50 protein-coding genes and 1 riboswitch (1 of these 51 running past the window's edge) are annotated in these 56,567 nt (G+C 58.1%); of the genes, 25 read left to right on the top strand and 25 right to left on the bottom strand.

All coding sequences use genetic code 11. The annotated features are described in order from the left end of the window. The 4 genes from DWB63_RS13625 to DWB63_RS13610 all read right to left on the bottom strand — a co-directional run. Positions 1 to 1,281, bottom strand: partial view of a malic enzyme-like NAD(P)-binding protein gene (locus DWB63_RS13625; RefSeq protein WP_128329399.1) — the 5' portion only. It extends 39 nt beyond the left edge of the window; only the first 1,281 of its 1,320 coding nucleotides appear in the window; the start codon lies at positions 1,279 to 1,281; its stop codon lies off the left edge, out of view. 359 nt (positions 1,282 to 1,640) lie between these two features. Beyond that, a complete protein-coding gene (locus DWB63_RS13620) occupies positions 1,641 to 2,666 on the bottom strand; it encodes a TAXI family TRAP transporter solute-binding subunit (RefSeq protein WP_241648851.1) in 1,026 nt (341 codons plus the stop codon). 180 nt (positions 2,667 to 2,846) lie between these two features. After that, the gene (locus tag DWB63_RS13615) at positions 2,847 to 4,775 is read right to left on the bottom strand and encodes a TRAP transporter fused permease subunit (protein WP_128329398.1); all 1,929 of its coding nucleotides are present in this window, start codon (positions 4,773 to 4,775) and stop codon (positions 2,847 to 2,849) included. Positions 4,776 to 5,008: 233 nt separating this feature from the next. Beyond that, complete coding sequence (locus tag DWB63_RS13610; RefSeq protein WP_128329397.1) at positions 5,009 to 5,977, bottom strand: TAXI family TRAP transporter solute-binding subunit; 969 nt, start codon at positions 5,975 to 5,977, stop codon at positions 5,009 to 5,011. Positions 5,978 to 6,288: 311 nt separating this feature from the next. Between DWB63_RS13610 and DWB63_RS13605 the strand changes: the two genes are divergently transcribed. Next, positions 6,289 to 7,032 (top strand): RNA methyltransferase, encoded by a 744-nt coding sequence (locus DWB63_RS13605; protein ID WP_128329416.1) that lies wholly within the window; start codon positions 6,289 to 6,291, stop codon positions 7,030 to 7,032. A gap of 440 nt (positions 7,033 to 7,472) precedes the next feature. Here DWB63_RS13605 and DWB63_RS13600 read toward each other — a convergent pair whose 3' ends face one another. The 3 genes from DWB63_RS13600 to DWB63_RS13590 all read right to left on the bottom strand — a co-directional run bounded on the left by DWB63_RS13600 (position 7,473) and on the right by DWB63_RS13590 (position 11,389). Continuing rightward, the gene (locus DWB63_RS13600) at positions 7,473 to 9,974 is read right to left on the bottom strand and encodes an EAL domain-containing protein (RefSeq protein ID WP_128329396.1); all 2,502 of its coding nucleotides are present in this window, start codon (positions 9,972 to 9,974) and stop codon (positions 7,473 to 7,475) included. 146 nt (positions 9,975 to 10,120) lie between these two features. After that, positions 10,121 to 10,906 carry a GGDEF domain-containing protein gene (locus tag DWB63_RS13595; RefSeq protein WP_128329395.1) on the bottom strand — a complete coding sequence of 262 codons (786 nt, stop codon included), beginning with the start codon at positions 10,904 to 10,906 and terminating at the stop codon, positions 10,121 to 10,123. A 24-nt stretch (positions 10,907 to 10,930) separates the two neighbouring features. Continuing rightward, complete coding sequence (locus tag DWB63_RS13590; RefSeq protein WP_128329394.1) at positions 10,931 to 11,389, bottom strand: hypothetical protein; 459 nt, start codon at positions 11,387 to 11,389, stop codon at positions 10,931 to 10,933. Between the two features lie 177 nt (positions 11,390 to 11,566). Here DWB63_RS13590 and DWB63_RS13585 point away from each other — a divergent pair, with 177 nt between their 5' ends. The 4 genes from DWB63_RS13585 (at position 11,567) to DWB63_RS13570 (ending at position 14,225) form a co-directional block, all read left to right on the top strand. Beyond that, positions 11,567 to 11,986 carry a hypothetical protein gene (locus tag DWB63_RS13585; protein ID WP_128329393.1) on the top strand — a complete coding sequence of 140 codons (420 nt, stop codon included), beginning with the start codon at positions 11,567 to 11,569 and terminating at the stop codon, positions 11,984 to 11,986. Between the two features lie 13 nt (positions 11,987 to 11,999). Further along, positions 12,000 to 12,557 (top strand): hypothetical protein, encoded by a 558-nt coding sequence (locus DWB63_RS13580; protein ID WP_128329392.1) that lies wholly within the window; start codon positions 12,000 to 12,002, stop codon positions 12,555 to 12,557. A 64-nt stretch (positions 12,558 to 12,621) separates the two neighbouring features. Beyond that, positions 12,622 to 13,428 (top strand): nitroreductase family protein, encoded by an 807-nt coding sequence (locus tag DWB63_RS13575; protein ID WP_128329391.1) that lies wholly within the window; start codon positions 12,622 to 12,624, stop codon positions 13,426 to 13,428. A 344-nt stretch (positions 13,429 to 13,772) separates the two neighbouring features. Further along, positions 13,773 to 14,225, top strand: a complete 453-nt coding sequence (locus DWB63_RS13570) for a glycine zipper domain-containing protein (RefSeq protein ID WP_128329390.1) — start codon at positions 13,773 to 13,775, stop codon at positions 14,223 to 14,225. Positions 14,226 to 14,273: 48 nt separating this feature from the next. On the opposite strand, the gene DWB63_RS13565 is transcribed toward DWB63_RS13570, so the two are convergent. Then, complete coding sequence (locus DWB63_RS13565; protein ID WP_128329389.1) at positions 14,274 to 14,750, bottom strand: MauE/DoxX family redox-associated membrane protein; 477 nt, start codon at positions 14,748 to 14,750, stop codon at positions 14,274 to 14,276. Between the two features lie 300 nt (positions 14,751 to 15,050). On the opposite strand from DWB63_RS13565, the gene DWB63_RS13560 reads away from it, so the two are divergent. The 4 genes from DWB63_RS13560 (at position 15,051) to DWB63_RS13545 (ending at position 20,048) form a co-directional block, all read left to right on the top strand. Next, positions 15,051 to 15,662: a MerR family transcriptional regulator gene (locus tag DWB63_RS13560; RefSeq protein WP_128329388.1), complete on the top strand. Its 612-nt coding sequence runs from the start codon at positions 15,051 to 15,053 to the stop codon at positions 15,660 to 15,662. A 116-nt stretch (positions 15,663 to 15,778) separates the two neighbouring features. After that, positions 15,779 to 17,668, top strand: a complete 1,890-nt coding sequence (htpG, locus tag DWB63_RS13555) for a molecular chaperone HtpG (RefSeq protein WP_128329387.1) — start codon at positions 15,779 to 15,781, stop codon at positions 17,666 to 17,668. A 186-nt stretch (positions 17,669 to 17,854) separates the two neighbouring features. Beyond that, positions 17,855 to 19,504, top strand: coding sequence for a methyl-accepting chemotaxis protein (locus tag DWB63_RS13550; RefSeq protein ID WP_241648850.1), 1,650 nt, complete (start codon positions 17,855 to 17,857; stop codon positions 19,502 to 19,504). 181 nt (positions 19,505 to 19,685) lie between these two features. Further along, positions 19,686 to 20,048 carry a hypothetical protein gene (locus DWB63_RS13545; RefSeq protein ID WP_128329386.1) on the top strand — a complete coding sequence of 121 codons (363 nt, stop codon included), beginning with the start codon at positions 19,686 to 19,688 and terminating at the stop codon, positions 20,046 to 20,048. 163 nt (positions 20,049 to 20,211) lie between these two features. On the opposite strand, the gene DWB63_RS13540 is transcribed toward DWB63_RS13545, so the two are convergent. Further along, the gene (locus DWB63_RS13540; RefSeq protein ID WP_128329385.1) at positions 20,212 to 20,439 is read right to left on the bottom strand and encodes a flagellar biosynthesis anti-sigma factor FlgM; all 228 of its coding nucleotides are present in this window, start codon (positions 20,437 to 20,439) and stop codon (positions 20,212 to 20,214) included. Between the two features lie 339 nt (positions 20,440 to 20,778). On the opposite strand from DWB63_RS13540, the gene DWB63_RS13535 reads away from it, so the two are divergent. Then, positions 20,779 to 22,485 (top strand): glycosyltransferase, encoded by a 1,707-nt coding sequence (locus tag DWB63_RS13535; RefSeq protein ID WP_128329384.1) that lies wholly within the window; start codon positions 20,779 to 20,781, stop codon positions 22,483 to 22,485. On the opposite strand, the gene DWB63_RS13530 is transcribed toward DWB63_RS13535, so the two are convergent. Next, positions 22,469 to 22,888, bottom strand: a complete 420-nt coding sequence (locus DWB63_RS13530) for a tautomerase family protein (protein ID WP_206613172.1) — start codon at positions 22,886 to 22,888, stop codon at positions 22,469 to 22,471. The two genes, DWB63_RS13535 and DWB63_RS13530, sit on opposite strands and share 17 nt — an antisense overlap. A gap of 248 nt (positions 22,889 to 23,136) precedes the next feature. On the opposite strand from DWB63_RS13530, the gene DWB63_RS13525 reads away from it, so the two are divergent. Both DWB63_RS13525 and DWB63_RS13520 read left to right on the top strand, forming a co-directional pair. Further along, a complete protein-coding gene (locus tag DWB63_RS13525; protein WP_128329382.1) occupies positions 23,137 to 24,327 on the top strand; it encodes a PhoH family protein in 1,191 nt (396 codons plus the stop codon). 54 nt (positions 24,328 to 24,381) lie between these two features. Continuing rightward, a complete protein-coding gene (locus DWB63_RS13520; protein WP_128329381.1) occupies positions 24,382 to 25,506 on the top strand; it encodes a lytic transglycosylase domain-containing protein in 1,125 nt (374 codons plus the stop codon). Between the two features lie 139 nt (positions 25,507 to 25,645). Here DWB63_RS13520 and uvrA read toward each other — a convergent pair whose 3' ends face one another. Both uvrA and DWB63_RS13510 read right to left on the bottom strand, forming a co-directional pair. Beyond that, entirely contained in the window at positions 25,646 to 28,414 is a 2,769-nt protein-coding gene (gene uvrA, locus DWB63_RS13515) for an excinuclease ABC subunit UvrA (RefSeq protein ID WP_128329380.1), read from the bottom strand. 73 nt (positions 28,415 to 28,487) lie between these two features. Further along, complete coding sequence (locus tag DWB63_RS13510) at positions 28,488 to 28,859, bottom strand: hypothetical protein (protein ID WP_128329379.1); 372 nt, start codon at positions 28,857 to 28,859, stop codon at positions 28,488 to 28,490. Between the two features lie 173 nt (positions 28,860 to 29,032). Further along, a riboswitch (cyclic di-GMP riboswitch) is annotated at positions 29,033 to 29,107 on the top strand. A gap of 66 nt (positions 29,108 to 29,173) precedes the next feature. Between DWB63_RS13510 and DWB63_RS13505 the strand changes: the two genes are divergently transcribed. Next, positions 29,174 to 30,181 carry an HD domain-containing phosphohydrolase gene (locus DWB63_RS13505; protein WP_128329378.1) on the top strand — a complete coding sequence of 336 codons (1,008 nt, stop codon included), beginning with the start codon at positions 29,174 to 29,176 and terminating at the stop codon, positions 30,179 to 30,181. 337 nt (positions 30,182 to 30,518) lie between these two features. On the opposite strand, the gene DWB63_RS13500 is transcribed toward DWB63_RS13505, so the two are convergent. Together DWB63_RS13500 and DWB63_RS13495 are read right to left on the bottom strand one after the other, a co-directional pair. Next, positions 30,519 to 30,848 carry a carboxymuconolactone decarboxylase family protein gene (locus DWB63_RS13500; RefSeq protein ID WP_128329377.1) on the bottom strand — a complete coding sequence of 110 codons (330 nt, stop codon included), beginning with the start codon at positions 30,846 to 30,848 and terminating at the stop codon, positions 30,519 to 30,521. Positions 30,849 to 31,088: 240 nt separating this feature from the next. Continuing rightward, a complete protein-coding gene (locus DWB63_RS13495; RefSeq protein ID WP_241648849.1) occupies positions 31,089 to 33,650 on the bottom strand; it encodes an ABC transporter ATP-binding protein in 2,562 nt (853 codons plus the stop codon). A 132-nt stretch (positions 33,651 to 33,782) separates the two neighbouring features. On the opposite strand from DWB63_RS13495, the gene DWB63_RS13490 reads away from it, so the two are divergent. After that, positions 33,783 to 36,371, top strand: coding sequence for a SpoIIE family protein phosphatase (locus tag DWB63_RS13490; protein ID WP_128329375.1), 2,589 nt, complete (start codon positions 33,783 to 33,785; stop codon positions 36,369 to 36,371). A gap of 18 nt (positions 36,372 to 36,389) precedes the next feature. Continuing rightward, complete coding sequence (locus DWB63_RS13485) at positions 36,390 to 36,722, top strand: STAS domain-containing protein (RefSeq protein WP_128329374.1); 333 nt, start codon at positions 36,390 to 36,392, stop codon at positions 36,720 to 36,722. A gap of 163 nt (positions 36,723 to 36,885) precedes the next feature. Here DWB63_RS13485 and DWB63_RS13480 read toward each other — a convergent pair whose 3' ends face one another. The 7 genes from DWB63_RS13480 to radA form a co-directional block, all read right to left on the bottom strand. Next, a complete protein-coding gene (locus DWB63_RS13480; RefSeq protein ID WP_128329373.1) occupies positions 36,886 to 37,800 on the bottom strand; it encodes a DMT family transporter in 915 nt (304 codons plus the stop codon). A gap of 176 nt (positions 37,801 to 37,976) precedes the next feature. Beyond that, positions 37,977 to 38,453: a LysM peptidoglycan-binding domain-containing protein gene (locus DWB63_RS13475; protein ID WP_128329372.1), complete on the bottom strand. Its 477-nt coding sequence runs from the start codon at positions 38,451 to 38,453 to the stop codon at positions 37,977 to 37,979. Between the two features lie 56 nt (positions 38,454 to 38,509). Beyond that, positions 38,510 to 39,280, bottom strand: a complete 771-nt coding sequence (locus DWB63_RS13470; RefSeq protein WP_128329371.1) for a hypothetical protein — start codon at positions 39,278 to 39,280, stop codon at positions 38,510 to 38,512. 27 nt (positions 39,281 to 39,307) lie between these two features. Beyond that, positions 39,308 to 40,729, bottom strand: a complete 1,422-nt coding sequence (locus DWB63_RS13465; RefSeq protein WP_128329370.1) for an ATP-binding protein — start codon at positions 40,727 to 40,729, stop codon at positions 39,308 to 39,310. A 4-nt stretch (positions 40,730 to 40,733) separates the two neighbouring features. Beyond that, entirely contained in the window at positions 40,734 to 42,074 is a 1,341-nt protein-coding gene (locus DWB63_RS13460) for a glucose-6-phosphate isomerase (RefSeq protein ID WP_128329369.1), read from the bottom strand. 138 nt (positions 42,075 to 42,212) lie between these two features. Then, positions 42,213 to 42,431, bottom strand: a complete 219-nt coding sequence (locus DWB63_RS13455) for a hypothetical protein (RefSeq protein WP_128329368.1) — start codon at positions 42,429 to 42,431, stop codon at positions 42,213 to 42,215. A 10-nt stretch (positions 42,432 to 42,441) separates the two neighbouring features. Further along, positions 42,442 to 43,764 (bottom strand): DNA repair protein RadA, encoded by a 1,323-nt coding sequence (radA, locus tag DWB63_RS13450; protein WP_128329367.1) that lies wholly within the window; start codon positions 43,762 to 43,764, stop codon positions 42,442 to 42,444. Positions 43,765 to 43,883: 119 nt separating this feature from the next. On the opposite strand from radA, the gene DWB63_RS13445 reads away from it, so the two are divergent. The 3 genes from DWB63_RS13445 (at position 43,884) to DWB63_RS13435 (ending at position 46,230) form a co-directional block, all read left to right on the top strand. After that, positions 43,884 to 44,579 (top strand): AzlC family ABC transporter permease, encoded by a 696-nt coding sequence (locus DWB63_RS13445; RefSeq protein WP_128329366.1) that lies wholly within the window; start codon positions 43,884 to 43,886, stop codon positions 44,577 to 44,579. Between the two features lies 1 nt (position 44,580). Beyond that, positions 44,581 to 44,898 carry an AzlD domain-containing protein gene (locus DWB63_RS13440; RefSeq protein WP_241648853.1) on the top strand — a complete coding sequence of 106 codons (318 nt, stop codon included), beginning with the start codon at positions 44,581 to 44,583 and terminating at the stop codon, positions 44,896 to 44,898. Positions 44,899 to 45,225: 327 nt separating this feature from the next. Continuing rightward, on the top strand, positions 45,226 to 46,230 hold the full coding sequence (locus DWB63_RS13435) for a fatty acid desaturase (protein ID WP_128329364.1): 1,005 nt from the start codon (positions 45,226 to 45,228) through the stop codon (positions 46,228 to 46,230). 66 nt (positions 46,231 to 46,296) lie between these two features. On the opposite strand, the gene DWB63_RS13430 is transcribed toward DWB63_RS13435, so the two are convergent. After that, positions 46,297 to 48,228, bottom strand: a complete 1,932-nt coding sequence (locus tag DWB63_RS13430) for an ATP-binding protein (RefSeq protein ID WP_128329363.1) — start codon at positions 48,226 to 48,228, stop codon at positions 46,297 to 46,299. An 85-nt stretch (positions 48,229 to 48,313) separates the two neighbouring features. After that, the gene (locus tag DWB63_RS13425) at positions 48,314 to 49,039 is read right to left on the bottom strand and encodes a transporter substrate-binding domain-containing protein (protein WP_128329362.1); all 726 of its coding nucleotides are present in this window, start codon (positions 49,037 to 49,039) and stop codon (positions 48,314 to 48,316) included. A 152-nt stretch (positions 49,040 to 49,191) separates the two neighbouring features. Between DWB63_RS13425 and DWB63_RS13420 the strand changes: the two genes are divergently transcribed. The 5 genes from DWB63_RS13420 (at position 49,192) to DWB63_RS13400 (ending at position 53,230) form a co-directional block, all read left to right on the top strand. Continuing rightward, positions 49,192 to 50,631, top strand: a complete 1,440-nt coding sequence (locus tag DWB63_RS13420) for a DUF1007 family protein (protein ID WP_128329361.1) — start codon at positions 49,192 to 49,194, stop codon at positions 50,629 to 50,631. Positions 50,632 to 50,785: 154 nt separating this feature from the next. Continuing rightward, positions 50,786 to 51,268, top strand: a complete 483-nt coding sequence (locus DWB63_RS13415) for an Lrp/AsnC family transcriptional regulator (protein WP_128329360.1) — start codon at positions 50,786 to 50,788, stop codon at positions 51,266 to 51,268. A 46-nt stretch (positions 51,269 to 51,314) separates the two neighbouring features. Beyond that, positions 51,315 to 52,427, top strand: coding sequence for an alanine dehydrogenase (gene ald, locus DWB63_RS13410; protein ID WP_128329359.1), 1,113 nt, complete (start codon positions 51,315 to 51,317; stop codon positions 52,425 to 52,427). Positions 52,428 to 52,616: 189 nt separating this feature from the next. Continuing rightward, positions 52,617 to 52,883 carry a DUF3088 family protein gene (locus tag DWB63_RS13405; RefSeq protein WP_128329358.1) on the top strand — a complete coding sequence of 89 codons (267 nt, stop codon included), beginning with the start codon at positions 52,617 to 52,619 and terminating at the stop codon, positions 52,881 to 52,883. Positions 52,884 to 52,939: 56 nt separating this feature from the next. Next, on the top strand, positions 52,940 to 53,230 hold the full coding sequence (locus DWB63_RS13400; RefSeq protein ID WP_128329357.1) for a YciI family protein: 291 nt from the start codon (positions 52,940 to 52,942) through the stop codon (positions 53,228 to 53,230). Between the two features lie 16 nt (positions 53,231 to 53,246). Here the strand turns inward: DWB63_RS13400 and DWB63_RS13395 are convergent, their stop codons facing one another. Continuing rightward, entirely contained in the window at positions 53,247 to 53,639 is a 393-nt protein-coding gene (locus DWB63_RS13395; RefSeq protein WP_128329356.1) for a 3D domain-containing protein, read from the bottom strand. Positions 53,640 to 53,767: 128 nt separating this feature from the next. Here DWB63_RS13395 and DWB63_RS13390 point away from each other — a divergent pair, with 128 nt between their 5' ends. Beyond that, positions 53,768 to 54,019 (top strand): hypothetical protein, encoded by a 252-nt coding sequence (locus tag DWB63_RS13390; RefSeq protein ID WP_128329355.1) that lies wholly within the window; start codon positions 53,768 to 53,770, stop codon positions 54,017 to 54,019. Here DWB63_RS13390 and DWB63_RS13385 read toward each other — a convergent pair. Beyond that, entirely contained in the window at positions 54,014 to 54,730 is a 717-nt protein-coding gene (locus tag DWB63_RS13385) for a glutamine amidotransferase (RefSeq protein ID WP_128329354.1), read from the bottom strand. The genes DWB63_RS13390 and DWB63_RS13385 overlap by 6 nt on opposite strands. A 137-nt stretch (positions 54,731 to 54,867) precedes the next feature. Between DWB63_RS13385 and DWB63_RS13380 the strand changes: the two genes are divergently transcribed. Next, positions 54,868 to 56,199 (top strand): M48 family metalloprotease, encoded by a 1,332-nt coding sequence (locus DWB63_RS13380; RefSeq protein WP_241648847.1) that lies wholly within the window; start codon positions 54,868 to 54,870, stop codon positions 56,197 to 56,199. The last annotated feature ends 368 nt before the right edge of the window (positions 56,200 to 56,567 follow it).

The raw sequence follows: 56,567 nt of genomic DNA, 5'->3' as shown, positions 1-56,567 counted from the left end.
GCGGGCCTTGGAGGCCTTCATCCGGGCTTCGAGGTCCTTGGCGTACTGATCCAGGTCGAGCTTGATCTTGGCCACGCCGGTGTCCATGGCGGCCTTGGCCACGGCCGGTGCCAGCCAGGTCAGCACACGCGGGTCAAGCGGCTTGGGAATGATGTAGTCGATGCCGTACTCCAGGGTGTCCACTCCGTAGGCGTCGCAGATATCCTGGGCTACAGGCTCCTTGGCCAGTTTTGCCAGGGCTTCGGCAGCGGCGATCTTCATTTCCTCATTGATGGTGGTGGCGCGGGAATCGAGCGCACCCCGGAAGATGAAGGGGAAGCCGAGCACGTTGTTGACCTGGTTGGGGAAGTCGGAACGGCCCGTGCCCATGATGATGTCGGGGCGCACTTCCTTGACGTCCGGGTAGGGGATTTCGGGGTCGGGGTTGGCGCAGGCAAAGATGATGGCATTTTCGGCCATGGTCTTGACCATGTCCTGATTGATGGCGTCCTTGACGGAAAGTCCGAGGAACATGTCCGCACCGACCATGCAGTCGGCCAGGGAGCCTTTGTCTTCGGCCTGGGCATAGGCTTTTTTGAACTCGTTCAGTCCTTCACGACCGGCGTGGATCAGGCCGCGGGAGTCGAACATGAAGATGTTCTCGCGTTTGACGCCCATGTGGACATAGAGATTGGAGCAGGCAATGGCCGCCGCACCGGCGCCGGAGACCACGATCTTGATGTCTTCGATCTTCTTGCCGGAGATTTCCAGGGCATTGATGATGCCTGCCGCCGAGATGATGGCCGTGCCGTGCTGGTCATCGTGAAAGACCGGAATGCCCATCTCAGCCTTGAGGCGGGTCTCGATCTCGAAGCACTCGGGGGCCTTGATGTCTTCCAGGTTGATGCCGCCGAAGGTAGGTTCGAGCATCTTGCAGAAGGCCACCACTTCGTCGGGGGTCTTGGCGTTGATGTTCAGGTCGTAGACATCGATGTCGGAGAAAATCTTGAAGAGGACACCCTTGCCTTCCATGACCGGCTTGCCCGCTTCAGGGCCGATGTTGCCCAGACCGAGCACGGCGGTGCCGTTGGACACGACCGCCACCAGGTTGCCCTTGTTGGTGTATTCGTAGACGAGTTCCGTTTCGGCATGGATGGCGCGGCAAGCTTCGGCCACGCCCGGGCTGTACGCCATGGACAGGTGTTTCTGGTTGTCGCACGGCTTGATGGAGATGACCTCCAGCTTGCCCTTGCGTTTGTCGGAATGGTAGTCCAATGCCTCTTGTTTCGTGAACAGTGCCATGATTAGGCCTCCCTTGAATCTGTTGTACCCCAAACTGTTGAATGTCAGAAGGCAGGATCACTGCATTGACCGCTTCTGTGACCGGCAACCGTTCAACACTCTGGATTTGACCGCAATGTAGACTCCTTTGGTACGGGGGATTTTCAGTCTCAGTCAAGTAGTATTTGTCCTTGTGCGACAACACTTTGAGGGCAATCAAAGCGCCTGAAAGATACCGATTGTTTGAGCGTTCAATCAAATCAAAGGGTTGGATGCGCAATCCTGGATCTAAAAGAATATTCCAAGGGCGGAGCAGGTCGATGGAAGTCTTTGCGGGGCAACTTGCTGCAGTTCCTTTTACGGAAAACCCCGGGCCGTCTCTAGGGCAGCAGTATCGGCGGGATTGCTATCTCGTGGTCGGACCAGAACCGGACCGCGCCGGGGTGGAGCGGGATGGGCAGGTGCTGAATTCCGGTTTTCAGGGAGATGGACCGGGCTGCCCTGTGGGTGCGCTGCAGTTTTTTCAGGCCGTTGTCGGAGAAAATGGCCTTCAGGCTTTCGTAGACGGCGTTTTCGCTCAGATCTGAGCGCGCGCACCAGAGGGCCGAATCTTGGAAGGTAAATACGGGTTCTGTCTGGTGGGCATAGGTGTCCGCCGGAATGACGACCTCGGTGTAGAAGGGGTAGAGATTGTAGAAATCGGAGGCCACGGCGGCCGGGTGCAGGTCCATGATGGTGATCTCGGTGCGGCTGGCCGCTTCAATGATGGAGACGTTGGGATACCCCACCAGAACCCAGAATCCGTCCACTTTTCCGGCGATAAAATCGCCTGCTGCCCGGGAATAGCCCACGGTCTGCGGTTCGATGGAATGCCATAGGTTCAAGTGCCGGAAGAATCGCTCTGCGCTCAGGGCAGCGCCCGAACCTGGGTTGCCGATGGCTATGGTCATGCCTTTGAGGTCTTGAACGGATTCGATGTCCAGGTCTTTGCGGACCACGAGCTGTGCAGGTGCGCCGTATAGGTAGGCCAGTGCCCGGGTCTGATCATACCGTTTCGGGTCTCCGGGCAGACTGCCCCTGCGTCCCAGAAAGGCGTCACCGGCATAGACGATGCCCATGTCCGTCATGGATTCGTCGAGTTCTGCCAGGTTTTCAAAGGAACCGCCGGATATTTTGGTTATGATATTCAGCCATTCGACTTCGTCGGAAATAATGTTTGCCATTTTGTTGGCGAAATAATTGAAGGTTCCGCCCATGGGGCCGCCGTTGAAGGACAGGGCAAGGTTTTTCGGAGGCGGGGACGGTTTCGGAGTTTGAGTCTCCGGGGGCGGTTCGGAAGAGCAGCCCGGCATGAGGAGCAGCCACAGGGCGCTCAAAAGGATCAGGGGCGTGCGCAAGAGGGGCATCGGTCCTCCGTCAGTAGGTATTCAGGAATATTCACCATGAAATATGACACAGCTCAGTCGCGAATTCAACGCAACGAGTGTGCAGTGCAGCATATTATAACGAGTTGGGCCTCCGGCGGACTGGGAAAAAAAGGGGGGGCCGGATAAACCGGCCCCCTGAAGGTTTCCTGTCAAATGGGATCAGGCTGGCGATCCCCCGAACATGCGCTTCAGCGGTTTGAACCAGATGAAGCTCATGAACCAGGCGTATGCAAACACCACGACCGTGATGATCGAAAACCAGATGGCGATTTCCTGGACGTCCGCATCCAGTGAAAATGCCGGGACATAGGCAAAGAGGAACGGGGCCAGGTACAGGAACTTGGCGAATTTGAACGAAGTGAATGCCGTGCGCCACATGTTGGCCCCTGCGATGGTCGCCCCTGCAAATGCCGCGATGCAGACCGGCGGCGTGATGTTGGAGTCCTGGGACAGCCAGTACACGATCATGTGGGCCGCAACCTCGTTGACGCCCAGGTGGGTCAGGGCCGGGACAGCCACGACCGCGGTGATCAGGTAGGCTGCGGTGACCGGGACGCCCATGCCGAGCACCAGGGATGCCAGGGCAATGAGGAAGATGGTCGCCACAAGGTTGCCGTTGGCCAACTCAATGACGATGTCGGCAAAGGTCAGCACCAGGCCGGAATAGGTCAGGACGCCGATGATGACGCCGATGACGCCGACCGTGGCACCGATCTTGAGCGAGTTGATGGTACCCTCGCGGGCTGCGGCAACGAAGCCGCCCATTTCGTTCTTCAGTCCGGCCACGGTCTGTCTGCGATAGGCAAAGACCGCGGCAGCAGCGATGAGGCCGTAAAGCAGCAGGACGCGGCCGGTCAGGAACGGTTTGATGGTCGCCTTGACCTCTGCGCCGCCGACGAATCCGATGAGCTTCACCAGCCACGGGCACAGGACCATGAAGGCCATGATGAAGAGCAGGGTCGGGTCGATGCGTTGGCCGTCGTCCTTGAACGAGAGACCGATGCAGGTGGCCAGCCCGACGATGGCCGAGTAGCCCGGCGAGTAGCCTGCGAGCATGAAGATGGTGATGAAGATGAGCGGCAGGGTGTACAGCCATTCATTTTTCAGGATTTCCATGGCGCTGTGCTTGTAACGCTCGCCCACGATGTTGTTCTTTTTGGCTTCGTAATGGACCATGACGAAGACCGAGAAGAAGTACATGACCGCCGGGAAGATGGCGATGAGCATGATGCGCGAATAGGGCAGACCGGTCATTTCCGCCATGATGAAGCCGCCTGCGCCCATGATCGGGGGCATGAACATGCCGCCGATGGAGGCCGCAGGCTCGATGCCTCCGGCCACGTGGCGCTTGAACCCGGCCTTGATCATCATGGGGATGGTGAAGGTGCCGGTGGACACGGTGTTGGCGATGGCCGAACCGGAGATGGACCCGAACAGGCCGGAAGCGATGACCGAGACCTTGGCCGGGCCGCCGATTTTGTGGCCCACCGCGGCCAGGGGGAAGTCGATGAAGAACCGCTGCGCCCCGCATTTTTCCAGGAACGCGCCGAAGAGCACGAACAGGATGATGTAGGTGGCCAGTACGTTGGCCATGATGCCGAATACGCCGTCGGAGCGGTAGAATATGGAGGTGCACAGGTCCGGGAAGCTCGCTCCTGCATGGGCGATAAGCTCGGGCATGTGGGCGCCGTACATGCCGAACAGAAGCATGATCACGCCGATGATGACAAAAACATTGCCGACCACGCGTCTGGCCAGTTCAATGCCCAGCAAGACGCCGATCATGGCCATCCATTTGTCGAGATCAGTTTCGATGCCGGTGCGGTAGTTGATGACTTCGAAATTCAATATCCAGTATCCCACGGAGGCAAGCGACGCCAACATGAGCAGATAGTCGAGCAGCCTGAAAATCAGGGTTTTGGATTTGTAGAGCATGAAGACGAGAATATACGTGACGATGACGTAGATACCCCGGTGATACTGGGTGGCTGCCGGTTCGAAGATGGCGGACCAGGAGTAGAACAGGACCATGCCCACCGACAGGAAGTCGAAGAGGAATTGTTCAATTTTATTTAATTTATCGTACATTGCGCACTCGTGACTGTCCCGGAAGGACAGCGGTTGGAAAAATAAGCCGCCGGACGTATCCGGCATCAGCAGCCGTTTCGCTCCATGGTCCGGGGACACTGCGGGCGATCATGCGAGGCGAGCTGTTTTGCAAAACGGCATGCGTCGGGCAAACAGAGACTGACCCTGCGTACATCGTGAAACGGGCGGGCCGTGAGGCCCGCCCGTGCGGGATGTTGTCGTGAGTTGGATGCCTACTTGAGGACGCCCATTTCGGTCCAGAACTTCACGGCACCGGGGTGCAGGGGAGTTGCGGCCGGGTTCACGCCCTTGAGGCCGTCGGCGATGCTCATGGCCTTGAAGGTCTTCTTCTGCTCGACCATGTGCTTGAGTCCGGCTTCAGACCATACAGCCTTCAGGAGTTCGTAGACGTCCTCTGCTGGAACATTGGAGTTGGCCACGAGCAGGGCGGAGTCGAAGAAGGACGGGGTGTCATGATCCACGCCGCGGTAAACGCCGGCCGGGATGGTCAGCTTGCCGAAGTAGGGGTACTCCGTGAAGTAGCCGGAGGCCTCGGCATCGGCGCCGACATCCACGAGTTCGATGTCATTGGTCTGGGCGGCCATGATGACTGCGCCGGACGGGAAGGCGGTCAGCAGCCAGAAGGCGTCGAGCTGCTCGTTGCCGAAGGCCTGGGCTGCATCGTTGTAGCCCATGGCGTTGCGCTCGATCTTGTCCCAGATGCCCATGTGGGTGAAGAAACGTTCGCAGTTGGCAAAGGCGCCGGAACCGGCGTTGCCGACGCCGACTTTTTTGCCTGCCAGGTCCTTGGTGGACTTGATGCCGGAACCTTTGCGGACAACGAGCTGAGCCGGGGCACCGTAGAGATAGCCGACGGTCAGGACATTCTCATACTTGTTGGGGTCGCCGGTCAGCTTGCCGGTCCGGCCGAGGAACACTTCACCCGCGTAGACGGTGCCGAACTGGCTGCGGCCCGCATTGACGGTGCGAAGGTTTTCGGTAGAGCCGCCGGAAGACTGCGCTTTGATGGAGAAATTTGCATTATCCTTGATGGGGCCGAAGACCTGAATGGCATTGGCAACAACCTGGAAGGTACCGCCGGCAGGACCGCCGCCGAAGACATAGCGTTTTTTCGCCTGGGCGCTGAAAGACATGCCGAGAACAACGGCAAGTGCCAAGGCCAGAATCAGAATCCGTTTCATGTTTCCTCCTAAAGGACCACAGAAGTTAGTAAGGACCGCAACTATTTTTACCATCGATCTATAACGTGGTAAAATACACCCCGGCAGAAGATTCCTACCGGTAACCAGTTGTTGCACAAGATGACAATTTTTTCAATGTCTTTTCTCGTCTGATCGCATCCTCACATGTTGATTTTATTACAAAATTAATATCATTGGGTTTTTTGACCCATCAGTCAGTACCGCGCCTTTCAGGGATGTACGGGTCACGTCATTTTGACTTCCGTGGAGGGTGTGGTACATGCCGGACGTCATTCATCAGGAGGCGCATGATGCTCGACGATCTCGTAGTGGTTCTTTTCCGACCGAAATACCCTGAAAACATCGGGTCCGTGGCCCGGGCCTGCCTGAATATGGGTGTGTCCGACCTGGTTGTGGTCGATCCTTACAATTTCAATCTGGACAAGGCCCTGCCCCTGGCCACGGCCCATGCCCGTCATATCCTGGAGTCCGCCCGCATTGTGAACACCCTTGCCGAGGCCGTGGAGGGTTGCACTGCGGTGTTCGGCACCACGGCCCGCACCGGAGGGTGGCGCAAAGGTCTCATGGTGCCCGAGGAGCTGGCCGGAGTCGTGGACAAGCGTCTTCGCGGCGGCGGCAGGGTTGCCATTGTATTCGGTCCGGAAGACAAGGGGTTGACCAATGAGGAAACCTCGATCTGTTCCGGCCTGATGACCATCCCCACCAGTTTGGAAGGAACCTCTCTAAACCTGGCCCAGGCCGTTGTAGTGGTCTTGTACGAGTGCTTCAAGCGGTCGTTTTCCGAGCCTTTCGTTCCGGGCGGTCCGCCTGAGGAACGGCCCACCACGGTGCAGGAACAGGAAGCCCTGTTCGGCAATCTCCAGGAGAGCCTGCTGGCCATCGATTTCCTCAAAGACGACAACCCGGACTACTGGATGCTTCCTGTGCGCCGGTTCTTCTCCAAGATCGACCTGCGGCGCAACGAGTTCAATCTGCTCATGGGCATTTGCAGGCAAGTGCAGTGGTTTGTGCGGACTTATGGTCCGAAGGGGTAGCCCCGGCTTGGGATAGCGGGCCATCTGCACATTTTCCGCGGGGCCGTCAGATCCTCACGTAGAGGGACTACGCTGCGGTCTGCCGCCCCCGCGTAAAATGCACATCTGACCCACTCTTCCAAGCCTCACGGCGTCGGGGAGGAGAGCCGTTGTTTGGGGCGTTTCGCCCCAAAGGCACTCCATTTCCCCGAGGACCCAGTGTTCGCCTGATCTGTTGTTTGGAGCTTGCCGCCCTAAAGGCACTCCGTTTTATGAGGGGGGGGGCTTTGTATGAGAGCGGCTGTTCGGGGTGTTTTGCCCAAAGGCGCTCCATTCTCTATGTGGGTTCCATATTCATCTGCGAAGAGCTGCTTGGGACGCGCCTCGTCAACCTTGCTTCATTTATGGGGAAAGCAGGAGGGAGGAGCGCTGCCGTCGGGTGTTTGGGCGCTCGGGGCGGGTCAGGTCGCCGGGTCTTCCGAGGGGCGCTTGCGTTGGGCCTTGCTCAGTTTTTCGCGGTTGTCGTCTGCGGTTGTCGAGGCGCGTGCTTGCAGGAGTTTTCGGGCCATGTCCATGGACATGGGTTTATGGAAGTAAAAGCCTTGGACGCAGTTGCAGTTCAGATCGAGCAGGGAGCGGAGTTGCTCCGGCTCCTCGACGCCTTCGGCGATGACGTTGAGATCCAGCGAATGCGCCAGGGCGATGACCGCCTTGACTATTTCCATGTTCTCGGGGTCGGTTTTCATGCGCGCGATGAAGGTGCGGTCGACCTTGAGGGTGTCCACCGGCAACTGCTGGAGTTGGGACAGGGACGAGTATCCTGTGCCGAAGTCGTCGATGGAGAAGTGCACCCCTGCCTGGCGCAGTTTGTTCAGGGTGCGGATGGAGGATTCGGGGTTGTCCATTATGGAGGATTCCGTGATTTCCAGCTTCAGGCAACTTGCAGGCAGGTTGAGTTCCTTCAGGATGTCCACGACCTTTTTGTCCAGTTCCATGCGGGCGAATTGCTTGCTCGAAAGGTTGATGGACATGAAGATATCCTGCGAACCGGCGGTGTCTTCCCGCCATAGGGACAAGGTTTTCAGAGCTTCTCTCAGCACCCATTCGCCGAGTTGGACGATGAGCCCGGATTCTTCGGCCATGGGGATGAATTCCGTAGGGGTGATGGGGCCTCTGTCGGGGTGGTCCCAACGGGCCAGGGCCTCGAAGCCGATGACGTCCGGTTCGCCGGAGTTCGGGCTTTTGAGATCTATGATGGGCTGATAGACCACTCGGAACTCTCCGTTGTTCAGGCCGCGGCGCATGTCGTTTTCCAGGGTGAGCTGGTCCACGGCGGTTTCAAGCATCCTGTCGGTGAATACCTTGAATCGGTTGCGCCCGGAATCCTTTGCCCGGTGCATGGCGATGTTGGCGTGCTGGAGCACGTCGGCGGGTTTGGCGTCCGCGACCGGGCTGAGAACGATGCCGAAGCTGGCCGTGGTCTGCACTTCGTTGCCGCTGAACCGGAATGGTTCGGAGAGTTTTTGGCGGATGCGCTTGATGATGCGGATGGCTTCTCCGGGGCTGGACAGTTCGTCCAGGAGCAGGACGAATTCGTCTCCGCCGAATCGGGATACCGTGTCCAGACCGCGCATTTCCTCGGTCAAGCGGACAGCGGTTTCGGTCAGGACCATGTCCCCGAAGCGGTGGCCGAGGGAGTCGTTGATGATCTTGAATCGGTCGAGATCAAGAAAGACGACGGCAAAATAGTAGTTTTCACGCCGTTTGGCCCGGCGCATGGCCTGGTGCAAGCGGTCCAGGCACAGGGTGCGGTTTGCCAGATTGGTAAGGGGATCGTGCAGGGCCTGGTGCCTGAGCTGTTCTTCCATGGTTTTGCGGTCGGTGATGTCCCTGAAGCTCAAACGCATTCCCAGCGGCTTGCCGCCGATGCCGGAAACCGATCGTCCAACCGCCCCCAGCCAGCGGGTTTTCCCGTCGGCCGTGATGATGCGGAAATCCAGGGAATCGCCTCGGTCGGAACTGGCCTCGATCCGGTATGCGTCCCAGGCGTCCAGGTCGTCGGTTATGATGATGTCACGGATCAGGTTCGGGTCTTCGAAGTAGCGCTCCGGCGGATAGCCCGTGATGCGCTGACAAGCTGGGGAGCAGTACTGGATGCTGTTGTCCGTGCCGATCCAGGCTTCCCAGTCGTAGCCGAAATCCGCGATGGTCCTGTAGCGTTCTTCGCTTTCCTGCAACACGTGCACGAGCCGTTCGCGTTGGCTCTGTATGAGGGCCTTTTTCTTTTCGGTCAGCGCGGTCTGCCTGATGACGTAAAAGGAGAGCAGGGTGAAGATGAGCAGGATGGCCAGGAATATTGTGTAAATGCGGTTTTGGTAGACGGCAATTTCCTGGTTGACGTCTTCAACGAATAGTCCTGTGCCGATTATCCAGCCCCAGGGAGCGAATTCCCTGACAAGGGAAATCCTTTTGACGGAGGGCCCCTGCTCCTTCAACTGCCAGTAGTGCTCCATGAACGTGTTGTCGTTTTGCCGGATGGCCCGTATGAATTCCAAAAACAGTGACTTGCCTTGCTGATCCTTGAAATTCGACAGGTCCTGACCGTTCAACTCCGGCCGGAAAGGGTGCATGACCATGCGCGGAGTTGTGTCGGTTATCCAGAAATAGTCTTTTGATTCCGGGCCGAAGCGAAGATTCTGGACGATTTTTATCCCGAAGTCCTGAGCGTACTCGCGGGTGATTTCTCCCTGTTCCGCCAGACCGTTCAGATGTTCAAGGGAGCTGATGACGGAATTGGCCACCTCGCGGACGGTTTCTTTCTTGGCGTCCATGAAGGCCTTTTCGAGGGAAGGCATGAGGTATAGGAAAATGGATCCGGCAAAGAGCAGGAGCATGGTGAGGGAGGGCAGTAACACGCGAACAGGGGCGTATCGCAAATAGTTGGTGGATTTGATCTGGCTCATGTTCCGTGGGCATCCTGCTCCGTTTTGCAATGACTTTCCAGCCTGTGTATAGCCTATAACAGAAAAAAAGAAAATCATTCGGAAAAGGCAGCTTTGCTGCACGGAGATGGGGAATCAGCCCAGGTTTCGGAATTGCGGAAGTCCGGTCAGGGCAGGGATTCTTTGTCAACCACCACCCGGTTTTTGCCGGAATTCTTGGCCCCGGCAAGGGCTGTCTGGAGGCGGTGCATGAGGGTGTCCGTGGTGTCGTCCCGGGTGGCCTGGACGACTCCCAGGGAGATGGACATCTTGATCTTGCCGCCGAAAATCTTGTGGGCAACGAGCTCCCGGAGTTTTTCGGCCACAAGGGCGGCCTGGTCCAATTCCGTGTGCGGGGCCAGGATGATGAATTTTCCGCCCCTCCAGCGGAACATGTAGTCGTTGTTTCTGAGCTTGCTGTCGATGAAATGCGCCAGGTTGGCCAGCAGTCTGTCGCCGGTGCAGTACCCGTGGGTTTCGTTGATGGCCTTGAAATCGTCCACGTCGAAGATGATGCCCGAGAGGTCGTGTGCATAGCGGCGAACATTGCCCAGTTCCCTGGCCGTCACCTCTTCGAATTTACCCCGGTTGTAGGCCTTGGTCAGGGTGTCGATGACCGTGAGCTGTTCCAGTTTTCCGCACACCTCGTCAGCGGTTGCCGCATCCCGATCCAGGGTGGCGATGACGTGTTTGAGGATCAGCAGGGCCTGGGTCGCGAGGATGAAGAACCCGGCCACCATGCACAGGTACACCAGCCGCATCAGCTTTGCAGGGTCCTCCGGCGGGGTCAGCACCAGCGTGTAGATGACCCCGAAGTTGATGCAGAACAAAGCGGCCAGGCACAGGACGCTCAGGATGTAGAACGCCTTGTAGCGGGTCTTGAGGTTGCGGGATGGGGGTGATTCCGTGCTCATGTGGATTCCGTCGGCTCTGGAGGGCTATTCCAGGGTACCCTCATACGTGTAATAGAGGCTGCCGGTGTTCTTGTCGTTATCATAATTGATTTCGATGGAGAATTGCGGCCACATCCAACCGTAGCGGAAGCCCACGCCCCTGCCCGGTCCGTATGTTTGCATCAGCATTTCCTTGAGGAAAAACTGGTTGACCCGTCCGGCAAAGGCCACGCCGACACGGAAGAGTTTGTCCTTTTGGAAATAGTAGGCCACGGAAACGATTTCGGCCTTGCCGAGGGTCATGGGTTCGTTCCGCCTAAAGTAGGTATCCTCGAAACCTGGTTTTTGTACCGGGCTGAGGTCCGTTATGTCGGATACGGGTGTCCCCCAGGTCAGTCCGCGAAAACTCGTCGGGGCCGGGGCTGTTACGTAGTCCGCAGCCATTGCCGGAACGGCCGTGGCTGCCAGGATGAGCGTCAATGTCAGGGTGCAGATAAATTTCATAGCCGGTTTTCTCTTTGGCGTCAGGGGTATGAGTCGTCCAGAATGAATTCATTGTACGGACTATCGAGGTAAAATCAAGATGGAGAATGGTATTATGACATGATCGGGAAAAGGGGCGCTTCGGATTGTCATCCGGCAAGTCTGTGTGGTATCACGCGCCATATGAAGGAGACGGTCATGAAAAAAAGCGTTCTTTTGGTCCTTGTTTTGGCCCTGCTCTTTCTGTGTGCCTGCGACGGACCCGGCGCAGACCCGCAACGGCTTGAGGCTTTGGAGGCCGAGGTCGCGGCCCTGAGGCAAGAAGTCAAGCAGCGCGATCAGGCCTTCAAGGATGAGCTGATCGTGGTGCGCAAGAATCTTGAAAACATCCAGAAGCTGCTTGAGGTGGATGAGAGCCGGGCCAAGATCCGGGAAGAAGCCGAGTCCGGCATCCCTTCGGCGGACAAGGAGTTGGACGACAAGGCCAAGTCCTTTGTCGATGAGAACCTGGACCGACTGCTGGAGTTGACCCGGAAGATGTTGGACAAGATGGAAAAGGAATTCGACGAGCATTTGAAAGGAAACAAGGAAACGCCCCCGCAGGGGGATGAAATATGATGGAGAACCTCTGATGAATACATATAGCAAATGGTTGCTGCCTTTGTGTCTGATGGTGTTTTTGCTTCCCGGTTGCGCCAAGAGCAATGCGATCAAACTCAGTTACGCCCTGAACAGCACGGATTCCCCGTGCGTGGGCAATGTGGTGGTCTTCAGGTTCGAGGACAAGCGGACTGTTACCAACCTGGGTAAAACCACCGACAACAGTGTCATCACCTCGCTTTCCGATGTCGCTGACTGGGTCGGCTGGGCCTTGTTCGACGAGCTTGAGAGTGCCGGTTGCACGGCCAAGTACCGGACCTCCACGGTCATGCCCGAGGACGACCTGCTCGTGACCGGCGAGGTGCTGGGCGTGGAGCTCAACCAGACCGGCGTGACCACCTACAAGGGCAAGGTGTCCGTCAGGATCATGGTTACCAAGGGCGGAGAGACGGTGCATGTCCAGAAGTACATGAGCGAGGTGGAGGACGTGGTCGTGCCGGGATATTCCACGGAGTCGGACATCCTGGCCGATGCCCTGCGCGGGGTCATGCTCGAGGCCATTCCAGCCATCGCCGCCGTCGCACGCTAGACACCGACTGTCTGTTTTTTCCGCACCTGCATGCCGGGTGCGTAATCCTGTATAGGGAGCGATCATGTTTGCTGACAAGGATATCTGCAAGCAGTGCGGCGCCTGTCTGGACGAGTGCCCTTTTGACTTGATCGTGGACGGTGCGGACGGCTTCCCCAAGCTTCGTCCCGCTGCCAGAAAGACCTGCATCAACTGCGGTCATTGCGTGGCCGTGTGCCCGGTTGGGGCCGTCACCCTGCCCGAGATGCCCGCCGTGTCCCAAGGACTGTCTCCCGAGCAGTGCGTGCCTCTGGTCAGGGATTTGAAACTCACCCCGGATCAGGCCGAGCAGTTCCTGTGCGGTCGCCGGTCCGTGCGCGCCTACAGGGACAAGGTCATTCCCGAGGATGTGTTGAACCGCCTGTTCTCCATCTCCCGGTTTGCCCCCAGCGCCAAGAACGGTCAGCCGGCCCGCTGGATCATCACCCGCACCCCGCAGGCGACCCGTCGTCTTGCCGGGTTGACCGTGGAATACATGGCTACCCATTCCGTGTTCCCCGGCGTGGTCAAGAACTGGTCCAAAGGGTTGGACAAGATCCTGCACGGGGCGCCGCATGTGGCCGTGGCCCACGCGCCAGAGGACGGGTTCAACCCTGCCGAGGACTGCTCCCTGGCCGCCGCCTACCTCGAACTGGCCGCCCATGCCCACGGCATAGGTGCATGCTGGGCCGGATTCCTCATGGAAGTGGCCGAGGGGTGTTGCGCCATCCGTGAAACCCTCGGCATCCCCGAAGGGCACGGCGTCTACGCAGCCCTCATGCTTGGCTACCCGAAATATCGCTACAAGCGCATCCCGGCGCGAAAAGATGTGGAAATAGCCTGGCTGGATTGATTGTCCCGGGTTTGCCATGGCACTGCATCGATCTTTTTTTCGGATGAATCCGTTTTTTCCCTGATGTAGTTCGTTGTTGTTTGTCTCCAAAGAGCGTTCAACTGTTATTGCCCTGTCTGAAACCGCCTGCCGGTTTTTATCGCCAGCCCTTGCTTCCAGTGGACAATAATTGCGTTCCTGTGCGTATTTTTGCGCGCGCTGGAGCGTTTGTGTTTTGTTGAAAGCCAATGGAATCGGGATGTTGTGTGGTGGCATACGCATTGCTCAAAAAAAGGTCATGAGAGCAAGGCCATGCGGCCTGAGAAGCATCAAGGGCCGGGTAGGCCGAACAGGAGGATATAACCATGAGAACCGCAATCGTATTGGTAATGATGATTTCGCTGCTGACGGGATGCCAGACAACCCAGGCGCAGAACGGTGCCGCACTCGGCACATTGGCCGGCGCCACCCTGGGCGCACTGACTTTCAAGAACAAGATATCCGGCGCAGCCATTGGTGCGGGCGCAGGTATGCTGGTCGGTTATATCGCGGGCAATGAGATGGACAAGTATGATGCCTACGACGAACGGCAGATACACAATACCCTGGAGACCGCTCCTTCGGGCCATGCAACCCGGTGGGTCAACCCGGACAGTCATGTCCAGTATCAGGCCATTCCGGAACCGCCTCGACAATATGGCAACGGACGTGTGGAACGTGATGTGACGCTCAAGGCCCGCATGGCCGACGGCTCCACCCAGACGGTCTACGCCAAGGCTTACAGACAGCCTGACGGTTCCTGGCAATTGGTTCAGTAGCCGGGTGACCGCAACAGGAACGACAAGGCCGCAGCAATGCGGCCTTTTTCATGCGCTTTTGGAAAACAGGCGGGTGATGGGGCGGGGAGTTCTTCCGGCCTTGCTGCGTTGCCAGTACATGGCTGCACAGGCAGCCAGCATGAGTCCGTCGCGGAAAAGGGCTTCAAGGGGCCCTGTGGGGGCGTTGGCAGTGGATCGGGGTGTGCCGAAACAGCCGCAGTCGGCATCCAGGCCGATATGCAGGGCGTACAGCAGTATAACCATGAACCCCAACAACTGTGCGACAACGGTCAGCAACGCCCCTTTGACGTCGAGCACCAACCCCAACCCCGTGATGATCTCAATGGCCGGGATGACATAGGCGAGGGCTGTGGCCATGCGCCATGTAACCAGTCCGTATATGTTGATGGTCACGGCAAAACCGTCGGGGTTGGCGAGCTTGATGGCCCCGGCATACATGAACAGCAGGCCGATGATCAGCCTGAGCGCGATATAGGCGGGTCTGGAGGTGAAAAGTGGTTTCATTGGCGGCTTCCCCTTGCGAATGGCTTGTGACAACCGCACGAACATAATGGGTTCTGCGTGCAAGCGCAAACAGGGAATGGACCGTCCGGGCAGATTCGCCGCCAGCTATCGTGCTTTTCTAATAAAAGTCTAGAAATAATCAAGAATATCAACCACAACGCTGGCAGGAGTCTTTGTTGTAGTTGAAAACTTCTTTAAAATTAGGAGGATGAGAAAATAAAATACTTGTCTCAATGCGGAATTTTCTGTACTCCAATGAAGAACAACAAGGTAGGCAAGTCAAGCAAGGGGAGTTGAGACATGACTGGCAAGAAAGTGCTTTCCGTGGCAGAAATCGCCCGCGAACTGGAACTGCCCGAGTCCACTGTGCATTATTGGAAAAACCGTTTTTCCCAGCATCTGCCGAGCGTGGGGCGGGGACGCCAGAAACGGTTCAGGCCTGAAGCCGTTGAGGTGTTCGGAGCCATTTCCCGTCTTCTCAAGGAAGGCCACACCGCCCGCGACGTCATGGACCAGCTGTCCCAAAACTATCCGCTCCAGGCCGATGCCATGCCGACTGTCTCCGGTGGCGGCGACGTCCCCATGGCCCTGTCCGCCGGGTCCATGGAACCGGTCATGAAGATGGCTGCGGCCATCGGCATGGAAATAGCCAAGTCCGTGGGTGACGGTATCCGTTCGGTGCTTGATGCTGAAAGCATGGGGTCGCCTGACGTGACCGAGGTCCGGCAGGGATTGGAAGAAGCGGCCCGGCGCATTACGGTGACCATGGAAGACACCGAGGCCTTGAAGTCCGAGAACAGGGAACTCAAGGAAAAGCTCGCGGTCATGGAGGCGGAGATGGTCCGGTTGCGCAAGGATCGTCGCGAAATGGAAAAGTATCTCCTTGACAAGATCAAATCCGTATCTACCTAACCCCCGTTCAGGGGACTGATTTTCCCGAACACTCTCTCCTTACTGCAAGTCCCGCCGGGAGAGCCAAGCGGCTCCTCCGGCGGGCGTTCATATCATTTGATTCGGAGGTTGTTTCAATGGGCAAAAAAACCACCCATAAATTTAAGGCCGAGGTCAGCCAGCTCCTGGATATCCTGGTTCACTCACTGTACACGAACAAGGAAATCTTCCTGCGCGAACTCATTTCCAATGCGTCCGATGCCTTGGAGAAGGTCCGCTTCAAGGCTCAGAGTGACGGTGCAAGCGATGAAGCTGCTCCGGAAATCCGCATTACAGTCGACGCTGAGGCCAAGACCCTGACCATTACGGATACGGGTATCGGCATGACCCGCGATGAGCTGATGCGAAACATCGGCACCATCGCCCATTCCGGCACTGCGGAATTGGCGCGTCTGGCAGAAGAGGGCAAGGAATCGCTGGATTCCCTTATCGGCCGCTTCGGCGTGGGTTTCTATTCCGTGTACATGGTGGCCGACGAGGTCACGGTGATTACCCGCAGCATCGACCCCGAGGCCAAGGCCGTGGCCTGGACGTCCGACGGACGCACGGACTACAAGCTTCAGGAACTGGACGAGGACCGTCCGCACGGAACCGAGATCACGGTCAGCCTGAAGGAAGACCTGGCAAGCCAGTTCACCAATGAGGCTCATCTCAAGGCCGTGGTCAACCGGCATTCGAACTTCATCAATTTCCCCATCTTCGTTGGGGAGAACCGGGTCAACACCATTTCGGCCCTGTGGCGTGAACCCAAGTTCCAGATTACGCCCGAGCAGTACGCCGAGTTCTACAAGTTCCTGACTTTTGATTCCGAGGCCCCCTTTGACACGCTGCATGCTTCTGTGGATGCGCCGGTGCAGTTCAACGCCCTCATGTTCATTCCGAAGTTCGGTAACGATCCCTTTGGGCTGGGCCGGGAAAATCGCGGCCTGGATCTGTACGTGCGCCGGGTGCTCATCGAGAAGCAGAACAAGGATCTGCTCCCCGAATACCTGAGCTTCGTCAAGGGCGTGGTGGATACCGAAGACCTGCCCTTGAACATTTCCCGCGAGACGCTTCAGGACAACATCCTCATACGCAAGATCAGTTCCACCCTGGTCAAGCAGGTTCTGGATCATCTGGGCAAGATAGCCAAGGACAATGCGGAGCGGTACAACGAGTTCTGGCATGCCCACGGCGAGCTGTTCAAGGCGGGCTATATGGACTTTCTGAACAAGGACAAGTTCAGCGGCCTGGTACGGTTCAATTCCTCGACCTCCGAAGACGACAAGGGCTTGACCTCCTTTGCCGACTACATCTCGCGGGCCAAGGAAGAGCAGAAGGAAATCTACTACGCTTACGGTCCCAGTCGGCAGGCGCTTGAGCTTTCTCCGCACCTGGAGGTGTTCCGCAGGAAAGGCATCGAGGTGCTGTACCTGTTTGAACCCATCGACGAGTTTGTCATGGACGCCCTGCGCGAGTTTGACGGCTTTGCCCTGGTTTCGGCAGAACATGCGGACATGACCAAACTCGACAAGTTCGAGTCCAGCGAAAAGGAAGACAGGCCCGAGGCGTTGACCGAAGACCAGAAGACCACCCTGGGCAAGCTGCTGGCCCGCATCAAGGAAGTGCTCGGCGAGAGCGTCACCGAGGTCAAAGCCTCCGCAAGACTGTCGGATTCCCCGGTCTGCCTGGCCAACCCCGACGGCAACGTGACTTCATCCATGGACAAGATCATGCGTGTCATGAGCAAGGATACCTCCATCCCCAAGAAGGTGCTGGAGATCAACCCAGACCATGCATTGGTCCGTAACATGTTGACTATCTTCAACAAGGACGAGAATGATCCCTTCATCGAGCAGGCCGCCAATCAGCTTTTCGAATCTGCTTTGTTGCTCGAGGGCTACCTGACAGACCCTCACGCACTGGTTGGCCGGGTGCAGGAGTTGTTGACCAAGTCCAGTGGCTGGTACGTGGAAACGAACAAGTAGTTTTCTCGTAAAACTTCAAAGAACAGCAAGTCCGAGCAGGTTCAAAACCTGCTCGGACTTTTTTATGTGCTTACACTTCTGTATTGTGCGAAAATCGAAGATTCTAATATCTATAACGGAATAGATCGATTAATACGATAGTTAGGCTGTGCTAATTCAGTGCAACTGTACTCACAAGAGGGGAATATGTTGAGAAATTTTGGTATAAAAACACGGATTTTCGCGCTGCTGGTGCTGCTCATCTTGTCAACACTGCTGGCCAGCGGAGCGTTCTGGATGGGGATGGTCAACCTGTCTGAAACCGGAATCGATCAAGCTGAAACCGCCATGATTGAAGGGTTTGAGCGCACATTGAAGTATTCAGTGCAAACCCTGGCCACCAAGGTGGGGGATGCGATCGTCAAGGCCGAAGCCAACGGTGAAGATCGGGTCAAGACCATTCAGGCCGAGTTGCAGGAGTCCCGGTATGGCGAGGACGGATATTATTTTGCCTATGACACCAAGGGAGTGAACATAGCTCACCCGTTGAGGCCTGATTATCCCGGCAAATCGAATCTGGACAACAAGGACCAGAACGGCAAGGAATATGTTAAGGATATGATCCAGGCGGCCAAGGGCGGCGGAGGGTTCACCACCTACTGGTTCCCCAAGCCCGGCGAAAGTCAGGCATCGCCCAAGATGGCCTATTCAATGATGATTCCAGGTACCGACCTGTGGATCGCGACCGGGATTTACGTTGATGAAATCAAGAGCAAGACCGAGGTGATCAGAGAAGGACTGCACGGTTTTACCCGTTCCCTGGTCATGTGGATCGGCATCGGCATCCTTGTCGGGCTGGCCGTGGTGGTGGTCCCCTTGAGCATCCTCATTGCCAAGTCCATCATTTCCCCCATGCAGGTCTGTGTGCAGTTTGCCGAGAAGATCGCTCGCGGCGAACTCGGGAAGACCCTTGGAGACACCAGCAAGGACGAACTTGCCCAGCTTTCCGGGGCCATGGATGACATGCTCACCCAGCTCAAGAACGTGGTCATAAATGTTCAGGCCAGCAGCGCCACCGTGGCGGCTGGTGGCGAAGAACTGACTTCCTCATCCGACAGCCTGTCCCAGGGCGCAGTCCAGCAGGCGGCCGCAGTTGAGGAGGTCGCGTCCTCCATGGAGGAGATGACTTCCAATATCCAACAGAATGCCGACAATTCGCGCACCACGGAAAAGATCGCCCTCAAGGCGGCAGAGGATGCGGAAAAGGGCGGTGCCGCTGTGGCCAGCACTGTGGAATCCATGAAGCAGATCGCGGAAAAGATATCCATCGTCGAGGAAATCGCCCGGCAGACCAACTTGCTGGCGCTCAATGCGGCCATTGAGGCAGCCCGCGCCGGCGAGCACGGCAAGGGTTTTGCCGTTGTCGCCGCTGAAGTGCGCAAGCTCGCCGAACGGAGCGGCCAGGCTGCAGGCGAGATATCCGAACTTTCCGCCTCCAGCGTCCGGGTGGCCGAGCAGGCCGGGAGTATGCTTGTCCAGATGGTGCCGGACATCAAGCGTACCGCCGAGCTGGTTCAGGAGATTGCCGCAGCCACCAATGAACAGAATGAAGGCGCGACGCAGATCAACAATGCTCTTCAGGAACTGGACACCGTTGTGCAGCAAAACGCTTCGGCGTCCGAGGAAGTGGCTGCCACTTCCGAGAGCCTGGCAGGCGAAGCCGAACAACTTCAGCAGGCCGTGAGCTTCTTCCAGGTGGAGCAGTCAGGCATGGGCGCATCGGTCAGACGGCAGGTGGTCCGGAATACGCCTGCCGCGTTGCCGACAAGCGAGGAAGGAGAATTCGAGCGTTTCTAACGTTCCCGTAAAGAATGCATAAGGAGCGGATTCGAGCGGGCGCTGCCTGCTTGAATCCGTTTCTCTTTTGTGCCGTCCGCCTGAAGGCTCATGTTATAAATAAAATTACGGTTTGGTGTGAGAAGTCAGAGCGTGTTATGCAGGGGAGGCTTATCAACCTGCAAACATATGGAGGTATAGTATGCCGAACATGGATTATCCCGGGCCTTGCCCAAGTTGCATGGGAATTGACGGTTGTCCGACCGACGCCGGAAAGCAGGAAGCCGTTGCCCACTATTGCAAGGGGCTTGAGATGGAGCTCAACACTTGGAAGGCGAGATTGTATGACGTGCTCGCTTCCGAGAGCAGCGGTGATTTGGCGGATGAGATCATCCTCATCAAGTCAACGGTGAAGGAATTGGAAGCGATCGCAGCCGAAATGCAGTCCACCTGCCCGAGCAGCCTTGGGGGCCAGGAAAAGATAATTGGCGGAAAGTTGGAGGACCTCAGGGTCCATTACACCAAGGCCCTTCAAGTGCTGTCGCCGGGCTGGTTCGGCGGCTGATGAAGTTGCCGGTTTGAGTTGAAGGTTCTTGGAAACAGTCCGTATAAAGGGTTCAGAGACGATGTCTGTATTGTGAGGTAGGAAGTGCCTTGTGCGAAATGAAACGGCCAGCCCGGGAAATTCTTCCGGGGCTGGCCGCTTCAGTCTGCTGATGCTGGAGTGCTCAAAGCGTTGGGTCCATGGCCGAGGTCAGCAACCTGGCGATGTCCATGACGTCCGGCTCATAGCTGCCCGAGTTCACTTCCGCCTTGAGGCGGGCGATTTTTCGAGCACGTTCAGCGGGCGAATCCCTGTGGGACCGTTCCGACTCGGTGGCTCCGAAATCGTCGAACACCTGTTCGGTTTCTATATGGGTCGCTGTTGATGAGCGACTGTCATCATAACCCTTCATTAACCCCTCCCTGGGTTATTGAAGTCAGTGGGAAGGATGTCTCACGTCCTTCCCGAAGTCTCCCCTCATCCGTTGCGACAGCCTCTGTCCGCGTCCCTGCGGCCAACTCTCCCGCAACCGGTGGATGATTGCATTGCATGCCGGATTCAGTGCATGCGTTCACGGTTGATACTCTTATCGGCCACCGAGCCGGGAATGCTTAGGGGTGGCCTGCACTTTTGAGTGATTAATTTTATCTTTTAATATCAGATTGCTATGCGTAATTATTGATGTGAAAAACGGACGAAATCCGCTCGCTCTTACAAGTATTCCGGGAGGTTCACTCCCTCGGAGGCGGCAATGACAAAGGCACAAAAAAAAGTGTATACCCCGTCCATGCCTGCTGACATGTCACACATCTGTCTTGTCGACGCCCCTCCGCTTTTGGCGGACGCCTTTCACTCGGTCGGATATACGGTTCTCTCCCTGAAGGCATCGCCCAAGCCGTTTTTCGATTTGTCTGAAACCCTGAAAGAGCGGAATTTTTCCCCGGATCTTGTCTTGCAGGTGGAACGACTGGCGAATCGGTCCATTCTGACAGGCCTTGATCAAGTGGATTGCCCGTTGCTCTTCTGGTGCCTTGATCCTCATCTCAACTCCTCTTGGCACAGCGCGTATGCCCGGCTTTTCGATCTGGTTTGTTCTACCCAGCGGGCATGGATACCTGCCATTGCCGGACAGGGTGCTGCCGATGTCCGCTGGCTGCCGTGGTTCGGTCAGAATCTGCCGCAACAGCCCTGGGGAGAACGTGAACACGGGCTGGCATTTGTGGGCCGGGTCACTGCCCATCGTCCGGCACGCAAATGGATGGTGGAGTTCCTTGAGGAACGGGCCGCTGCCTATAATCCGGCCATTCTTCGGGAGGTTTCGTTTCCGGAGATGATGGCCCTGTATGGGCGTTCCAGGGTTATACCCAACGAGTCCATCTTCGGGGAAGTCAATTTCCGGCTTTTCGAGGGGGCGTCCAGCGGTTGCCTGGTTGTGGGCCAGGCCATCGAGGAGCAGGCAGATCTGTTCGAGCCGGGTCGGGAGATGGATACCTACGGGCACGTTGTGGAATTCGGCGAAAAACTCGACAAGTACCTGAAAAACGACCGTCTGACCGGGGTCATGGCCCGGGCCGCCCATGCCAGGGTGTTGGCCGACCACCTGCCGGAACACAGGGTTCGCCGTATCGTGGAATACGCCCGTGACGCCACGCGTAACCGGGCCACGGGAAAGGACAGTGACAAGTGGACCGCGCTTGCTGCCGGTGCCATGTGGGAAGCGGGAGTGTCCGCCATTGACGTCAAGTCCATTGCCAATCTTCTGGCCGGGGTAGGGCAGGATGCGGCGGTACTGGCCGCGACCCTTCGGTTTCAGGCTGCCGCAGGCATGGATTCCGTGCTGGAGGAAAATGTCAAGGAACTGCTCGTTTGCCCGACCCTTCCGCATTCTACGGACCTGAACCTGGCCGCATCCATGGCCGCCCTGCGCACAGGTCATTTCTCCGGCGCCAAGACCTTTTGGTATCGTCATCTTGAAAAGCGTGGAGCCAAGACGCTGCCGCCGTCAAACCCCAAGGAGCTTCTCACGCTCTGGGCCAGGGAGTTGCAGCGCATGGGCAGGGGAGTCCGGCCGGGTTTCGTCTTTGATGCCAAGCGCCACCTTCCCGGCGTGGCCGTGGAATGTTTGCTGATGATCTTGTCCGGGGAGCCGGAAGACCTGCCCACGCTGCGTTTGCTGGATTCCCTGGTTCGCCCGGTCATGGGGTTGGAACAGGCTCGGGTCGGTTTCCTCTCCATCCTGACCCTTTTCGAGCGCAAGGATTGGCGGTTGGCCCTGGAGATCGCCCTGGCCAACCTGAAGTCCTATCGGCTCGAATCCGGCCTTGAGGAACTGCATCTCGCCCTGGTGATCGCCCGAGAACAGGGGCAGGAATCCGCTTTCATGCGGGTGCTCAGGGGACGCGACCCGTCGGGACTGTTGGCTAAGGCCGTGTGCGGACAGCCTACACGTCTATCCTGAACCCGAAATCGATGTCGCAGGCGGCCTGTCCGCCCCGGATGCCCCAGTTTTCCATGGGCAGGTCGTTGACGATGATGAACACTTCTTGCGGTGTCACGCCGCACGCCTCCAAATTGCGCACAACGGCCCGGTAGAGTTCCCGCTTGGCCTCCACGCTTCGACCGGAAAAGGCCTTGATCTCGACAAGGATATCATTGGGACTGCGGGAGACATCCCAGTTCTCGCGGGGAATCTCGTTGATGAACTGGTAGCGGTCGTTCTCGGGAATGCCGAAGGCGTGGACAAGGGCGGCGTGGACACCGTCCAGAATCCGTTGCTTCTGCTCACCGGTGCGGCCCGGCTGCATGGTCAGGGTGGTCAGGGGCATGATCTTCTCCTTATGGTCGGTATCCTTATCCGGCATGGGTTTCAGGGGCAAGCCCCTGTCGCGGACATGTGCCTTTCAACGCGATTGTCACGGACTTGCCATGCAGGACCGGGCATTGTCAGGCAAGTTCGTTCTAGACTTTTTCTCGAAAAATGGTCATGGTTGCGTTACCAACAGAAATCCCAATGGAGGTGCCAATGAAGTTGATTCACTGATTTCCGGCCACGTGGACCGAGTCGTGATAAAAAAACAGGAATCAATCTCAACCCATCGGACGGGGGATTATGGCCCAGAAGCATTTCGTCCTCGACACCAACGTCCTTATTGAAAATCCCAAATGCATCACCGCCCTGCGCAATGGGGTGGAAAACCAGATATACATCCCGTATACCGTCCTGCACGAGCTGGACGGACTGAAGAAAGACCCGCGTATCGGCCACATCGTCTCACAGGCGGTGCGGGCCATTCTCGAAGACGAAGACGTCAACATCTTCCCCCCGGATTTTGCACAGACCCTCACGGACGACGTGTTGGACGACCGCATTCTCAAGGAAATCATGCATGTGGGGCCGGAAGAAGCCACGCTCATCACCAATGACCGCATTCTCCAGATCAAGGCCAAGTGCTACGGTATCCCTTCCGAGCAGTATCTCGATTCCGACCCGTTCCGGTCCGAATCCCAGCGTTATACCGGCTTTGTGGAGGAGGGCGAGGACATTGTTCGCAACTGCTTTCGCTGGGAGAACGGCACCCCGATCTTCCATGGGCCTGATGGTCCCAAGGAGATCGGGTACACCCATGAGATATGGGGCGTGAAGCCGCGCAGCGTCTATCAGAATCTCGCTTTGGAGCTGATGCTCAGCGACGGCATCGATCTGGTTTCCATCCAGTCTGAAGCGGGCTACGGCAAGACCTTCCTTTCCCTGGCCGCCGCCCTCTACCTGATGCTGGAGCGCAAGGACAATCCCTACCGCAAGATCTATCTGGTCAAGCCGGTGGTGGAGATCGGCGCCAAGATGGGTTATCTGCCCGGCGACATCGAAGAAAAAATGCTGCCATACATCAAGTATGTGCAGGATTTGCTCATCAAGCTGCACGACATCCGGCCCGCCAACCGTATTTTTGCGGACGCAAACAATGACTCGTTCAAGTTCAACCCCAAGAAGTTCGAAGTTCAGCCCGTGGCTTTCCTGCGCGGCATGAACATCGAAAACGCGGTGGTCATCGTGGACGAGATGCAGAACCTGTCGCGCGGCGAGACCCGCGCCCTGCTCACCCGCATGGGTGAAGGCGTGAAGTGTATCTGCCTGGGCGACACCCGGCAGGTGGACAATCCGTACCTCAACGAGTCCAACAACGGTCTTAACTGGACAGTGCGCAAGCTCAAGGGGTATAAGAACTATGCGCATATGGTTCTCAAGGGCGACCGCTCGCGCGGCCCGATCACGGACATTGTGCTGAAATCCAAACTGTAATGAAAGAATCCCGCACCGGACCGGGTCCGGTGCGGGCATCACGGAGAATCCTCCTTGCCCAGACGGCTTCCACTCATCCCGTTCGCAGCGGGCCTCTTCCTGTTCTGTTGGGCGTTTCTGTTTCCTGCCGGGGTCAGTGCCCAGCAGCCGGCCATGCTTTCCCCAATGCAGATTGCAGCCTTTCCCTCCCTGGAATCGGCCATCCGCATCAAGGGTCCGCTTGATTTTTGCGGCGAATTCGTGCCGCTGCATCTGCCAGAGGTGCGGGAGCGGCTGGAAAAGGAACTCCTGCTCATGCTCTGGGACCGGGCCCAGGTCATCCTCTGGCTCAAGCGAACGGGCCGCTATTTCCCGCATATCGAGACCGTGCTCAAAGGCGCGAACATGCCCGACGATCTCAAGTTCATCGCCGTCATCGAGTCCGCGCTCAAACCCGAGGCCGGTTCCAACCGGGGTGCGTGCGGTGTTTGGCAGTTCATCAGTTCCACGGGGCGCAATTACGATCTGGTGGTGGACAGCTATTTCGACGAGCGCCGGAATTTCTTTTTTTCCACCAGGGCCGCCTCTCAATATCTGAGAGACCTGCACGGCCAGTTCGACTCCTGGACCCTGGCCTGCGCCGCCTACAACATGGGCGAACAGGGGCTTGAGCGGCAGATCAAGAAGCAGGAGGTCAAGGACTACTATCACCTTCACCTGCCGGATGAGACCGAGCGTTACATCCTGCGTGCCATTGCGGCCAAGCTCATCCTGACCGATCCCGCACGGTACGGCTTTGATCTCCGCCCCGAGGATTATTACACTCCGGCCAAGTTCGACCGCATCAAGCTCAAGGCCAAGTTCCCGACGCCGTTGACCATCGTGGCCAAGGCCGCCAACACCTATTACAAGAATATCCGGGATCTGAACCCGCAGCTCTTGAGCGACATCATCCCCATGGGCCAGCATGTCATCTTCCTGCCCGAGGGGGCGGCCGAGGATTTTTCCGACCGCTACCAGCCGCTCATGGCCAAGTACCGCGAGACCCTCCAGCCAGATTCCTATGTGGTCAAACGCGGCGACTCCCTGACGATCATCGCTCACAGGCACAACATGTCGCTGTACCAGCTGTGCAAGCTCAACGGCCTGAGCCAGAAATCCACCATTCGTCCCGGCCAGACGCTGCGCGTCAGCCAGTAACCGGATTGTGGAGAGCTGGCTGTTTCGCCTGTCTCGGAGCCATGCCTTTTTATCGGGGCACTTTCTGTTTTGGCAATCCATATAAAAAAAGAGGGACGCTCAGCGCCCCTCTTTTTTTAATCGATATATCAGAGAATAATCACCTGACAAGAAACTGTCCGGTCACGCTCTCGGGGTTCTCGATGATCTCTTCAGGCGTGCCCGAGGCCACGATCCGGCCGCCGTGTTCGCCGCCGCCGGGACCGAGGTCGATGACGTGATCCGAGGCCATGATGACGTCGGTGTTGTGTTCGATGACGATGACCGTGGCGTTCTTGTCCACCAGGGCGTGGAGTACGCGGATGAGTTTGCCGACCTCGTGCATGTGCAGGCCGGTGGTAGGCTCGTCCAGGATGTAGAGCGCTCCGGGCAGGCTGCGTTTGCCGAGTTCGCGGGATATCTTGATGCGCTGGGCCTCGCCGCCGGACAACGTGGTGGCAGGCTGGCCGAGCTTCACGTATTCGAGGCCGACCTGGGCGAGCACGTCGAGCTTGCGCATGAGCGCCGGATGGTTGGCGAAAAAATCTCGCGCCTGGCGCACGGTCATGTCCAGCACATCGGCGATGTTCTTGCCCCGGTATTCTACTTCCAGGGTCTGGGCGTTGTAGCGTTTGCCCTTGCAGGTCTCGCAGGTGACGTAGACGTCGGGCAGGAAGTGCATCTCCACGCGAATCTGGCCGTCACCCTTGCACGCTTCACAGCGTCCGCCCTTGACGTTGAAGGAGAACCGCCCCGGCTGGTAGCCGCGCTTCCGGGCCTCCTTGGACCCGGTGAATATCTTGCGGATTTCATCGAATATCTTGGTGTAGGTGGCCGGGTTGGAGCGCGGGGTTCGGCCAATGGGCGACTGGTCGATGGAAATGACCTTTTCGATCTTGTCCAGCCCGTTGATGCCGCCGATCTTGCCGGGGTTGTTCGCTTTCTGTCCGCGATGCAGGAGCAGATGCTTGTACATGGAATCCATGACCAGCGAAGACTTGCCCGAGCCGGACACCCCGGTCACGCAGGTCATGACCCCGAGCGGGATGTCCACGTCCAGGTTCTTGAGGTTGTTGGTCTGGACGTTCTTGAGCGTGATGAACCCCTTGGCCTTGCGCCGGGTCTCGGGCGGCTCGATGAACATGTCCCCGCGCAGGTATTTGCCGGTCAGGGTGTCTGCCTTGAGCAGCTTGTCCACCGGCCCCTGAAAAACCACTTCGCCGCCGAGCCAGCCGGAACTGGGACCGATCTCGATGACGTGATCGGCATGGAGGATGGTCGGTTCGTCGTGTTCGACCACGAGCACGGTATTGCCGCGCGCCTGAAGGGACCGCAGGGTATCGAGCAACCGCTTGTTGTCGCGCGGGTGCAGGCCGATGGACGGCTCGTCCAGCACGTAGGTCACGCCCACCAGGCCGGAGCCGAGTTGGGAGGCGAGCCGGATGCGCTGGGCCTCGCCGCCGGACAGGGTGGCCATGTTCCGGCCCAGGGAGAGGTATTCCAAGCCCACGTTGACCATGAAGCCGAGGCGGTGGGTCAGCTCCTTGAGGAGCGGTTCGGAAATGAGGGTGTCGTGGCCGGAGAAGGTCAGGTCATTCAACCAGTCCAGGGCGCGTTGGATGGACATGTCCGTGAATTCGAACATGTTCTTGTCGGCCACGCGCACGGCCAGGGCCTCGGGCTTGAGCCGCGCCCCTTCGCAGGTCGGGCAAGGGCGTGATTGCTGGAACTGGGCGGTCCAGTGGTCCCAGACCCCGGACTGCTGCTGGCCGTATTCGAGGATGGGCACGATGCCGGGCCAGCCCGTTTCCGGGCTGCCGTGAAAGAGTGCGCTCCACGCCTCCTCGGAATAGTCTTCGAGCGGCGTATCCAGGGTGAAGCCGTGTTGCTTGCCGAGTTTCTTCAGTTGCGGGCCGTACTGTTCCTGGCGGTAGGCGGACTTCCACGGGATGACACCGCCCTGATTCAGGGAAAGGCCCTTGTTGGGCGCGATCAGGTCCGGCTCGAAATATTCCACGAAGCCCAGGCCGTTGCAGTTGGGGCAGGCCCCCTGGGGCGAGTTGAAGGAAAAGAGCTGCGGCGTCAGGCGCGGCATGGATATCTTGCAGGCAGGGCAGGTGGACAGCGTGGACATGAAGGTGTCGCCGGGCGTGTCCCCGCCGACCACGGACACGATCATGCGTTCGTCGCCGCGTTCCAGGGCCAGTTCCACGGAGTCGGCCAGCCGCTTCTTGATGTTGTCCTTGATGACCAGCCGGTCCACCACCAGTTCGATGGTGTGTTTCTTGTGCTTTTCAAGCTCGGGCACTTCGTCCAGGGAGAAAAGTTCTCCGCCGATGCGTACGCGCACGAAACCCTCTTTCTTGAGCTTGGCGAACAGATCCTTGTGGGTGCCCTTTTGGTGGTCGACAAGGGGAGCCAGGAGCATGAATTTGGTGCCTTCGGCCATGGCCAGGATGGCCTTCACGATTTCGTCCGTGGTCTGGGCCTCGATGGGCTTGCCGCAGGACGGGCAGTAGTACTTGCCCAGCCGGGCATAGAACACGCGCAGGAAATCGTAGACCTCGGTCACCGTGCCCACGGTGGAGCGCGGGTTGCGGGTGGCGGTCTGCTGCTCCAGCGAGATGGCCGGGGAAAGTCCCTCGACCTTGTCCACATCCGGTTTGTCCATCTGCGGCAGGAACTGACGCGCGTAGGCGGACAGGGATTCCACGTACCGGCGCTGGCCTTCGGCGTAGACGATGTCGAACGCGAGCGTGGACTTGCCCGAACCGGACGGACCGCAGACCACGACCAACTGGTCGCGGGGAATATCCAGGGTCAGGTTCTTGAGATTGTGGTGCCGGGCGCCTTCTATGTGAATGACTTTGTTGTCGGTGGTTTTGGTCATTTTGGGAGAGTAACCATTCTCAGGTTGAAGGCAAGCATGGGGATAGAAATGATGGGAATAATCAAGCCGAACACTAGGCTGTCAGCCAATGGGAAGCGCTCTTCACGTCGGTGAACATCCGATATCTGAACCCCCGGTTCAGCAACACGGTCTCGAAGGTTCGAGCCACAGGCCTGTTGTCCTGGGCGCATACCACTGCTACGCGGCGTCTGGGGAAACCGTTGAGAGATTCCGTCAGTCTTTTCGACAGGATCACGGCATCGAAGCAGGTAGCATGGCCTGTCAATTCCTGCTCCTGAAGCAGGATGCACTTGCTGCCCAGACGTTCCGCTTCGGCCAGAACCGCCTCAACATAGCCGGCGAGGTCTTCAAAATTATCGATACTTCCCCGAGCATCGACCTGCAGGAACGCGTCGCGATCCGTGAATTCAAGCTGACATGGCATGTTTTTACCTAAATATTCTCAAAATGACTGACGCCCAATTATGAAAAGTACAGAGATACAAGTAAAGGATAATCAAGTGTTCATTGCATCCGGGAAGTTCCCTTGACTTGGTCGCCCGGCTCGGCAGGAGAGACCGCCCTTTACAGCCCGTATGGCAGCGGGTATGTTATTCGTTGAAACAAAGCCAAACCCGTTGCGAGGCGGGGACGGAAAGCCACGGGCCTCTTGCAGGCAGCCGGGTTGCCACAGCTCTTCCGATGTCCGTCGTGATTTCGTACCGCTCAGGCATCCCCGCCTTTCATCAAGGAGAACGCATGAGCAACATTCCATCCGCCGGGAACGGCAATATCAGTAAAACCCCTTCGTTGGACGAAAACCTGGTCAAGGTGTCCCCCTATATGGTCATCCCTTCCAGGGTGGGAGGCTTTTCCCTGTATCTGAAGCAGGAAGGCAAGCTGGTGCTCTATGCGGAAAAGGGCGAGCTGTTCACGGACGAGCACAAGGAGCGGTTGTCCCTGCTCGGCGTGAAGCATCTGTACGTCAAGGGTGCGGACTACCGTCACTTCATGAACTACCTTCAGGACAACATCCTGGAGCTGTTGGACAACGAATCCATCCCCGTGACCGAACGGGCCAGGGTGTGGAACGACGCCACCGTGTCCATTGCCAGGGAAGCCTTTGACCGGTCCCTTCCTTCGCCCATAGACAAACGGCAGTTCAAACGCATCCGGGCGATTATTTCCAATTCGCTGAAATTCCTTGCGAGAGAGGACGCCCTGAAGGAACTGTCCAGGTTTATCAAAGAAGGTGACGAATCCTATCGCCACGGTATCGGAGTCATGGTGCTGACCATCACCACCCTGTGTTCCTTCATGAAGGAGGATTCCGAAACACTGGTGGCTGTGGGCATGGGAGCCATCCTGCACGACATCGGTAAAATGGAGTTGCCGCAGGATCTGTTCACCAAGAAATTCGACAACCTGAGCCGGGCGGACAAAGACCTGGTCAAGTCCCATCCCGCTCTGGGCGTGAGTCTGTGCTCCTCCATGCCCCTGCCCCAGGAAGCGCTGCAATGCATCCTGTTCCATCATGAGCGTGAGGACGGACTGGGCTACCCCTCCGGGTCCACGGGTGCGATGCTGCCTTCCTACGTCAAGGTCTTGAGCCTGTGCAACGAATACGACAACCTGACCCGTGGCAAGGAAGGCCGGAGAATGACCCCGTTCGAGGCCCTGACCCACATCAAGTCCATGCGCAATGCCTATGACAAGGAAATGCTCAGGCGGCTCATATCCGTTCTTGCAAAGGCCGACCTCACGTAAATCCCCGCCTGGGACGGCCCTCTTTCCCGGTTGCGTTGAATCCTCGGCACAGCGGAGCTGCTCCCGTGCAGAACACTGACCAGGACAAGGCTCATCTGATCCGGCCCCCCTTGGCAAGACCATGCGACAACGGCGTGCCATATCTGAATATGACGCGCCGTTATCGTCGCGATTCGATTCCAGCCCCTGTTTCAACCAACACCCGGAGGTCGGAGAGAGTGGGCAGATGTGCCGATTTTCCGGCTTCGGCCGCTCCGCAAGCATGCCCCGGCAGGCAGAGGCAAGGCCGAAAGATGTGGGCACGGCCTGCTGTCGCACGCTGTCCCCACAGGAAATACTATTCGTAGAGCTTGTCCACTTCCTCGTACACGTACCGCATGTACATCATCTTGGGCGAGCCGCCCATGGCCACGGCCAACAGCCCGGCGTCGATGATCTCGTCCCTGGAGGCGCCGTGGGTGACGGCGTTCTGCACGTGCAGCGAGATACACATGTCGCACTGGGTCAGGATGGAGCAGGCGATGAGGATCAGGGACTGGTACTTGTCCTCAATGGCGCTGCCTTTCTTGATGGCGGCAGTGAACCCCTGGTACGCCTTGAAGACATCCCGACGGTTCTTGTTCATCTGACGGAAAAGTTCAGTTGCTTTTTCAGCGGGTTCCGGCATGGCAGCCTCCTGTTTGGTAGAGTCCGGTCCAGGAGAACATCTCCTGGACCGGGCCTATGAGAGGGAGAGAGTCCCGATTTGGGTGACCACTGGGTACATTCAAAAAAACAGCCTGTAAAGCGGAAAAAAAAGGGTAAATCTTGTTCATGGAAGAATTTTATTATGGAAAGATCCAAAAAAAACGACCAAGGATGTTTTGTTGAATGTCCTTGGCCGTTTTTGCATGTCGTTGGCAAGGCGTTAATCTTCCTTGCCGTGGATCAACGTGTAGAGCGCACCCTTTTTCTCCAGCAGTTCATGGTAGCCGCCCTGCTCCATGATGCGGCCTGCCTTGAGGACCACCACCTTGTCGTAATAGGGAAGCATGTCCAGCCTGTGGATGACCGCCAGGACCGTGGATTTGCCTTTCCAGTTGTCGGTCAGGATATTCTGAACCCGGGACTGCGACTTGTTGTCCAGGGCGGCGGTGGCCTCGTCCAGGATGAGCACTGGCGGGACCTTGAGGAAGGTGCGGGCCAGGGCCACCTTCTGGCGCTGGCCGCCGGACAGCCTGTCGCCCATGGAACCGACCTGGAAGTTCAGGCCCATTTCGGCCACGGGTTCCAGGGCTCCCTGCATGATCAACGCCTGCATGATGCGGTGGTTGATCTCGTCCTGGGCGCCCTGCGCCTCTGTCCGAACACGACCGAACAGGATGTTGTCCTGAATATTCAGTGAGTTGATGTACTTGTCGTGGGTGAAAAAGGTGAAAGCGTCGGGATACTCGGCGGCAACGGCGTCCATGAAGTCCTGGCGCGAACGGACCACGCGATTGGCAAAACCCTTGTCCAGGTCGACCTGTTTGTGGACGCCGGGAATGTAGGCCATGGCGAGCTTGAGAATGAGGCCCTTTTCATGCTCCGACAGCGGTTCGCCGGAATCCAGTCGGTTGGCGACTTTCTGGTATTCGCCGTATTCAGCCTCGGGAATGGGACAGTTCACGAACATTTCGTGAACTGGCTCCGGACCCATTTCGTCCGTGACCACCCGAGCCAGGGTCTCTCCCAAAACCACCAGATGCGCCTGGAGGCCGTGGCCTTCGAGGAATTCCATGAACCGGGGGTGCGCATGGAGGTGTTCCTGGTCGAACTGTTCGGTGTTGGCCGCGCCGAAAGCGATGTTCTCGGCCACGGTCATGTATTGGCTGTAGGTGTCCATGTCGAAGAATTCGATGTGCTCGGCCACGTCCGCATACATGCCGTCCTGCCCCTCCTGGAACTCCTGCCTTGAAGCGAGGATGGCATCCATGAGCGCTTCATTCGGATTCTCCTCGTCAAGCCTGGATCGAAGGGCAAAAGCCAGTACGTCCGTGAACAGCCCCACCTGCTGGGATATCTTGATCAGGTCGTCCAGACCCGGCTCGCCTCCGGGGCAGGAGCCACCCTGCATGGCCAGCGACCTGCATGAATAGAGCAGGTTCTCCTTGACCGAGCCGTCGAATATGAACGGATGCTGGGCCACCATGCCGAGGTTGTAGGAAATATCCTGCTTGGTCAGTTCGGAGACCTCGCGACCGCCCACCATGATGCTGCCGCTCGTGTATTTGTACAACTGGGCCACGCACAGGGCCAGGGTGGATTTGCCGGAGCCGGAGAAGCCCACGAGAGCCACATGTTCGCCGCCCTTGACCTTCAGGGAGACGTTGTCCAGCAGCCGGATGTTTCCGCCGATCACGAAGGAGAGGTTGCGAATCTCCACATCGTTGTCGAGCACGTAGGGTTCGCGCCCTTCGGTGTACTGTTTGAACTCCGGTGTGTGGTCGAAGGCGCGCATGATCTGGCCATAGCGCACCGAGCTGTCCTGATAGACCTGCCAGAACTCCATGAGTTCCTTCCAGGGATCGTAGAGCTTTTCGTAGGCGGACAGGAAGGCGACGATGGCGCCCACGTCGAAGTGTCCCTGGATGGCGTAGTAACCGCCGATGAGAAACAGCACGAACGGTCCGAGACTCATGAAGAAGTTGTTTATGAATTTGATGCCGAACTTGATGCCGTTCTGCATTACCGTGGCTTTGTAGAGCTTGTCGAGGATGGTGACGAACCGTTTCTTTTCCAGCGGAATGGAGGCGTTGGAATGGACCTCATGCACGCCGGACACGGCTTCGCCCACCAGCCCGGAAAGGGCCTGGGTGTGCTTGATGCGGCGCCGGTTGGACCGGCGGAAATACTTCTGGATGCGCGGAAGCACGAACAGTTCAATCGGATAGATGGATATGGATATGAGGCCGATGGTCGGATTCAGGTGGATCATGTACCAGGCCATGGCCAGGAAGGTCAGTATGTTGACTGCGGGCACGGCCACTGCCTGGCCGATGAACGAGGCCACAGGGATGAATTCGGTGATGAGATAGGAGATGACGTTGCCCGGGGAGGTGCGGCGGTAGAACTGGATCGGCAGGGAGAGCAGGTGCTCGTATAGTCGCTCCCTGATGATCTTGAGCGCTTTCTCGCCGATGTGTACCTGCATCAGGTTGATGGCGAATTTGAGCATCCCGGCCAGGGTGACGGCCCCGATGTACAGGGCGCAGTAACGCCACAGGGCAGGGATGTCCTTCATGCCGATGGCTTCGTTGATGATCCTCTTTTGCATCTCGAGCGGGAGGACGCGCATGGCCACGGTGACCACGATGATTCCCACCACCATGAGCTGGAGGGAGATGTTTTTATAGAGAACCCAGGAGTAGAGGGATGTTTTCGTGATGCGTTTGTTGTCGTTGGGATGCGGCATGAGGCTGTCCATTTTCAGGTTGGTTGATCTGTGCACATATAAACGGAATAGGTTTGCTTTCCAAGTATTATAATGAAATTGCCTGTTCGGCGGTGGACATTTGCCCTTGATCTGTGGTCAAAATGCAGGATGCGTTAAAGCTATCTATAGTTGCACGTGACATATGTTATGAAAATATCCATTCGCATAAAATTTTTCGTCGTCCTGATGGCCTTCAGCCTGGCCCCCATATTCATTTCACGCGGCCTCATGGGGCGGGCCTCCAGCGAGGTCATCGAGAAAACCCGTGAGCAGACCCGTAAGGAACTGCTCGACATCGTGTCCGATGAATTCGAGTACACAGCCTCGTCACTTCTTGCCATTCTGGAGCGGACCGGAAATGTAATGCAGTTGGCTGCTCAGACTGTGGCCGGTGAAGTGGTTTCCGTCCTGGGTCAACCGGCTCTTTCTTCAGCTCCTTTGCCTTATTTTTCCAATGATTTTGCTGATCCCGACTTGACGCCTCCGGATGCAGCCAGGCGTGAGGGGTATGTCAGGCGGACCATGTCTAAGGTACAGCAGTCCATCAGGGTCAGCCTTGAGCATCCCACGGTCCATCTGTCCCCCGGAGTGCGGCTGGAGGACGTGGACGGCGAACTGCGCCAATTGCTTCTGGCGGCTCCCGTTATAAGGGGTGTTTACAGCGAATTGCCGTCCGGTCCATTCTGGATCAATGTGGCCATGGAATCAGGTGTGTTCATGACGTTCCCCGGACACGGCAGTCTTCCGCACATGTTTGATCCCAGAAACCAGGATTGGTACCGGAGTGCCCGGGACGTGGATTCGGGAAAATGGTTTAGCACCGTGGACCCGGCCACCCGGTTTATCATGAACAAGTTGGTGTTTCCCCTCCGGGACCGTGAGGGCAGGTTCCTCGGAGCCGTATCTGTCGACACTCCGGCCCATGCCATGATGTCGGACAACGAACTCGGAGCTCGGTGGCAAGGAGATGTGCGCACCTTTTTGGTAGCCAGGGTCCCTGAGGAGGAGTCTTCGGGCAGGGGGCTGGCCATTCTGGTGCAGGCGGAATCCGGCGAAGGGGGGCGGCGGCACTGGATGAGCGCGCCAGAGAAAGAATGGCTCACTTTTGACGACCCAGTGGGATACAATGTTCTTTTGCACGCACTGGATACGCGGAAGTCCGGTGTAATGAAAATTTCCTACAACGGCCAATCCTCGGTTTGCGCCTTTGCCACAGTGGACACATACGCCATGTTGGTCATTGCTCCCAAAACAGTGGTTGCCAAACTGCCCGACGAGGTCTCCGGCCTGCTCAATGCCTTGTTCCAGGAAGTACGGAACATCTCCTCCATCATTTCCGGCGTTATGCTGATCATCACCGGGCTTATCGCCTGGTTCGGCTCGCGTGCCATTACAAAGCCGATTTTTGGCATAGTCGATGTGGCCAAACGGTTGATGCGGGGCGACTTCGCCGCGCATATCGACTATCGGGCCGGGGATGAGCGGGACGACCTCATCGAGGCCTTCAACGAGATGGGTCCCAAGCTCAAGGAGTTGATGCAACTGAACAAGGACATGGAGCTGGCCCAGGAAGTCCAGCGATTGCTGCTGCCCAGTTCAGAACCCGATCTGGCGGGCTTTGATGTTTCGGGCGGCATTGCCTATTGCGATCAAACCGGCGGCGACTATTATGATTTTATAAGGATTTGTGGCGGCGAGCCCGGAATGGCCGTGGTCCTCGGCGATGTGTCCGGGCACGGTGTGCCGTCGGCCCTGGTCATGGCCGCTGCCAGGGGGCAGTTGCACGCCCTGGCGAATATCGATCTTGCCCCGCATGAACGAATGGATTCCATCAATAAGGTTTTGAGCCGGGATCTGGACGGGACCGGCCGATTCCTGACCATGTTCTACCTGCACCTGCAGGAGAATTCCTCTTCCATAAAGTGGGTACGGGCAGGGCATGATCCGGCCATTCGCTACAATCCCGTCACGGACGAATTCGGTGAACTGTGGGGCGAGGGTTTCCCCCTCGGTGTGGTTGAGCAAGCCGTGTACGCGACCAATGAGACACGGCTGGAGGCAGGCGATATATTGGTTCTGGCCACAGACGGGGTTTGGGAGGCGCAGAACTCCCAGGGTGAAATGTTCGGCAAGAAGAGAATGCTTGCTATCGTGCGCGAGAATGCCCATAAAAGAGCAGAGGCGATCCGTTTGGCCATGATGGCTGCGGTGGAAGCTTTTCAGGGCAACGGCCAGGAGGATGACATTACCGTCGTCGTGGTCAAGAAGGACGCAGGTGATAATCTCATGGCCCGGCACTCCATATCTTTTCGGATGACGAACAAGGAAAACTGCTTCAAGTGCTTCCAGCCCAAGGTGGAGGAATTCGGCTTTGCCCATGCCCTGCATCCCAAGATCATCTTCCACCTTACGCTGGCCCTTGACGAATTGATCACCAATATTATCTCCTATGGCTACACTGATTTTGACGAGCATCCCATTGACGTGACCATCGGTCTTGAAGGCGATATCCTGACCATTCAACTGGAAGACGACTCCGAGCCGTTCAACATCCTGGAGGCCCCGGAGCCTGAATTGGACGTGCCGCTGGAGGATCGTTTAAAGCCTGTCGGGGGCATGGGCATTCATCTGGTCAAGAGCATGGTGCACGGCATCAGCTACGAGCGTAAGGGCGGCAAGAACGTTCTTACTTTGCATAAAAATATCAGCAAGACCCATTGCCCGGTCTCGGGTTAGGGCGCATGGAGGTGTATAATGGCACTGAATCACATCAATGAAAACGGTATCACCATTCTCGCAGTGAACGGCAACCTCGACGCCGAGGGAACCCAGACCATGGAGGAAAAGGTTCTGGCCCTGCTGGAAGGCGGAGAGACCAAAATCCTGTTCGATTTTTCCGGGTTGGATTACATCAACAGCTCGGGCCTGCGTGTGCTTGTGCTTGCCTATCAGCGTCTCAAGAAGAAAGAAGGCGTTGTGGCCATCTGCGGGGTCAAGGATTACATCCAGGAAGTGTTCGAGGTGTCCGGTTACGACAAGATCTTTCCGCTGTACACCATGCGGGCGGATGCCCTGGGCGCCATGTAGCGACCGATACCCTTCCGAATTCCATACTTGGCCCTGTTCGTTTTCGAGCAGGGCTTTTTCTTGTCCGGCCCCCATTGAGGGCCTGCCAGCTTGCCGGATCTGGGCGCCCAATGGATGGGAATGGGTTCGGCCGGTCAGGGCATGATCTGGGCGGTCAAAATAGTTATGGGCTGTTCCTTCTGAACCTGACTCTGCCGTCGATGAGCAGGGCGGCAGTGGAAACGATGAGCATCCCCGCGAGCAGCCGCAGCGTGAAGGCTTCTCCGAGAAAGGCGATGCCCAGGCCGGTGGCGCTGAAGGGAATGAGCAGGGTGACCAGGCTGACGTTGGTGGCCCCTGATGTGTTCAGGAGGCGGAAGAACAGGATATAGGCAAAGGCGGAACAGATCAGGCCGAGTCCGACCACCGCGCCCAGGGCGTCGAGTCCGGGCATGTCCAGTTCCCACGGGCGGGTGAACACGAGCGCCACCGGTAGCATGACCAGGCTTGATGCCGCCAATTGGCCGCAGCTCACGACCAGCGGGGGAATGCCGGCCAGCCGCCGGGCATAGGTGGCGGCGCAGGCATAGGAAAAGGTGGCTCCCATGACGGCCAGTTGCCCCAGGACGTGGTCGCCGATCCCGGCCAGGGCATCCGTGCCGATGAGCACGGCCACGCCGCTCAACCCGATGATGGCGCCGGAGAATTTGCGCACCGAGGCGCGTTCGTCGGTGGTGAAGAAGTTTGCCACAAGGATGGTGAAGGCCGGGGTGATGGCGTTGATGACTGCGGCCAATCCGCTGTCTATGTACTGCTGGCCCCAGACAATGAGGGAAAACGGGAGGGCCGTGTTGAGCACCCCCAGAATCAGAAATCGGGGCCAGCGGTGCAGGTGTTTGCGGAACTCCTGCCGGGTGACCGCAATGACGGCCACAAGTCCGAGGCAGCCTATGAAGACGCGTCCGAAGACCACCAGCAGGGGCGGCAGGCCGCGGAGGGCCACTGCATTGAAGAAGAAGGAGCCGCCCCATATGATGGAGAGGGTCAGGAGCATCAGCCATTCGATCAGGCCCATGCGTCTGATGGTTTGGATGGTCATTTCTGCAGTGTCTCTGTCCGTAGGAGTACGGTAACCGCCCAACGAACCGTTTTTTTTGCGGCGTAATCCGGATTCATGGTTGTCCCCGGCTTACCGGCTGTTTCCGGCCACCTGATAAAAAAAGAGTCCGCCCATCCAGATGGAAGGGCGGACTTGTATGGCTGGTGAGGCTGACCTTAGAAGCTGTAGCCGAGAGCCGCACGCATTTCTGCGGGGATCATGGCATCCTGGCCAGGTTCGAGAGCCTTCCAGGGAGCACCGGCTTCCTTGCGGGAGGCTTTGACTTCTTCGAGGTCAAAACCGTAGCGGGGCACGTCGAACTGCTGTCCGGGGTAGATCAGGTCAGGATTGTTGATCTTGTCGCGGTTGGCTTTGAAGATCAGGGGCCACATGAAAGGATCGTTGTAGACATGCTTGTACTCGGAGATCCACCACAGGCATTCGCCCTTGGTCACGGTGTGGGTGACGGGCAGAGCGTCATATTCTGCCTTGTACACAGCCATGGGATCAACGACCGGCTCAACGATTTTTTCTTCGACAATAACTTCTTTTTCTTCGACCACCACCACTTCGGGTTCGGTCTGGACTTTCTTGGAGCAACCCCAAGCGAACACAAGGCACAGCATGATTGCAATCAAAATCAGTTTTTTCATCAAAGGCCTCCTCAAATGAGATCTCTTTTTTTTACAACGTCCAGTGTTTCACTGGGTCATGTTCCTATCTTATCAGACCAATTATCAATAATTTTCTTTTCTTGCAAGACCATTTTGCTTGTCGGATTTTCGGCGATAGCCCTTGCCACCGCCTGGGCTGCTTCCTCGACCCATCCTCCCATACGCAGGCTTTGGCTTGCAAGTATGTACATCTGTTCAGGTTCCGATCCGTATATGGCAAAGATAAGGCCTGCGTATTCATCGGCAAAGACGGATCGGACCAGATCGTTTTGTGAAAATATATAACGAGCCAACAGCACGTTGTCGCTGTACCTGTGCAGGTAGTACGGCAAAAGCTGGCGGCATTTGGCGATGATGAACCTGATGCGGTCTATCTCCCGGCGCATGGATTCCTCGGTCTGGTTGAGGATCTGGAAGAGTTGTTCGGTGATATCCTTTTCCGAGGCGCTGAGATTGCCTTCGTAAAGCTTGTGGAACCAGGGTGCATAGTTCTGCTTCTGGTAGGCGTCCTCTTTGAGCTTGATGGTTTCGTGGAAGATGTAGCCCATGGCCCAGTCCAGAAACTTGCCGCCGAGCTGGGAGTGGGGATCGTTGCGAAAAACGTGATGGGCCGTATCCTTCATGCGCCAGAGCAGCCCCTTGTTCATTTCGCTTCCGACCAGATCCTTGAGCACGTCGAATTCAATGGTTCCGTCCTCGTCAAACTGGATGAACTGCTCTTCGATCTGTTCACAGGCCTGGCAGAAGAATTTGAACAGGTCGCGGACGAATTCCGAGTGTTTTGCCTGTATCCACGCTTTCGACATCTGATTCGACTCCGTATTGCCCGGATGTTAGGCGGGAAAGATGACGTCCACCCGCGCACCGCCCTCTTCGGCGTTGCTCAGGACCATATCCACGCCATGGCTCTCAAGGATGGTGGAGACCAGGGCCAGGCCGAGGCCCGTGCCGGTATCCTTTGTGGTGAAGAACGGGTCGCGCACCTGGTCGAGATGTTCCGGGGTAAAACCGGGACCCGTGTCGACAATGGTCACGTGCAGCCCCTTCTCGCCCCTGGCCGCCCGGATGGATATCTCGCCGGGGCCGTTCATGGCCTGGAGCGCATTGGCAACCAGGTTGTAGAAGGCGCGGTAGAGCAGGTCCTTGTCGCCCTTGGCCGACATGTCGCCTTCGAAATCGCTGTCGATGGTCACGCCGAGCTTTTCGCATTCGGGCTCCATGAAGACCATTACCTGTTCCAGGGTGGACCGTATGTCCACCGGCATCATGGCGGGTTTCTTGGGCCGGGCGTAATCGAGGAATTCAGTGACCGTGCGCGAGAGCCTCTTGGCCTCCTCATGCAGGGCCTCCATGATGCGGATGTGGGAGCTGTTTTCCTTTCTGGCCTTTTTCAGGATCAGTTCCGAGCTGGAACAGATGATGCCGAGCGGGTTGCGGATTTCGTGGGCCACCCCCGCAACCATGCGGCCCATGCCCGCCAGTTTCTCTTGTTGCTGCAACTCGGAGATGAGTTTTTCCTTTTCCCGGAGCTGACGGTTGCTGAGCCGTTCGGCCCGTCGAAGCACCGTGAGCACCAGGAAGAAGAGGACCAGCGAAGTAATCAGCGAAAAGGCGATGATCAATCGTTCAAAATTGAGCATGGCCAGGTAGTCGGCGGTTATGTCCTGCTGAAATTCCAGGATGCCCATGATCGGGTTCTGGGCGATGTTGGTGAGGCTGCGTTCCGCCCTCAGGGGATAATATGCCCGCAGAACCATGGAGCCCGGGTCAAGGTTGACCCGGAACAGGGAGGCTATCTTGGAGACCCTGGCCAGGATTTCCGCACTGAAGTCCTCGGTCTCCCAGGTCTTGGTGACCATGTAGCCCGCATTACCCTGATCGCCGACCTCGTCCTTGTTCAGGGAGTAAGTGATGCTCCCGTTGGCGTCGTAGATGCGCAGGCTGGAAACGTGGAAACTGTGGATGGTGGAGCGGACCACCTGGTCCATGGCATTGGCCTGGTCCTCGTTGCGCAGCCGGATGGCCCCGAACTTCAGGACCGTGGGGATCACGAAGCGGGTGAAGAGCTGGTGGCTGACGTTCTCGGCCAGGAGCAGGCCGAACGCCTCCTGCTTTTCCAGCAGGGTCTGCTCGGCGTATTTGGATATAAACAGGGACAGCAGCAGACTGAACCCCAGGATGATGACCAGCAGGGTCCAGGATATGACCTTGACGAACTGGAGGGGGCTGCTGCCGTCCTCTTGATGCTTTTGCAATGACTCAGAACTCCCGTAAATCTCTGTCAGCCGTGAGGAATGCGTTCAGGTCCGCCTTTTCCTCAGTCAGGCCGTCCGCGTTCATGCGGGCTTTTGCCAATCGTTTGCCCAACTCCACTGCAGGTTGGTCCAGTGGATTGATGCCCATCAACCAGCCGGTCAGGATGGTGGCCGCGCCAAGCAGCGCGATCAGCTTGCCAGCCTGTTTCGGGCCATCAGAACCCATTTTCAACTCTACCAGCGGCACACCGTTCATGGACAGGGCCATGCGGTTGCCGAGTCCTTCCGCCTGGATCAATTCGCCGAAGTCCTTTCCCCGGACATAACTGAACTGGTCGGGCAGGTCTGTCGGGAACTTCGGCCCGGCAGGCAGGTTCGGACAGGTCAGGTACAGGCATGCCTTGTTGCGCACGCCGTCCATGAACATCTGGTTCACGGAGTGCTGATCCGTGACGCCGATGGCGGGTACGGGCTGGCTGCCTTTGCCTTCCTTGCCCAGGGATTCGGCCCAGAGCTGGGCGAACCAGTCTCCGAAGCTTGCCCACAAGGGGATATAGGCGAAAAAGATCATCTCGGCAAATCCCTTGTCCTGCAGGGCCGCGCCCCAGGCCGCCAGCCGGAATGCGCTGTGCGAAGCCAGTCCGTCTCCGGTCAGGTTCGGATCGGTCAGAGGTGCGGCCACCTCCTGGGCTCCGGCAATGAGGGCGTCCGTGTCCATGCCCAGGAACACCGCCGGAATCAGACCCACGGCAGAGAGAACGGAGTAGCGGCCGCCGAGGTTGTCGGGGACGGGCAGGGACTTGATGCCGAAGGAATCCGCTTCGCCGCGCAAGAAGCCCTGTTTCTCGTCGGTCACGAGCAGCATGTGCTTGGACCAGGCATCACCCAGGTGGTGCTGCATCCATTTCTTGAGGATGAAGTACTGGCCCACGGTCTCGATGGTGCCGCCGGATTTTGACACTGTGACCACCACGGTCTTTTCGGGCGGCAGTTTGGCAAGGTAGGCTTCGAGGGCATAGGCATCCACGTTGTCCGCAATCCACAGGGACGGTCCAGTGTGGCCCGGTTGGTCCTGCTGGGGGTAAAACGCCTGTTGCAGGGCTCGGGCGCCCAGGGCGGACCCGCCGATGCCGAGTAGGAGCATGTGGTCGAAACCTTTGAGAAAGTCTTTGAGAGTATCCAGTTCCTTCTTGAGTTGCGCCGCATAGGGCATGGTCAGGAAGGGCAGCCGTCCCCCACCGGTTTCCTCGCGCAGGCGCGCGGCCAGTTCATCGGCCCTGGCTTCATAGGTGGCCATATCCAGTTTTTCGAGGTCCGAGTTGGTCCAGTCCAGAATGTCAGGCATGGTTTCCTCCAGCATTGATTTCTATTTGAGCGCAAGGTCGCTTCGGCGCCCGGAGATGTCCAGATGCTCATAGTGCATGTTGATGGCGACAATACCATTATTATCAGAAAATGGAAGCGGCGCCGGACGCGCTTTTTCTCAAGGGTGTTGGGACGCTGCCGCTTCATCCAGCCGTTTGCGGTAATGGTCAATGTGCCCCGCCATGTGATGGTAGTTGTCCTTGACCGGAAAATCCAGGGTCAATTCCTTGCCGTCCAGGGTCCAGGCGTCGGCGGTCGGCCGGGGCAGTTCCATCGGGGTGGTCTCCGACAGCGCTTGGAACGGGGCCACGGCGCGCATGGCGTCGATGTCGAACATGTATTTTCCTCTATTGCTTGCCGAACAGGAGGCGTTGCAGGTCGGCCAGGGTCGGGCTGGTCGCAGAGTGGCATACCGGGTCGTGTCCCAGCCGTCCGGCCTGTTTCAGACGGACGTCGTGGGCGGCCACCGGACGCACCTGGCCGTTGAGGTCGATCTCGCCCCAGAAGACCGAGGATTCCGGCAGGGGCTGGTCATAGAACGAGGACATGATGGCCGCCACCACGGCCAGGTCCAGGCCGGGGTCCTTGTAGGCCAGTCCGCCCGCGATCTTGGCGTAGATGTCGTGGCCGCTCAGGTTCATGCGCAGCCGTTTTTCCAGCACGGCCAGGAGCAGATTGAGACGGTTGGTGTCGAAGCCGAGCGCGGTACGCCGGGGAATGGTCAGAAAGGACTTGGACACCAGGGCCTGGACCTCCACGGCAAAGGGTCGCTGTCCGTCCACGGCCAGGGCCATGGCTGTACCGGACAGGGACGGGTCCCGTGCGCCCAGGAAAAATGTGGCCGGGTCTTCCACCACTTCGAGCCCCTGCTCCTTCATGGTGAAGACCACCAGCTCGTCGCTGGGGCCGAACCGGTTCTTGAGTACGCGCAGGATGCGGGAAAAATGCTTGCGGTCGCCTTCCAGGTACAGGACCGTGTCCACCATGTGTTCGAGCAGCTTGGGCCCGGCGATCTGGCCGTCCTTGGTGACGTGGCCCACCAGAATGAGCGTGGTGCCGGTCTTCTTGGTCTTTTCCACCAGCTCGGCAGCCACCGCGCGCACCTGGCTGACAGAGCCGGGGATGCCTTCGGCCATGGGCGAGGCCAGGGTCTGGACCGAGTCCACGATAAGCAGTTCGGGCGGGTTCGGCCCTTCGAGCACGGCCAGGCCGTCTTCGACCTTGTTGGTGGCCATGGCAAGCAGTCCCGGTCCGAGCAGGCCGAGCCGTTCGGCCCGGACCTTGAGTTGGGGCAGGGATTCCTCGCCGGACAGGTAGACTGCGGTATGCCCCAGGCGTGCCTGACTGCCCGCCAGTTGCAGCAGCAGGGTGGATTTGCCGATGCCCGGCTCACCGCCGAGCAGGATGGCCGCGCCCGGCACCAGCCCGGAACCGAGCAGTTCGTCCAGGGAGGGCATGCCCGAGGTGCGGGAGCCGAGATGTTCGCTTTCCAGTTCTTCCAGGGGGCGGGGCGTATCCTGGGCTGCGGCGGCACCCACCGGAGCCGAGGTCTTTTTTGCCACGGTCACGGCTTCGAGAGTGTTCCATTCCTTGCAGGAAGGGCACTGTCCCTGCCAGCGGGGGGATTGCGCACCGCAGGCGGCGCATCGATACGTTTCTTTTGTTTTCATGGTGGAGAGTATCTCGTCATTCGCCTTGAAAAGTCCAGCGCGGAGAATGTGTGGCAGACAATAAATCCGTTGACTGGGCGAGGTGCGGCTAAGTACCCCATGTCATGAGGGGATGATCCATGTCGAACAGCTTCAAGGCCTTTGTATCCGGAGCGCGGGACGCCAGCCCGATTCTGATCGGCATCGTGCCGTTCGGTCTGATTTGCGGCGCGATCGGCGTGGGCACCGGTATGCCCGAATGGGCCTCCATCGGTTTTTCAGCCATCATTTTTGCCGGGGCCAGTCAGTTGGTGGTCAATCAGCTCATGGCCGAACACGCCTCCCTGCTCGTGATCATCCTGACCGGTCTGCTCATCAACATGCGTATGCTCATGTACTCGGCATCCCTGGCCCCGCATTTCAGGGGGCTTCCTTTGGTCAGGAAAGGACTGTTCGCCTATTTGCTCACCGACCAGGCATACGCCCTGTCCATTGCCCGGTACGGCAGGGAGGACGGCGAATCCGTCAACAAGCCGCCCTATTACCTCGGAACGGCCCTGACCGTCTGGGCCTGCTTCAACGGGACCACGGTGCTGGGCGCGTACCTTGGCGCGTTCATCCCGCCGGAGTGGGATCTCGGTTTCGCCATTCCCTTGACCTTCATCGCCGTGGTCGTGCCCGCCATCAAGGACAGGCCTTCGGTGCTGGCCGCCATGGCAGCCGGGATTGTGGCGTTGCTGGCCGTCCCCCTTCCCTGCAATCTCGGACTGATGGCCGGAGCCGTGTCCGGCATTGCGGTCGGCTACCTTGCCGAAAGGAGGCTGACCCGTGGTTGACATGTCCATCTACTGGCCCGTGGCCCTGGCCATGGGCGTCGGCACTTTTCTCCTTCGGTTCTCGTTCATCCTGATCATGGACAAGATGACCTTCCCGGACGCGGTCACCCGGATGCTCCGGTTCATTCCCGCCTCGGTGCTGACCGCCCTGATCGTGCCTGCGGTGCTGCTCGGCAGGAACGGCGAAGCCGCCTTTGCCGGGTGGGAACGGCTCCTTGCTGCCCTGGTCGCCGTGGTTGTGGCGTGGAAGACGAAGAATACTTTCGTTACCATTGCCAGCGGGATGGGAGTTCTCTGGCTGTTGCAAGCCGTGATGTAGCCGCGCCGTGCCCGCGACGGGGTGTGTCCGCGCCCCGAACCCGGTGCCGCGCTTTCTCGCCTTCTTTTGACCCGGGCTGTTTATGGCCGCGCCGCTGCCTGGCGGCGGGGAGGCCATAAACAGCCCTCTTTCCGCGGACCTGCATCCGAAGCGTTAAAAAAGGAAGCAGGAAAAGCCTTCTCGTGCATTTCGGCCGAAGAGTCCCGAGTCCGCCCTGTCGGGAAAAATGCAGGCCCTCCTTGATGCGGTTCCCCAATTGGGCTATGCTTTAAGTAGTGACAGGTCATCCCCCTGCTTCATCCCGGGGGGCGACAAGGGGGTATCGGCATGCGTGATACCAACGCACTCTCGATTCAGTCTTTGCGTACTTCACTGAAACCGTATGCAAAGCCGGACGTTGTCCGGGCCGTATGGCAGGTCGTGAACACCTTCCTGCCGTATTTCGGGCTCTGGGGACTGCTCGTCTATCTGCTGAAGAACGGGGCGTCCGTTTTGGTCATTTGTCCGCTTCTCGTCCTGGCGGCCCTGCTGCTGGTTCGCATCTTCATCATCTTCCACGATTGCGCGCACGGGTCGTTTTTTGCGTCGCGCCGGGCCAACGTGATTCTCGGGTATGTCTCGGGATTCTTGACGTTCACCCCGTTCGCCTACTGGCAGCGGCACCATCTGGTCCACCACGGTACGTACGCGAACCTGGACAAAAGGGGGGTGGGCGACCTGTGGACATTGACCGTAAACGAGTACCGGGCACTCTCGCCGCTCAAGCGGCTGGCCTATGTCCTTTACCGCAATCCATTCGTCTTTTTGGGAATCGGTCCGGGGTATTCGTTTCTGGTTACCCAGCGCTTTCTGTCCCGAACGGAAGGGAAACCGGAGCGCTTCAGCGCCATGATCACCAATGCGGCCATTGTGGCGATAATATCAGTGGCCAGCCTGACCATCGGCTTCAAGACCTATCTGATGATCCAGCTCCCGATCATGCTCGTCGCCGGGGCGGTCGGGGTTTGGCTGTTCTATGTACAGCACCAGTTCGAAGGGGTGTACTGGGCGCACCAGGATGAATGGGATCCCGTGAAGGCCGCCATGGACGGAAGTTCCTACTACAAGCTCCCCAAGGTCCTGCAATGGTTTACGGGCAACATCGGCCTGCACCACGTGCATCATGTGCTGCCGAGAATCCCGAACTACAGGCTTCAAGAGAGTTACGACGCCACTCCGGCCATGCAGAAGGTTGCGCCGCTGACCTTGCGGAAAAGCATGGGGTCCCTGAGATTGAACCTGTGGGATGAGGAACGGCAAAAGCTTGTCAGTTTCAAATCGCTGAGGGGATAGGGTGCGCCTTTGGCGAGGGGCAGGAAGGGGCGGCAACGCTTTTCCCGCAGTGCTCCGGAGAGTCGCCTAGCTTGCGGCAGGTAGCGTGAATATGAAGGTGGAACCGACGCCTACCTCGGATTCGACCCAGATGCGGCCACCGTAGTGCTCGATGATCTCGCGGCAGATGGTCAATCCCAGGCCGGTGCCCTTGGGCTTGTTGACCATGGTGTCGTCGGTGTGGGTCTGGTGGAATTTTTCGAATATCTGCGACGTGTCCTCGGGGTGGATGCCGGTGCCGGTGTCTACCACTTCCACGCGAAGTTGGCCGAAGCGGGGAAAGGCCCGGAGCGTGACCTTGCCCTGTGACGTGAATTTGGAAGCGTTGTTGAGCAGGTTGATGAGCACCTGCTGCATGCGGTCCCGGTCCGCCACGATGGGCGGCAGATCCGAGTCGATGTCCGTGATCAGGTCCAGGGTGGTCTGGGCAAACATGCCGCTGACCGAACTGGCAGCCACCTTGATGACCTCGTGCATGTCCAGAGGTTCGTCTCTCCACCCCATGGAGCCGGATTCGATCTTGTTCAGGTCAAGCACGTCGTTGATCAGGCGCGTCAACCGTTCACCCTCGTGGCTGATGATGGCCAGGTTCTGCTGAATCCGTAATCCTTTCTTGGTGAGCCGCGTGTCCTCCAGGCCCAACGGCAGAAAATTCTTGGTGAATTCCTTGTTCAGCAGTTTGGCGAAACCGAGAATGGAGGTGAGAGGTGTGCGCAACTCGTGGGATACCGAGGAAAGGAAGGCCGATTTCATCTCGTCGAGTTCCCTCAACCGCTGGTTGGCCTCCTCAAGCTCGCGGGCCTTGTTGACCAGATCCTCGGTACGCTCGCGGACCAGTTGTTCCAGGTGCCGGTTCAGGTCGGCCAGATCCTGTTCTGCCTTCTTGCGGTCGGTGATGTCTTCCAGGATGCCTTCGACGAAGATTAATTCCCCTTCGTCGCCGTAGATGGCGCGGGCGTTGAGAGACCCCCATATGGCCTTGCCGTCGCGGCGGTAGTATTCGGCCTCAAACCGCTTGACCTCGCCGTCGTCCCGTACCTGGTCGAAAAAAACCTGCATGTGTTCCGGGTTGACCACGATACGGGAGCTTAATGAACGCACGTTGGACAGGAATTCATCCAGGGATTCGTAACCGAAAATACGGGCCATGGCCGGGTTGGCCCGGCGCAGTACCCCGTCCGGGGTGGCCTGGAAAATGCCTTCGATGGCATTCTCGAAAATGCCGCGATACTTCTCCTCCGCGTCCTGGAGGGTCTTGTTCATGGTCTGGAGTTTGTTTTCGCGGCCTTCGATCTCGATGGACATGCGCCGGAATCGTTTGGCTATCTCCAGCAGTTCGGCATGGTAGACCTCTCCGAAATCATAGGAAAAATCTCCCTTTGCCACGCGGGCGATGCCCGATTGCAGGACCATGAGCGGCTTGTTCAGGAATACGCGCAGGAGCAGGCCGGTAATGGCCAGGATGACGGAAATGGAGACCACTATGATGATGATGGAAACGAGCATCTGCTCGTCAAGGCGTTTCTTGTCACGGGCCAGGGTGAAATCGATTTCTGCCCGGCCGATGGTGCGTCCCTCGAAGACGATGGCGCGTTCGTTGCTGAAATCAGGAGGGGCCCCCGAGTACTTTTCGTGGGCGAATACGACCTCGTTGCGCGAACCGAAGATGCGAATCCCCTGGACCATGTCGTCGTGCGTGTAAACGGAACCGATCAGCCTGGCGTTGTCATAATCCAGGTTCCAGATGGGTACGGCCAGGATCTCCGCCACGCTGGAGATGGTGTCCTCTCCCTTTTTCTCGGCGGTATCCCACATTTCCTCGGATTGTTGCCAATAGATATAGCCGCCCATGGCCGTAGCAATGACAAGAACGATGACCACCAGGCTGAATGTCAGGTCCCGCGAGATGGATCTGCTGGTCAGGAGAGGCCGGGTTCTCTTGGGTTGGTCTGCGTACATCTGCTATCCGAAAAAAAGGGGAAATTGAATCGCCACGAAAACACTTCTCGTAGACGTATCCTTTTACACCACTCCTCGTCCGCTGTCATCTTTGTTCTAGGGAATACTTGTCGATGAGTTGTTGCACCCGGCCTGTTTTGACCAGATGTTCGACTGCGGCCGAGATTCTTGCGGCCACTGCACTGTCCACTTTCTTTGAAAGGAAGACGCTCCCCTGGGCCGCGCACAGTGTGAGTGGCCTGCCAAAGGCGCGCCGGGGCAATCCCGTCTTTTGGGCCGTATAGTACAGCCCCAATTTGGGTCCCATGACCGCATCAACCCGCTTGTTCAGAAGCATCTTGAGGCCTTGCTCATACCCATGCAAGGGGTACAGTATTGCGCCTATTTCGCTGAAATTACAGGTGAAATACCTTGACCCGCGCACGAAGGCAACGACCTTGCCCCTGAGATCCTTGACGGTGCGCAGGGGCGTTTGAGCCAGCCCGAAGACAACAATTTCCGAGGGCAGGATGGGGCCGAGATTGTCAGCACTAACGGAGATTTCCTTATTGGGGAGCATGATGATCATGTCCGCGCTGCCGTTGGCGATATTCTTCATGCCCCTTGCCAGGGGCAAAAGCTGGTTCTCAGGCTCTAAACCGGCCTCCCTGGCAATGGCATTGCCCAGTTCGTAGCAAAGTCCTGTTGCCTCCTTTCCGTCGAGAAAGCCGTAGGGCGGTAAGTCGATGGTCGCGATATGCAGGCTCTCCGCGGAAACCGACAGCGGGAACAGGCACAAGCTCAAGAGGAAGAACAGATAATAACGCATCATGAATGAATCCTGATAGTCGATTAGAGCGTATCAGATATGATGCATCGACATAAAAATCAACAGGTCAGCCTGTTTTTTATGATTCAACACAAGACGCCATGGACCGGTCTTGCATTCTCCACGGCTCTCCAGTATTCCTCCGGGCAACGAATATGCGCACGTCACTGGTCACCCTTTCCCTGCTGGTCACACTCTGCCTGGCCTTGTTGCCTGTCCCGGCATCGGCTCATCCGCATGTCTTTGTGGATGTCTCCCTGCTGTTCAGGCTGGACGACACAGGATTGACCGGCGTGCATCAGAACTGGCTCTTTGACGAGATATTCACCCAGGCCATACTGGGCGAGCTGGAACTGGATGCCGCGACCCTGAATTCCCCGGAAGCCCAGGAAACAATCCGCACGGGGGCTTTCGAGTACTTGGCCAACTACGGCTACTTTACGCTCATCGAGACCGGGGGCCGCCGTATTCCGGTGACGGAGGCCAGGGGATTCAAGGCCTCCCTGGCCGGTGATCGCCTGGTCTATGACTTCGATGTTCCCCTGAACCTGCCTCTTGCCGAGATCCAGGGCTTCCGCATGGCCGTGTTCGACAAGGAATACTATTCCGATGTCGTGTACGCCGAGGGCGGAATCAGTTTCGAGGTGAACGGCTTGATCCAGGTCAGTCACTCCATTCAGCCCGCCAAGGATCATACCTATTGGCAATACATCGTTCCCAATGCCGTGCATCTGAGCGTGTCCGCTTCTTCCGATACGGCACCCCAGGCCGTGTCTCTCCAGACCGTTGAAGCGCCCGGCCTCATGACCAGGGCCATGGACATGGTGCGGTCCACTCAGAAGCAGCTCACCCAGCGCCTCAACGGTTTCGGCATGAAGCTCAAGGATGACCCCTTTGGCCCGGCCCTGTGGATGTTCCTGGGATTGGCCTTTATTTACGGTGTGGTCCATGCCGTGGGACCGGGACACGGCAAGGCCGTGGTCTGCTCCTATTTCCTGAGCAATCCCGGATCGTTCTTTCACGGGGCGCTCATGGGCAACGCCATTACCTTCGTCCACATGGGATCGGCGGCGGTGGCAGTGGGCATCGCCTACCTGGTTTTTTCCACGGGCATGGGCGGATTCGCCGCTGCCAGCCGCGCCCTGCAACCCGCCAGCTACGCGCTCCTGGCCCTGATGGGATTGTTCCTGTTGATCAAGGCCGTTCGCGACGTGCTCAAGGGGGGCATGTTGGCCGACCCGTCCTGCGATCATCAGCTGGATCAGGACGGCTCCGGCAACGTGAAATCCATCCTGGCCGTGTCCTTTGTCACCGGGCTGATTCCCTGTCCCGGAGCCGCGGTCATACTGGCCTTCTCCATCGGTCTGAACATCTTCTGGATCGGGCTGCTCGCCCTGGTCGTCATGGCGGCGGGCATGGGGCTGACCACGACCCTGTTCGCCTGGGCTGCTGTCTCGACACGATCCGCCACACTCACGCTGTCAGGCCGCAACCGCAAGGTTTTCAATGTCATGTACGCGGCCCTGTCCGTCTGCGGAGCAGGGGCCATCGGCCTGTTCGGCACCGCGCTTTTCATCAGCAGCCTGACTTCCTGATCACCGGGATCCTTTCTTCTGACGACGGCCACCCGTGTCCGGCTCTTTCTTCACGCCGAAAGAGAATTTTTTAAAAATATTATTGACAACATTTTTACTTTTTAGATAAAAAAAATATATCAAGTTTTCAAAATAGAAAAACTAGAGCAACAAAATGAAGAATGCTTTGGACTCCCAAGACAAGCGGCTGGTGGCCGAACTGACTCGCGACGGGCAGTTGTCACCGGGCAAGATCGGTGTGGCCACGGGTGTGACCGCTCCCACAGTTCGTTCGCGCATGCAAAATCTTATCAAGGCGGGGGCCCTCAAGGTGGCCGGCCTGGTCAACCCTTCAAGAGTCAAGGGACTGACCGTGGCACTGGTGGGCATCAGCCTGATGAGCCACGAGCAGCTCGGCGAGAAGCTGGACCAGATAGGCTCCCTGCCGCGCGTAAACTGGTGCGCGGTGGTCACGGGACGCTACGATATCTTCGTGGAGATCGTTTGTCAGGACGAAATGGACGACCTCTATGAATTTCTGAATCAGGATCTGTCCAAGGTGGGCGGCATCAATGCCTCCGAGTCCTTTGTTGTCATGAAATCCCGGCGCAAGTGGCTTCTGTTGCCCGACGCCGTGGTCGACACTTTCACCATATAACGTTCCCGCCGGTTTCGGGCGGAAAGTTTTTCCAAAGGAGCAGCAGATGATTATAGGTATCCCGAAAGAAATCAAAACATTGGAGAATCGTGTTTCCATGACGCCCGGCGCTGTTGAATCCCTGGTTCGCCAGGGCAACGAAGTGCTGGTCGAGGCCGGTGCAGGCCTGGGCAGCGGGTTGGCCGATGCCGATTACACCGCTGCGGGCGCGAAAATGGTTTCCGCCGCAGAGGCCTGGGCCGCCGAGATGGTGATCAAGGTCAAGGAACCGCTGGAGTCCGAGTTCAAGTACCTGCGCAAGGGGCTGCTCCTGTTCACCTATCTGCATTTGGCTGCCGCCGAATCCCTGACCCACGCCCTGCTGGAGTCCGGTACCACCGGCATCGCCTATGAGACCGTCGAGTCCCCGGACCACACCCTGCCCCTGCTCACCCCCATGTCCGAAGTGGCCGGCCGCATGGCCACCCAGGTGGGCGCGCACTACCTGGAGAAGACCCAGGGCGGTCAGGGCATCCTGCTGGGCGGCGTGCCCGGCGTGTATCCGGCTGAAGTGCTGGTCATCGGCGGCGGCGTGGTCGGCACCAACGCGGCCCGCATCGCCATGGGCATGGGCGCCCGCGTGACCATTCTCGATCTTTCCCACCAGCGCCTTCAGTACCTGGACGAAGTGTTCCAGGGCCGTATCACCACCATGATGTCCACCGAGCCGAACATCCGCCAGATGGTTGCCCGCGCCGACCTGGTCATCGGTGCCGTACTCCTGCCCGGCGCAAAGGCCCCCAACCTCATCACCAAGGACATGATCCCGCTCATGAAGAAGGGTTCGGTCATCGTCGACGTGGCCGTGGACCAGGGCGGTTGCGTGGAAACCATCCATGCCACCACCCATGACCATCCGGTCTACGACGTGGACGGCGTGGTCCACTACGGCGTGGCCAACATGCCCGGTGCAGTGCCCCGTACCTCCACCTTTGCCCTGGTCAACCAGACCGCTCCCTATGCCCTCCGTCTGGCTGCCAAGGGATTGGCCGCCCTCAAGGACGATCCGGGTCTGGCGCTCGGTCTGAACACCTGGAACGGCAAGCTGACCTGCCCGGCCGTGGGCGCGGCCCTCAACCTGGAGTCCCTGACTCCCGAAGAGGCCCTGGCCCAGATGTAACTGTCCTGCATACGGAAAACCAAAGGCCCCGAGCATGTTTTCGGGGCCTTTTCTGTTGCCGGAAAGCGGGGGTTGTGTTTTAAAAGACGTTCTATTCCGATGAGATGGATGTCTGAAGGACATTCTTTTCACCCTTCCTGGGGGGTCATGCACGGCATGGGCGGTCCTCTCTGCTGACCGGAATGCGCGATCCTGGAAGGACGGCTCAGTTATTATCCCGAAGTCAGGGGGATGATCGACGTCGTCAAGGTCGATTTCCCGCGTCCGTGCCCGGCGATCATTGAAATCCTGGGCAAGGAAAACCAGGCCTGTCACTGCCTGATCCCGGCCGATTCGGGCAAAGCCTGTGGACTGCCTGTCCGAACCTACGGGGCTACATCCTTCATCGACGACCACAAGGGGATCATCGAATATCCGGCGAGAAATCACGGGGTCGGCCGTCCCGCTCATGATTGACCCTGCGGCCCCCCCCCTTGCCTTGAAATAGCATCAGTAAAAAAGGAGACTGCCGCATGTTCATCCTCAACCTCACCTACGTCAAGCCGCTGTCCGAGATCGACCGTCTCATACCAGCCCATATCACCTACCTGAAAGAGCATTATGCATCCGGGCAGTTCCTGTTCTCGGGCCGCAGGGAGCCGCGTACGGGCGGGGTCATCGTGGCCCGGGCCGGTTCCCTGGCCGAGGTCCAAGGGATCATTGCCGAGGATCCGTTCCTTCGGGAGGGGGTGGCCGAATACGACATAGTGGAATTCCTGCCGTCCATGACCGCCCCGGATCTGGCCGGATTCAAGGAAGTATGATCAAGAGTGGGGCGGTCTAGCGCCAGTAGATGGTGGCCTTGCGTTCGCCGAACTCGCGGGCGGCCTTGACGTTCTTGCCGAAGTAGACGTCGATGCGGTGCTTGAAACGCCGGTTCATCTTGTCCAGTACCAGGTACGGGCCGCCCAGCCCCTCGATATATACCTCGGTCTGGTTGTCCAGCCCCATGGGGATGAGGTCGCGCGAAACCGCGATGCATTTCATGCCGGGCTTGAGCCGGTTGTTCCAGGCGGCCACATTGGGGTTGCCGCTGGTCTGGGCGCGGGTGGAGTTGTAGGCCGTGACCGTCACATCCAGGTTGTTCCAGAACAGGCGGTTGGGGATGTTTGTGCCCATTCCCCAGAAGACAACCAGACCGGCAATGGCGAGCAGGAAGAAAAAATGCTTCATATTCCGTCCCTTACGCGAGCAGGGGAAATCAGGCAAGTGTGTTTGGTTCGACAGCCGCCTGTCGATGATGGCAACGTTCCTTTGACCCTCTTCCGGTATCGGGTGTATGCTTTGGTCAGGAGCAGCCCATGCCCAAAGAGAAGCAGGACATATGCATCACCGTGTCAGACGGTGAAAACGTGGCCGTGCACGTTCCCGAGGGAAGCAAGGTTCATGTGGAATATCGATACGACAGCACGGAATGGCTGGATGCGGGGTGCGAATGCAGGCCCACGATTATCAGGGGGTGTGTGAACAGTGTTCTTTCCTTCGCTAAAGCGATCTTCTGGTTTGTTCTGTGCCTGATCCTGCTCGGGGCGGTGATGAGTTCCTGCTCATAGGCTCCGGCAATAGTCGGCGAACAGCTTCAGTATTGACGCCGAGTCCGGCGTTTCCTTCACGGTCTTGCGGATGGTGTCTATGTTCAGCCCCTGTTCGGCAATGGTTTCTTCCCGCAGGTCAATGTAATGGAGTATGGCCGCCACATCGAATTCGGGGTGGAACTGCACGGCCCAGGCATTTTCGCCCACTCGAAAGGCCTGGTGCGGGTCATGGCTGCCGGTGGCCAGGAGTACGGCTCCGGGGGGGATTTCCAGTGCGGTCTGGGAATGGGTCACGTGGCCGGGAAAAACCTTGGGCAGGGTGGAAAATATTGGGTCGTTGTCGGATGCTTCGGTGCGAGTCACGGTGGCGGTGCCTATTTCCAGTCCGTTGGGGTGGTATCCCGCCTTGCCGCCCAGGGCATCGGCCATGAGCTGATGCCCGAAGCAGATGCCGAGCAAGGGAAGCCCCGCTTCCACGGCTTTGCCTACCCAAGCGGATGTGTCCCGAATCCACTGGGCGTTGTCCGTGACCATGTCGTGGGAGCCGGTAATGGCGCATCCGATGTATCCGGTCGGAGTCGGCAGGCGTTCTCCGGACTGTACATCCACACATTCCCACTGGCCCGAGTCCAGGCCCATGCCTTCGGCGGTCCAGTGTTCGAAATCGCCCTGTTCGGCGGCATAGTCTTCAAAGGTGCCACCGGTCTTTATGATCAGAAATTTTGTCATAATTGTCCTACAAAAATGTAGTTAAGTTGGTGTGTTAAAGAAATAATGTCCCATACTGCGTTCAGTGTCAACAGCGGTGCGGACTTGAATGTTGCCCTTGGTTTGCGGTATCGTGCGGGCAAGTAATGGAGATGACAATGAAACGAAGAGATAGGGACGGACAACTGAGTCGCCGTGAATTTCTGAAGGCGGGCACCATGACCGCCGCCGCCCTGACCTTGGGCGGGTGCGCAAAGAACCCGGTTACGGGGCAGAGCCAGTTCATGCTGGTCAGCGAGGAGCAGGAGGTCCAGATGGATCGCGATGCCTCGCCCCAGCAGCTCTCAAACGATTATGGCACGACCCAGGACATGGCCTTGAATGAGTATGTGAACGGGGTGGGCAAGTCCCTGTCCGAAAAGTCACACCGGCCGCAGATGCCCTTTAATTACAATGTGGTTAACGCCAACTATGTCAACGCCTACGCTTTTCCGGGCGGGACCATCGCCTGCACGCGCGGCATCATGCTCGAGGTGGACAATGAGGCCGAGCTGGCCGCTTTGCTCGGGCACGAGATCGGCCATGTCAATGCCCGGCACACGTCTTCTCGCTTGAGTTCGCAAATGGTGATAGGCGGTGTGGCCGGTCTCGGCGGAGCGGTTATCGGGGCAAAGTATGGCGGGGCCTGGGGCTCACTGGCCGGGGGCCTGGGCGGCCTGGGCGCGGGTCTGCTTCTGGCTTCCTACAGTCGGGACGACGAGCGTCAGGCCGATGCCCTTGGCATGGAGTACATGACCAGGGCACAGTACAACCCCGACGGTATGATCGGACTCATGGAGATGCTCAACGAGCAGCATGGCCGTGAGCCGAGCGCACTGGAAGTCATGTTCGCCACCCACCCAATGAGTTCCGAGAGGCTGTCCACGGCCCGCAAGACCGCCAACGAAAAATATCTCGGCAAGAAAGAATATGCGGTGTACCGCGAGCGGTATATGGACAACACTGCGGAGTTGCGCAAGCTCGGTCCGGCCATCAAGGACATGCAGCAGGCGGAAAAGCTCGGCGGCGAGAAGAAATATGTCGAGGCCGAGGGAAAGATGAGCACGGCACTGAAGGCGGCGCCGAACGACTATACCGGCCTTTTGCTCATGTCCAAGCTGCTCATGGCCCAGAAGAAGTATGATGCGGCTTTGCCCTATGCCCAGAAGGCCGAGCAGGTGTATCCGGGCGAGGCCCAGGCCCATCAGGTCAGCGGCGTGCTCCTGGTTCAGGCCAAGAAGTACGATCAGGCCTATGACAGCTTTGCGGGATACGACAAGGCATTGCCCGGCAATCCGTATGTCGGCTTCTTCAAGGGGTATTCCCAGGAAGGCATGGGCAACCGCGATCAGGCCGCCCGCGAATATTATCAATTCCTGCAAAAGGTGAACAAGGGCGATCAGGCCCAGCACGCCTACAACCGTTTGGTGGAGTGGGGCTACGTAAGGTAGGCGGCTTGGGATAGCGGCGCATCTGCACATTTTTCGGCCTTGCCGAGTCCTCGCCGTATTGGGATACGGCTGCGGGTCGGCTGCGCCCGAGAAAATGCACATCTGCACCACTCTCCCAAGCCTCATCGCGTGAGTGGGAAGAGAGCCGCTGTCGGGTGCCTTTGGCACCCGAATCGCTCCAATGTGTCGGGGTGGGAGAGCTGCTGTTGGATGCCGTTGGCATCCAAGGCGCTCCAATGATATTGGAGAGGGATAGTTGCTGTCGGATGCCTTTGGCCTCCGAGTCGCTCCATGAAGAACGTTTTCCGCGAAGCGGCTACAAAAAGTTTCGGAAGGGAGAGGGGACTGTCCATTATAACCATCTGACG

The organism is Pseudodesulfovibrio sp. S3 (genome assembly GCF_004025585.1).
Lineage (GTDB): Bacteria > Desulfobacterota > Desulfovibrionia > Desulfovibrionales > Desulfovibrionaceae > Pseudodesulfovibrio.
The sequence above is the reverse complement of the archived record's forward strand: the minus strand, read 5'-3'. Positions and strand labels throughout refer to the sequence as shown.

Bases quoted from the DNA above. Each gene is read 5' to 3' on its own strand.
- DWB63_RS13620 (WP_241648851.1), bottom strand. From the start codon at position 2,666: ATGCCCCTCTTGCGCACGCCCCTGATCCTTTTGAGCGCCCTGTGGCTG.
- DWB63_RS13615 (WP_128329398.1), bottom strand. From the start codon at position 4,775: ATGTACGATAAATTAAATAAAATTGAACAATTCCTCTTCGACTTCCTG.
- DWB63_RS13610 (WP_128329397.1), bottom strand. From the start codon at position 5,977: ATGAAACGGATTCTGATTCTGGCCTTGGCACTTGCCGTTGTTCTCGGC.
- DWB63_RS13605 (WP_128329416.1), top strand. From the start codon at position 6,289: ATGCTCGACGATCTCGTAGTGGTTCTTTTCCGACCGAAATACCCTGAA.
- DWB63_RS13600 (WP_128329396.1), bottom strand. From the start codon at position 9,974: ATGAGCCAGATCAAATCCACCAACTATTTGCGATACGCCCCTGTTCGC.
- DWB63_RS13595 (WP_128329395.1), bottom strand. From the start codon at position 10,906: ATGAGCACGGAATCACCCCCATCCCGCAACCTCAAGACCCGCTACAAG.
- DWB63_RS13590 (WP_128329394.1), bottom strand. From the start codon at position 11,389: ATGAAATTTATCTGCACCCTGACATTGACGCTCATCCTGGCAGCCACG.
- DWB63_RS13585 (WP_128329393.1), top strand. From the start codon at position 11,567: ATGAAAAAAAGCGTTCTTTTGGTCCTTGTTTTGGCCCTGCTCTTTCTG.
- DWB63_RS13580 (WP_128329392.1), top strand. From the start codon at position 12,000: ATGAATACATATAGCAAATGGTTGCTGCCTTTGTGTCTGATGGTGTTT.
- DWB63_RS13575 (WP_128329391.1), top strand. From the start codon at position 12,622: ATGTTTGCTGACAAGGATATCTGCAAGCAGTGCGGCGCCTGTCTGGAC.
- DWB63_RS13570 (WP_128329390.1), top strand. From the start codon at position 13,773: ATGAGAACCGCAATCGTATTGGTAATGATGATTTCGCTGCTGACGGGA.
- DWB63_RS13565 (WP_128329389.1), bottom strand. From the start codon at position 14,750: ATGAAACCACTTTTCACCTCCAGACCCGCCTATATCGCGCTCAGGCTG.
- DWB63_RS13560 (WP_128329388.1), top strand. From the start codon at position 15,051: ATGACTGGCAAGAAAGTGCTTTCCGTGGCAGAAATCGCCCGCGAACTG.
- htpG (WP_128329387.1), top strand. From the start codon at position 15,779: ATGGGCAAAAAAACCACCCATAAATTTAAGGCCGAGGTCAGCCAGCTC.
- DWB63_RS13550 (WP_241648850.1), top strand. From the start codon at position 17,855: ATGTTGAGAAATTTTGGTATAAAAACACGGATTTTCGCGCTGCTGGTG.
- DWB63_RS13545 (WP_128329386.1), top strand. From the start codon at position 19,686: ATGCCGAACATGGATTATCCCGGGCCTTGCCCAAGTTGCATGGGAATT.
- DWB63_RS13540 (WP_128329385.1), bottom strand. From the start codon at position 20,439: ATGAAGGGTTATGATGACAGTCGCTCATCAACAGCGACCCATATAGAA.
- DWB63_RS13535 (WP_128329384.1), top strand. From the start codon at position 20,779: ATGACAAAGGCACAAAAAAAAGTGTATACCCCGTCCATGCCTGCTGAC.
- DWB63_RS13530 (WP_206613172.1), bottom strand. From the start codon at position 22,888: ATGCCGGATAAGGATACCGACCATAAGGAGAAGATCATGCCCCTGACC.
- DWB63_RS13525 (WP_128329382.1), top strand. From the start codon at position 23,137: ATGGCCCAGAAGCATTTCGTCCTCGACACCAACGTCCTTATTGAAAAT.
- uvrA (WP_128329380.1), bottom strand. From the start codon at position 28,414: ATGACCAAAACCACCGACAACAAAGTCATTCACATAGAAGGCGCCCGG.
- DWB63_RS13510 (WP_128329379.1), bottom strand. From the start codon at position 28,859: ATGCCATGTCAGCTTGAATTCACGGATCGCGACGCGTTCCTGCAGGTC.
- DWB63_RS13505 (WP_128329378.1), top strand. From the start codon at position 29,174: ATGAGCAACATTCCATCCGCCGGGAACGGCAATATCAGTAAAACCCCT.
- DWB63_RS13500 (WP_128329377.1), bottom strand. From the start codon at position 30,848: ATGCCGGAACCCGCTGAAAAAGCAACTGAACTTTTCCGTCAGATGAAC.
- DWB63_RS13490 (WP_128329375.1), top strand. From the start codon at position 33,783: ATGAAAATATCCATTCGCATAAAATTTTTCGTCGTCCTGATGGCCTTC.
- DWB63_RS13485 (WP_128329374.1), top strand. From the start codon at position 36,390: ATGGCACTGAATCACATCAATGAAAACGGTATCACCATTCTCGCAGTG.
- DWB63_RS13480 (WP_128329373.1), bottom strand. From the start codon at position 37,800: ATGACCATCCAAACCATCAGACGCATGGGCCTGATCGAATGGCTGATG.
- DWB63_RS13475 (WP_128329372.1), bottom strand. From the start codon at position 38,453: ATGAAAAAACTGATTTTGATTGCAATCATGCTGTGCCTTGTGTTCGCT.
- DWB63_RS13470 (WP_128329371.1), bottom strand. From the start codon at position 39,280: ATGTCGAAAGCGTGGATACAGGCAAAACACTCGGAATTCGTCCGCGAC.
- DWB63_RS13460 (WP_128329369.1), bottom strand. From the start codon at position 42,074: ATGCCTGACATTCTGGACTGGACCAACTCGGACCTCGAAAAACTGGAT.
- DWB63_RS13455 (WP_128329368.1), bottom strand. From the start codon at position 42,431: ATGTTCGACATCGACGCCATGCGCGCCGTGGCCCCGTTCCAAGCGCTG.
- radA (WP_128329367.1), bottom strand. From the start codon at position 43,764: ATGAAAACAAAAGAAACGTATCGATGCGCCGCCTGCGGTGCGCAATCC.
- DWB63_RS13445 (WP_128329366.1), top strand. From the start codon at position 43,884: ATGTCGAACAGCTTCAAGGCCTTTGTATCCGGAGCGCGGGACGCCAGC.
- DWB63_RS13440 (WP_241648853.1), top strand. From the start codon at position 44,581: ATGTCCATCTACTGGCCCGTGGCCCTGGCCATGGGCGTCGGCACTTTT.
- DWB63_RS13435 (WP_128329364.1), top strand. From the start codon at position 45,226: ATGCGTGATACCAACGCACTCTCGATTCAGTCTTTGCGTACTTCACTG.
- DWB63_RS13430 (WP_128329363.1), bottom strand. From the start codon at position 48,228: ATGTACGCAGACCAACCCAAGAGAACCCGGCCTCTCCTGACCAGCAGA.
- DWB63_RS13425 (WP_128329362.1), bottom strand. From the start codon at position 49,039: ATGATGCGTTATTATCTGTTCTTCCTCTTGAGCTTGTGCCTGTTCCCG.
- DWB63_RS13420 (WP_128329361.1), top strand. From the start codon at position 49,192: ATGCGCACGTCACTGGTCACCCTTTCCCTGCTGGTCACACTCTGCCTG.
- DWB63_RS13415 (WP_128329360.1), top strand. From the start codon at position 50,786: ATGAAGAATGCTTTGGACTCCCAAGACAAGCGGCTGGTGGCCGAACTG.
- ald (WP_128329359.1), top strand. From the start codon at position 51,315: ATGATTATAGGTATCCCGAAAGAAATCAAAACATTGGAGAATCGTGTT.
- DWB63_RS13400 (WP_128329357.1), top strand. From the start codon at position 52,940: ATGTTCATCCTCAACCTCACCTACGTCAAGCCGCTGTCCGAGATCGAC.
- DWB63_RS13395 (WP_128329356.1), bottom strand. From the start codon at position 53,639: ATGAAGCATTTTTTCTTCCTGCTCGCCATTGCCGGTCTGGTTGTCTTC.
- DWB63_RS13390 (WP_128329355.1), top strand. From the start codon at position 53,768: ATGCCCAAAGAGAAGCAGGACATATGCATCACCGTGTCAGACGGTGAA.
- DWB63_RS13385 (WP_128329354.1), bottom strand. From the start codon at position 54,730: ATGACAAAATTTCTGATCATAAAGACCGGTGGCACCTTTGAAGACTAT.
- DWB63_RS13380 (WP_241648847.1), top strand. From the start codon at position 54,868: ATGAAACGAAGAGATAGGGACGGACAACTGAGTCGCCGTGAATTTCTG.